This window comes from Kitasatospora sp. NPDC096147, from assembly GCF_044763225.1.
In the GTDB taxonomy this organism is placed as follows: Bacteria; Actinomycetota; Actinomycetes; order Streptomycetales; family Streptomycetaceae; genus Kitasatospora.
In genome coordinates, this window is the sequence record NZ_JBIWFX010000001.1 from 961,459 (window position 1) to 1,016,758 (window position 55,300).

General features: G+C 73.8%; 53 protein-coding genes and 1 riboswitch (2 of these 54 running past the window's edge). Of the genes, 25 read left to right on the plus strand and 28 right to left on the minus strand.

The genetic code is table 11. The features are described from left to right. Positions 1-104, plus strand: the 3' portion of a protein-coding gene (locus ACIRBX_RS04115) for a SpoIIE family protein phosphatase (protein WP_402293590.1). The gene continues 1,789 nt to the left of window position 1, outside the view; only the last 104 of its 1,893 coding nucleotides appear in the window; the start codon falls outside the window, past its left edge; its stop codon occupies positions 102-104. A gap of 7 nt (positions 105-111) precedes the next feature. Here ACIRBX_RS04115 and ACIRBX_RS04120 read toward each other — a convergent pair whose 3' ends face one another. From ACIRBX_RS04120 to ACIRBX_RS04155, 8 genes are all read right to left on the minus strand, one after another. After that, positions 112-1,548, minus strand: a complete 1,437-nt coding sequence (locus ACIRBX_RS04120) for an NlpC/P60 family protein (protein WP_402293591.1) — start codon at positions 1,546-1,548, stop codon at positions 112-114. A 203-nt stretch (positions 1,549-1,751) separates the two neighbouring features. Further along, the gene (locus ACIRBX_RS04125; protein WP_402293592.1) at positions 1,752-2,195 is read right to left on the minus strand and encodes a PH domain-containing protein; all 444 of its coding nucleotides are present in this window, start codon (positions 2,193-2,195) and stop codon (positions 1,752-1,754) included. Positions 2,196-2,285: 90 nt separating this feature from the next. After that, on the minus strand, positions 2,286-3,134 hold the full coding sequence (gene hisG / locus ACIRBX_RS04130; protein WP_402293593.1) for an ATP phosphoribosyltransferase: 849 nt from the start codon (positions 3,132-3,134) through the stop codon (positions 2,286-2,288). Between the two features lie 53 nt (positions 3,135-3,187). Continuing rightward, on the minus strand, positions 3,188-3,460 hold the full coding sequence (locus ACIRBX_RS04135) for a phosphoribosyl-ATP diphosphatase (protein ID WP_345281000.1): 273 nt from the start codon (positions 3,458-3,460) through the stop codon (positions 3,188-3,190). A gap of 151 nt (positions 3,461-3,611) precedes the next feature. Beyond that, complete coding sequence (gene ribH / locus ACIRBX_RS04140; protein WP_402293594.1) at positions 3,612-4,097, minus strand: 6,7-dimethyl-8-ribityllumazine synthase; 486 nt, start codon at positions 4,095-4,097, stop codon at positions 3,612-3,614. A 77-nt stretch (positions 4,098-4,174) separates the two neighbouring features. Next, on the minus strand, positions 4,175-5,458 hold the full coding sequence (locus ACIRBX_RS04145; protein ID WP_402293595.1) for a bifunctional 3,4-dihydroxy-2-butanone-4-phosphate synthase/GTP cyclohydrolase II: 1,284 nt from the start codon (positions 5,456-5,458) through the stop codon (positions 4,175-4,177). After that, positions 5,455-6,042, minus strand: coding sequence for a nicotinamide riboside transporter PnuC (locus ACIRBX_RS04150; RefSeq protein WP_402293892.1), 588 nt, complete (start codon positions 6,040-6,042; stop codon positions 5,455-5,457). The genes ACIRBX_RS04145 and ACIRBX_RS04150 overlap by 4 nt, the downstream gene beginning before the upstream one ends. 56 nt (positions 6,043-6,098) lie before the next feature. Beyond that, complete coding sequence (locus ACIRBX_RS04155) at positions 6,099-6,797, minus strand: riboflavin synthase (RefSeq protein WP_402293596.1); 699 nt, start codon at positions 6,795-6,797, stop codon at positions 6,099-6,101. A 197-nt stretch (positions 6,798-6,994) separates the two neighbouring features. Beyond that, positions 6,995-7,122: riboswitch (FMN riboswitch) on the minus strand. Positions 7,123-7,194: 72 nt separating this feature from the next. On the opposite strand from ACIRBX_RS04155, the gene ACIRBX_RS04160 reads away from it, so the two are divergent. Beyond that, a complete protein-coding gene (locus ACIRBX_RS04160) occupies positions 7,195-7,902 on the plus strand; it encodes an MSMEG_1061 family FMN-dependent PPOX-type flavoprotein (protein WP_402293597.1) in 708 nt (235 codons plus the stop codon). 218 nt (positions 7,903-8,120) lie between these two features. Here ACIRBX_RS04160 and ACIRBX_RS04165 read toward each other — a convergent pair whose 3' ends face one another. The 3 genes from ACIRBX_RS04165 to ACIRBX_RS04175 all read right to left on the minus strand — a co-directional run bounded on the left by ACIRBX_RS04165 (position 8,121) and on the right by ACIRBX_RS04175 (position 13,504). After that, positions 8,121-12,461 (minus strand): discoidin domain-containing protein, encoded by a 4,341-nt coding sequence (locus ACIRBX_RS04165; RefSeq protein ID WP_402293598.1) that lies wholly within the window; start codon positions 12,459-12,461, stop codon positions 8,121-8,123. Between the two features lie 250 nt (positions 12,462-12,711). After that, positions 12,712-12,894 carry a hypothetical protein gene (locus ACIRBX_RS04170; protein ID WP_402293599.1) on the minus strand — a complete coding sequence of 61 codons (183 nt, stop codon included), beginning with the start codon at positions 12,892-12,894 and terminating at the stop codon, positions 12,712-12,714. Between the two features lie 133 nt (positions 12,895-13,027). Next, a complete protein-coding gene (locus ACIRBX_RS04175) occupies positions 13,028-13,504 on the minus strand; it encodes an SRPBCC domain-containing protein (RefSeq protein ID WP_402293600.1) in 477 nt (158 codons plus the stop codon). 133 nt (positions 13,505-13,637) lie between these two features. Here ACIRBX_RS04175 and ACIRBX_RS04180 point away from each other — a divergent pair, with 133 nt between their 5' ends. Then, the gene (locus tag ACIRBX_RS04180; RefSeq protein WP_402293601.1) at positions 13,638-14,189 is read left to right on the plus strand and encodes a DUF4231 domain-containing protein; all 552 of its coding nucleotides are present in this window, start codon (positions 13,638-13,640) and stop codon (positions 14,187-14,189) included. A 4-nt stretch (positions 14,190-14,193) separates the two neighbouring features. Here ACIRBX_RS04180 and ACIRBX_RS04185 read toward each other — a convergent pair whose 3' ends face one another. Next, complete coding sequence (locus tag ACIRBX_RS04185) at positions 14,194-16,341, minus strand: MDR family MFS transporter (protein ID WP_402293602.1); 2,148 nt, start codon at positions 16,339-16,341, stop codon at positions 14,194-14,196. A 137-nt stretch (positions 16,342-16,478) separates the two neighbouring features. On the opposite strand from ACIRBX_RS04185, the gene ACIRBX_RS04190 reads away from it, so the two are divergent. Continuing rightward, the gene (locus tag ACIRBX_RS04190) at positions 16,479-16,841 is read left to right on the plus strand and encodes a hypothetical protein (RefSeq protein WP_402293603.1); all 363 of its coding nucleotides are present in this window, start codon (positions 16,479-16,481) and stop codon (positions 16,839-16,841) included. 90 nt (positions 16,842-16,931) lie between these two features. On the opposite strand, the gene ACIRBX_RS04195 is transcribed toward ACIRBX_RS04190, so the two are convergent. After that, positions 16,932-17,378 (minus strand): MarR family winged helix-turn-helix transcriptional regulator, encoded by a 447-nt coding sequence (locus tag ACIRBX_RS04195; protein WP_402293604.1) that lies wholly within the window; start codon positions 17,376-17,378, stop codon positions 16,932-16,934. 112 nt (positions 17,379-17,490) lie between these two features. Between ACIRBX_RS04195 and ACIRBX_RS04200 the strand changes: the two genes are divergently transcribed. Continuing rightward, positions 17,491-18,435, plus strand: coding sequence for a zinc-binding alcohol dehydrogenase family protein (locus ACIRBX_RS04200; RefSeq protein WP_402293605.1), 945 nt, complete (start codon positions 17,491-17,493; stop codon positions 18,433-18,435). A gap of 12 nt (positions 18,436-18,447) precedes the next feature. On the opposite strand, the gene ACIRBX_RS04205 is transcribed toward ACIRBX_RS04200, so the two are convergent. Then, positions 18,448-18,864 carry a VOC family protein gene (locus ACIRBX_RS04205; RefSeq protein WP_402293606.1) on the minus strand — a complete coding sequence of 139 codons (417 nt, stop codon included), beginning with the start codon at positions 18,862-18,864 and terminating at the stop codon, positions 18,448-18,450. Between the two features lie 171 nt (positions 18,865-19,035). On the opposite strand from ACIRBX_RS04205, the gene ACIRBX_RS04210 reads away from it, so the two are divergent. Both ACIRBX_RS04210 and ACIRBX_RS04215 read left to right on the plus strand, forming a co-directional pair. Beyond that, positions 19,036-21,963, plus strand: coding sequence for an FAD-binding and (Fe-S)-binding domain-containing protein (locus tag ACIRBX_RS04210; RefSeq protein WP_402293607.1), 2,928 nt, complete (start codon positions 19,036-19,038; stop codon positions 21,961-21,963). A gap of 10 nt (positions 21,964-21,973) precedes the next feature. Further along, positions 21,974-22,372: a hypothetical protein gene (locus ACIRBX_RS04215; protein ID WP_402293608.1), complete on the plus strand. Its 399-nt coding sequence runs from the start codon at positions 21,974-21,976 to the stop codon at positions 22,370-22,372. On the opposite strand, the gene ACIRBX_RS04220 is transcribed toward ACIRBX_RS04215, so the two are convergent. The 3 genes from ACIRBX_RS04220 to ACIRBX_RS04230 form a co-directional block, all read right to left on the minus strand. Next, positions 22,341-23,024, minus strand: a complete 684-nt coding sequence (locus tag ACIRBX_RS04220; protein ID WP_402293609.1) for a hypothetical protein — start codon at positions 23,022-23,024, stop codon at positions 22,341-22,343. The two genes, ACIRBX_RS04215 and ACIRBX_RS04220, sit on opposite strands and share 32 nt — an antisense overlap. Positions 23,025-23,038: 14 nt before the next feature. Then, entirely contained in the window at positions 23,039-23,842 is an 804-nt protein-coding gene (locus tag ACIRBX_RS04225) for an ATP-binding cassette domain-containing protein (protein ID WP_402293610.1), read from the minus strand. A gap of 82 nt (positions 23,843-23,924) precedes the next feature. After that, the gene (locus ACIRBX_RS04230; RefSeq protein ID WP_402293611.1) at positions 23,925-24,968 is read right to left on the minus strand and encodes a polyprenyl synthetase family protein; all 1,044 of its coding nucleotides are present in this window, start codon (positions 24,966-24,968) and stop codon (positions 23,925-23,927) included. Between the two features lie 239 nt (positions 24,969-25,207). Here ACIRBX_RS04230 and ACIRBX_RS04235 point away from each other — a divergent pair, with 239 nt between their 5' ends. The 3 genes from ACIRBX_RS04235 to ACIRBX_RS04245 are packed head-to-tail and all read left to right on the plus strand — an operon-like array spanning position 25,208 to position 27,006. Continuing rightward, complete coding sequence (locus ACIRBX_RS04235; RefSeq protein WP_402293613.1) at positions 25,208-25,669, plus strand: GNAT family N-acetyltransferase; 462 nt, start codon at positions 25,208-25,210, stop codon at positions 25,667-25,669. A gap of 60 nt (positions 25,670-25,729) precedes the next feature. Continuing rightward, positions 25,730-26,404: a class I SAM-dependent DNA methyltransferase gene (locus tag ACIRBX_RS04240; RefSeq protein ID WP_402293614.1), complete on the plus strand. Its 675-nt coding sequence runs from the start codon at positions 25,730-25,732 to the stop codon at positions 26,402-26,404. Between the two features lie 53 nt (positions 26,405-26,457). Beyond that, a complete protein-coding gene (locus ACIRBX_RS04245; RefSeq protein WP_402293615.1) occupies positions 26,458-27,006 on the plus strand; it encodes a GNAT family N-acetyltransferase in 549 nt (182 codons plus the stop codon). Positions 27,007-27,013: 7 nt separating this feature from the next. Here ACIRBX_RS04245 and ACIRBX_RS04250 read toward each other — a convergent pair whose 3' ends face one another. Both ACIRBX_RS04250 and ACIRBX_RS04255 read right to left on the minus strand, forming a co-directional pair. Further along, positions 27,014-27,526 carry a DinB family protein gene (locus ACIRBX_RS04250; RefSeq protein ID WP_402293616.1) on the minus strand — a complete coding sequence of 171 codons (513 nt, stop codon included), beginning with the start codon at positions 27,524-27,526 and terminating at the stop codon, positions 27,014-27,016. Positions 27,527-27,588: 62 nt separating this feature from the next. Beyond that, complete coding sequence (locus ACIRBX_RS04255; RefSeq protein WP_402293617.1) at positions 27,589-27,975, minus strand: VOC family protein; 387 nt, start codon at positions 27,973-27,975, stop codon at positions 27,589-27,591. 146 nt (positions 27,976-28,121) lie between these two features. Here ACIRBX_RS04255 and ACIRBX_RS04260 point away from each other — a divergent pair, with 146 nt between their 5' ends. After that, positions 28,122-28,376 (plus strand): hypothetical protein, encoded by a 255-nt coding sequence (locus tag ACIRBX_RS04260; RefSeq protein ID WP_402293618.1) that lies wholly within the window; start codon positions 28,122-28,124, stop codon positions 28,374-28,376. Between the two features lie 51 nt (positions 28,377-28,427). Then, entirely contained in the window at positions 28,428-29,315 is an 888-nt protein-coding gene (locus ACIRBX_RS04265; protein ID WP_402293619.1) for a GNAT family N-acetyltransferase, read from the plus strand. Between the two features lie 68 nt (positions 29,316-29,383). On the opposite strand, the gene ACIRBX_RS04270 is transcribed toward ACIRBX_RS04265, so the two are convergent. Then, on the minus strand, positions 29,384-29,695 hold the full coding sequence (locus tag ACIRBX_RS04270) for a hypothetical protein (RefSeq protein WP_402293620.1): 312 nt from the start codon (positions 29,693-29,695) through the stop codon (positions 29,384-29,386). Between the two features lie 248 nt (positions 29,696-29,943). Between ACIRBX_RS04270 and ACIRBX_RS04275 the strand changes: the two genes are divergently transcribed. Continuing rightward, the gene (locus ACIRBX_RS04275) at positions 29,944-33,504 is read left to right on the plus strand and encodes a S8 family serine peptidase (protein WP_402293621.1); all 3,561 of its coding nucleotides are present in this window, start codon (positions 29,944-29,946) and stop codon (positions 33,502-33,504) included. A 144-nt stretch (positions 33,505-33,648) separates the two neighbouring features. On the opposite strand, the gene ACIRBX_RS04280 is transcribed toward ACIRBX_RS04275, so the two are convergent. After that, complete coding sequence (locus ACIRBX_RS04280; RefSeq protein WP_402293622.1) at positions 33,649-33,975, minus strand: hypothetical protein; 327 nt, start codon at positions 33,973-33,975, stop codon at positions 33,649-33,651. Positions 33,976-34,060: 85 nt separating this feature from the next. Beyond that, entirely contained in the window at positions 34,061-35,950 is a 1,890-nt protein-coding gene (locus ACIRBX_RS04285) for a discoidin domain-containing protein (RefSeq protein ID WP_402293623.1), read from the minus strand. Positions 35,951-36,150: 200 nt separating this feature from the next. Here ACIRBX_RS04285 and ACIRBX_RS04290 point away from each other — a divergent pair, with 200 nt between their 5' ends. Further along, a complete protein-coding gene (locus tag ACIRBX_RS04290; protein ID WP_402293625.1) occupies positions 36,151-37,194 on the plus strand; it encodes a S66 peptidase family protein in 1,044 nt (347 codons plus the stop codon). A gap of 121 nt (positions 37,195-37,315) precedes the next feature. Next, entirely contained in the window at positions 37,316-38,137 is an 822-nt protein-coding gene (locus tag ACIRBX_RS04295) for a class I SAM-dependent methyltransferase (protein WP_402293626.1), read from the plus strand. Between the two features lie 50 nt (positions 38,138-38,187). Here the strand turns inward: ACIRBX_RS04295 and ACIRBX_RS04300 are convergent, their stop codons facing one another. Further along, positions 38,188-39,039 carry a GntR family transcriptional regulator gene (locus ACIRBX_RS04300; RefSeq protein ID WP_402293627.1) on the minus strand — a complete coding sequence of 284 codons (852 nt, stop codon included), beginning with the start codon at positions 39,037-39,039 and terminating at the stop codon, positions 38,188-38,190. A 150-nt stretch (positions 39,040-39,189) separates the two neighbouring features. Here ACIRBX_RS04300 and ACIRBX_RS04305 point away from each other — a divergent pair, with 150 nt between their 5' ends. The 3 genes from ACIRBX_RS04305 to ACIRBX_RS04315 all read left to right on the plus strand — a co-directional run bounded on the left by ACIRBX_RS04305 (position 39,190) and on the right by ACIRBX_RS04315 (position 42,866). Further along, a complete protein-coding gene (locus ACIRBX_RS04305; RefSeq protein ID WP_402293628.1) occupies positions 39,190-40,755 on the plus strand; it encodes a beta-N-acetylhexosaminidase in 1,566 nt (521 codons plus the stop codon). Between the two features lie 89 nt (positions 40,756-40,844). Continuing rightward, a complete protein-coding gene (locus ACIRBX_RS04310) occupies positions 40,845-42,272 on the plus strand; it encodes a cellulose binding domain-containing protein (protein ID WP_402293629.1) in 1,428 nt (475 codons plus the stop codon). Between the two features lie 156 nt (positions 42,273-42,428). Beyond that, positions 42,429-42,866, plus strand: coding sequence for a hypothetical protein (locus tag ACIRBX_RS04315; protein WP_402293630.1), 438 nt, complete (start codon positions 42,429-42,431; stop codon positions 42,864-42,866). A 34-nt stretch (positions 42,867-42,900) separates the two neighbouring features. Here ACIRBX_RS04315 and ACIRBX_RS04320 read toward each other — a convergent pair whose 3' ends face one another. The 4 genes from ACIRBX_RS04320 to ACIRBX_RS04335 all read right to left on the minus strand — a co-directional run bounded on the left by ACIRBX_RS04320 (position 42,901) and on the right by ACIRBX_RS04335 (position 46,375). Beyond that, a complete protein-coding gene (locus ACIRBX_RS04320; protein ID WP_402293631.1) occupies positions 42,901-43,653 on the minus strand; it encodes a hypothetical protein in 753 nt (250 codons plus the stop codon). A gap of 141 nt (positions 43,654-43,794) precedes the next feature. Next, entirely contained in the window at positions 43,795-44,436 is a 642-nt protein-coding gene (locus ACIRBX_RS04325) for an NAD(P)-dependent oxidoreductase (RefSeq protein WP_402293632.1), read from the minus strand. Next, positions 44,433-45,626, minus strand: a complete 1,194-nt coding sequence (locus ACIRBX_RS04330; RefSeq protein WP_402293633.1) for an SGNH/GDSL hydrolase family protein — start codon at positions 45,624-45,626, stop codon at positions 44,433-44,435. The genes ACIRBX_RS04325 and ACIRBX_RS04330 overlap by 4 nt, the downstream gene beginning before the upstream one ends. Next, on the minus strand, positions 45,623-46,375 hold the full coding sequence (locus tag ACIRBX_RS04335; protein WP_402293634.1) for a hypothetical protein: 753 nt from the start codon (positions 46,373-46,375) through the stop codon (positions 45,623-45,625). The genes ACIRBX_RS04330 and ACIRBX_RS04335 overlap by 4 nt, the downstream gene beginning before the upstream one ends. Positions 46,376-46,496: 121 nt before the next feature. Here ACIRBX_RS04335 and ACIRBX_RS04340 point away from each other — a divergent pair, with 121 nt between their 5' ends. The 7 genes from ACIRBX_RS04340 to ACIRBX_RS04370 all read left to right on the plus strand — a co-directional run bounded on the left by ACIRBX_RS04340 (position 46,497) and on the right by ACIRBX_RS04370 (position 55,041). Further along, positions 46,497-47,000: a MarR family winged helix-turn-helix transcriptional regulator gene (locus ACIRBX_RS04340; protein ID WP_402293635.1), complete on the plus strand. Its 504-nt coding sequence runs from the start codon at positions 46,497-46,499 to the stop codon at positions 46,998-47,000. A gap of 177 nt (positions 47,001-47,177) precedes the next feature. Continuing rightward, positions 47,178-48,233, plus strand: a complete 1,056-nt coding sequence (locus tag ACIRBX_RS04345; RefSeq protein WP_402293636.1) for a FecCD family ABC transporter permease — start codon at positions 47,178-47,180, stop codon at positions 48,231-48,233. Further along, positions 48,230-49,330, plus strand: coding sequence for a FecCD family ABC transporter permease (locus tag ACIRBX_RS04350; protein WP_402293637.1), 1,101 nt, complete (start codon positions 48,230-48,232; stop codon positions 49,328-49,330). The genes ACIRBX_RS04345 and ACIRBX_RS04350 overlap by 4 nt, the downstream gene beginning before the upstream one ends. A gap of 50 nt (positions 49,331-49,380) precedes the next feature. After that, on the plus strand, positions 49,381-50,238 hold the full coding sequence (locus tag ACIRBX_RS04355; RefSeq protein ID WP_402293638.1) for an ABC transporter ATP-binding protein: 858 nt from the start codon (positions 49,381-49,383) through the stop codon (positions 50,236-50,238). A 93-nt stretch (positions 50,239-50,331) separates the two neighbouring features. Next, positions 50,332-51,387: an iron-siderophore ABC transporter substrate-binding protein gene (locus ACIRBX_RS04360; protein WP_402293639.1), complete on the plus strand. Its 1,056-nt coding sequence runs from the start codon at positions 50,332-50,334 to the stop codon at positions 51,385-51,387. 2 nt (positions 51,388-51,389) lie between these two features. Beyond that, complete coding sequence (locus ACIRBX_RS04365; RefSeq protein WP_402293640.1) at positions 51,390-53,213, plus strand: ABC transporter ATP-binding protein; 1,824 nt, start codon at positions 51,390-51,392, stop codon at positions 53,211-53,213. A gap of 58 nt (positions 53,214-53,271) precedes the next feature. Further along, positions 53,272-55,041 (plus strand): ABC transporter ATP-binding protein, encoded by a 1,770-nt coding sequence (locus ACIRBX_RS04370; RefSeq protein ID WP_402293641.1) that lies wholly within the window; start codon positions 53,272-53,274, stop codon positions 55,039-55,041. 243 nt (positions 55,042-55,284) lie between these two features. Here the strand turns inward: ACIRBX_RS04370 and ACIRBX_RS04375 are convergent, their stop codons facing one another. Beyond that, on the minus strand, positions 55,285-55,300 hold the end of the coding sequence (locus tag ACIRBX_RS04375) for a phosphotransferase family protein (protein ID WP_402293642.1). It continues 815 nt past the right edge of the window; the window shows 16 of its 831 coding nt (coding positions 816-831); its start codon lies off the right edge, out of view — the gene reads right to left on this strand; its stop codon occupies positions 55,285-55,287.

A 55,300-nucleotide genomic window follows, 5' to 3' on the forward strand; every position in this document is an offset into this window, starting at 1 on the left:
CAGGGGAGGACCTGGAGCAGCTGGCCGACCGGCTGCTCCCGCTCGCGGCCCAGACCGGGCACCAGGACGACGCCACCGTGCTGCTGGTGGCCCGGCAGCCCTGACCCGCCGTCAGTCCTGCGGGGCCGCCGCCGGGGCGGCGGCGTCCGGGCGGACCGCGCCGAGCACCGGGAGCAGGCCGATCGGGGCGATCTTGACGACGGTCTTCGGGTGCGGGGCGTGCACCACCAGGCCACCGCCGAGGTACATCGAGACGTGCGTCGCCCCCGGGTCGTAGATCACCAGGTCGCCGGGGCGCAGCTCCGGCAGCGGCACCCGGGTCAGACCGGCCCACTGCTCCTGGCTGGTGCGCGGGATCGGCCGGCCGGCCGCCCGCCAGGCCCAGGAGGTGAGGCCCGAGCAGTCGAAGACGTCCGGCCCGGCGCCGCCCCAGACGTACGGGCGGCCGAGCTGGGCCAGCGCCTCGGCGATCGCCTTCGCACCCGCCTCGGTCGGGGCGGCGTCCTGCTCCGGCAGTGCCGCGGCGTCCTCCGGCCGGACCATCACCGGGCCGCCGCCCGGCGCCGCCTTCACCCGGGCCAGCTCCGCCAGCCGCGCGACCGATGCGGTCAGCCGCCGCTCCAGCTCCGCCCCCGAGGCCCTGGTCGCGTCCGCCGCCGCCCCCGCCTCCTGCGCCGCCCGCTCGGCCGCCGCCTGACGGCCACTCACCTCCGCGTAGCCGTCGCGCAGCCGCTGCACCAGATCGGCCTGCGCCCGCGCCCCGGCGGCCGGCACGCCGTCCGGCACCAGCGCGGCCGGGCCGGTGAGCAGCAGCCGCACGAAGCCGGAGAGGCCCTGCCCCCGGTAGTCGGAGCTCGCCAGCTGCGCCGCCCCCTGCTCGCCGTCCTGGAGCGCGCCGGCGGCAGCCGCCCGCTCCGCCGCCAGCGCGTCGGCGGACCTGCGCAGCTCGGCCGCCTGCACCGTCTGACGCTCCGCCAGCACCCGGGCGGCGTCGGCGGCGGGCCGCAGCTCGGCGATGTCCAGGGCGAGCCGGACCAGCTCGGGGTCGCCGATCTCGGCGGAGGGCAGCGCGGACACCCCGGGCTGCGGGGTCACCCCGGCGAACACCCCGGGCACCTCGACCGCCCCGGGCTGGACGAACGGGCCCTGCGCCCCGCCCACCCCGCCAGCCCCGCCCGCACCGGGCCCGGTGAACGGCGTCTCGGTGAACGGCGTCCCGGCGAACGGAGTCCCGGCGAACGGAGTCCCGGCGAACGGCACCGGCCGGTCGAACGGCGGCTCGGCGAACGGGGACTGGACCGCGCTCTGCTGGGTGAACGGCCCGGCTTCGGCCGAGGGTGCGGCGAACGGCGGCGCGGGCGGCGGCGCCGCGTCGGTGCCCGGCGGGGCGGCGGGAGCGGACGGGGCACCGGGCCGGTCGGCCGCCGGAGGCTCCGGGTCCGCCGAGGCGACGGCGCCGAGCGGGCCCGCCCAGAGCGCGACGGCCACCGCGCCGACCACCGTACGCCGCAACCGCCGACCCCGGACACCGCCCTGACCGACCGTCATCCGGCCATCCCTTCGCCCCGGCCGCAGGGGCGCCGTGCCGCCCCGCGTGCCGTCGGCCATGCTCGCCCCGCCCCCGGGCCGGGTCACGGCAGGCACTCCGACCGGCCCACCCCGTCCACGCGTTCGGCCGAACGGCCCGCAGGCCGACCGCGAAGGCCCCGGCACCGGAGCCGGTGCTGGGGCCGCCGTCGCAGCCGTGCCCGTCAGGCGCGGGCGGCGCCCCGGTCGTCGACCAGGTCGCGGAGCGCCCGGGCGGCCCGGACGGCCTGGGCGCGCCCGCCGCCCGCCTGGATGCCGACGGCGGCCAGTGCGGTGCCGTCCGCCAAGTCGAGGGTCACCCACGGGTCGCCTTGACGGAAGTTCACCCGGACGATCTGCGGCCAGGTCAGCCGGTGGCTGCGGACGAAGTTGGTCACCGTGACGCCCTCGGCGTCGGCCTTCACCTGCGGGCGGGCCAGCATCACGCCGACGGCGGCGAACAGCAGACCGGAGCAGAACATCGCCACCCGGTCGTTGAAGTGCCAGTGCGGGGGCAGCGCCACGGCCATGGTGGTGAAGAGCACCAGGAAGACGGCGCAGATCACCCCGAGCACCACCCGGTTGCGGCGCGGGGACCAGGTGACGGGCAGTTCGGCGGGGCTGGACACGGTGGATCTCCAGGGGGAAAGCCGGAAGGGTGGGACGTCGGTGACGACGTCCCACCCTACGAGGTGCTTACGGGCTCGGAGTCGGCGGGCTCAGAGGCGGCAGGCGTGGATGTTGGTGACCAGGATGGCCCGGGCGCCGATCGCCCAGAGGTCGTCCATGATCCGCTGGGCCTCCTTGCGCAGCACCATGGAGCGGACCGCGACCCAGCCCTCGGTGTGCAGCGGGGAGACGGTCGGCGACTCCAGGCCGGGGGTCAGGGCGACCGCGTCGCCGACCTTCTCGGCCCGGATGTCGTAGTCCATCAGCACGTAGCGGCGGGCCACCAGCACGCCCTGCAGGCGGCGGAGGAACTGCTCCACCCGGCTGTCCTCGCCCGCGCCCTTCGGCCGGATCACCACCGCGTCGGAGACCAGGATCGGCTCGCCGAAGATCTCCAGCCCGGCGTTGCGCAGGCTGGTGCCGGTCTCCACCACGTCGGCGATCACGTCGGCCACCCCGAGCTGCACGGCGGTCTCCACCGCTCCGTCCAGCTTGGTCACGGTGGCCTTCACGCCGTGCTCGGCCAGGTGCTGCTCGACCAGCCCGGTGTAGGAGGTGGCGATCCGCAGGCCCTCCAGGCCCTGCACGTCCGAGACCTCGACGCCGACCGGCTTGGCGAACCGGAAGGTGGAGCCGCCGAAGCCGAGCGCCAGCACCTCCTCGGCGTCCGAGGCGGAGTCCAGCAGCAGGTCCCGGCCGGTGATGCCGACGTCGAGCCGGCCGGAGCCGACGTAGACCGCGATGTCCCGGGGGCGGAGGAAGAAGAACTCGACCTGGTTCTCCGGGTCGACCAGCACCAGCTCCTTGGGGTCCTTGCGCTGGCGGTAGCCGGCCTCATGGAGCATCTCCGCCGCGGGACCCGAGAGCGAACCCTTGTTGGGGACGGCGATGCGCAGCATGAGAGAGGAGCCCTTCATCGTGAGGAAGTGGTGTCGGTGGTTCTGAGGGTGGGTCAGAGGTACTTGTAGACGTCGTCCAGCGTCAGCCCGCGCGCGACCATCATCACCTGAAGGTGGTAGAGGAGCTGCGAGATCTCCTCGGCCGTCTCCTCGGTGGACTGGTACTCGGCGGCCATCCAGACCTCGGCTGCCTCCTCGACGACCTTCTTGCCGATCGCGTGCACGCCCTGCTGGACGAGCTGCGCGGTGCGGGAGGTCGAGGGGTCGGCCGTGGCGGCCTTCTGCTGGAGCTCGGTGAACAGCTCCTCGAATGTCTTCGAAGCCATGATGGGCTCACCTTACGGGGTGTGAGCGGACGCGCGGTAAACGATTCCGGAGCGTGGACACTCCGCTGGACGGCAGGTGGACGTCCGGCGGAGTGCGGCGGGCCGGGCGGGCGACGGCGACGACCGCCCGGCCGCACCGAGGAGGGAGCCCTCAGCTCCGGGGCCCGGAGACCGAGCGGAGCGCGGCGGCGGTGGCGACGGCGGCGGTGACCGCCTCGTGGCCCTTGTCCTCGGCCGAGCCGGGCAGGCCCGCCCGGTCCAGCGCCTGCTGCTCGTTGTCGCAGGTGAGCACGCCGAAGCCGACCGGCACGCCGGTCCGCACGCTGACCTCGGTGAGGCCGAGGGTGGCGCCCTGGCAGACGTAGTCGAAGTGCGGGGTGCCGCCCCGGATCACCACGCCCAGCGCGACCACGGCGTCGTAGCCGCGCTCCGCCAGCACCTTGGCGGCGACCGGGAGCTCGAAGGTGCCGGGGACCCGGACCACGGTCGGCTCGTCGATGCCGAGCTCCTTGAGGGCGCGGTGCGCGCCGTCCAGCAGGCCGTCCATCACCTGCTGGTGCCACTGTGCGGCGATCACCGCGACCCGCAGGTCGGCACAGTTCTCGACGGTCAGTTCGGGGGCTCCGTGGCCGCTCACGTGGGTGTTCCGTTCTCTGGGGAGTGATGGTGCGTCAGGTACGAGGGAGGTGGGCGTCAGGTACCAGGGGGTGGGCGTCAGGCGTCGGGGCCGAGGCCGGTCAGCTCGTGGCCCATCCGGTCGCGCTTGGTGCGCAGGTAGCCGGAGTTGTGCTCGCCGGGCGCGATCTCCAGGCCCCGGCGGCCCTCGACCTTGATGCCGTGCTCGGTCAGCGCGGCGATCTTGTCGGGGTTGTTGGTGAGCAGGGTGAGCGACCGGACCCCGAGGTCCACCAGCATGTGCGCGCCGATGCTGTAGTCCCGGGCGTCGGCGGGCAGGCCGAGTTCGAGGTTGGCGTCCACCGTGTCGCGGCCGCGCTCCTGGAGTTCGTAGGCGCGCAGCTTGTGGGTCAGGCCGATGCCCCGGCCCTCGTGGCCGCGCAGGTAGAGCACCGCGCCCCGGCCGGCCGCGGCGACCTCGGCCAGCGAGGCGTCCAGCTGCGGGCCGCAGTCGCAGCGCAGCGAACCGAAGACGTCGCCGGTCAGGCACTCGGAGTGCAGCCGGACCAGCACGTCGTCGCCGTCCGGCAGCTGGCCCTCCGGGCCCAGGCCGCCGGCCACCAGCGCGATGTGCTCGACGCCGTCCAGCGTGCCCTTGTACCCGACGGCGGTGAACTCGCCGTGCTCGGTCGGGAGCTGGGTGACCGCGGTGCGCTTGACGTGCAGCTCGGTGCGGCGCCGGTAGGCGATCAGGTCCTCGATCGAGATGATCGACAGGCCGTGCTCGCGGGCGAACGCGACCAGCTCCGGCAGCCGGGCCATCGTGCCGTCGTCGTTCACCACCTCGGCGATCGCGCCGGCCGGGGCCAGCCCGGCGAGCCGGGCCAGGTCGACGGCGGCCTCGGTGTGGCCCGGGCGGGCCAACACGCCGCCCTCGACCGCGCGCAGCGGGAAGACGTGGCCCGGGCGGGTCAGGTCGCCCGGCTCGGTGGCGGTGGTGGAGAGCAGCCGGACGGTGCGGGCCCGGTCGGCGGCCGAGATGCCGGTGTCCACCCCGTCCCGGGCGTCCACCGAGACGGCGTAGGCGGTGCCCTTGCGGTCCTCGTTGACCTGGGTCATCGGGGGCAGCTTCAGCCGGTCCAGCTCCTGGCCGGTCATCGGCACGCAGATCACGCCGGAGGTGTAGCGGATGGTGAAGGCCATCAGCTCGGGGGTGGCGGCCGAGGCGGCGAAGACGATGTCGCCCTCGTTCTCCCGGTCCTCGTCGTCGACCACCACGACCGGGCGGCCGAGTCCGATGTCGGCGATGGCCCGCTCGACCGGATCCAGCGCGAAGGCCTCGTCGACCAGCTGGCGGATGTCGTTCTCGGGCTGCACGGTCATGCCGAAACTCCCTGCGGGACGGCCGGGTTGACGGCCCGGGGGGTGCGGGTGCGGGTCCACCAGGCCTGCAGGCCGAGCAGCACCAGCACGAAGTAGATGGCGTAGGTGACGCCGGAGAAGGTGTAGCCGCTGGTGAAGGCGAGCGGCACGCCGACCAGGTCCACGGCGATCCAGGCGAACCAGAACTCGACCCAGCCCCGGGCCTGGGCGTACATCGCGGCCAGCGTGCCGGTGAAGATGTACGCGTCGGCCCACGGGCTCCAGGAGAGCTCGGGCACCGCGATGAACAGCCCGGCCAGCGCGACGGTGGCCAGCGCGGTGGCCCCGACCAGCACCACGCGCTCGCGGGCGGTGGCGAACCGGACCTCGATCTCACCGGTCGCCCGGCGTCCGCGCTGCCACTGGGTCCAGCCCCAGACGGCGGCCACGATCACGATGCCCTGCTTGCCGATCAGGCCGGTCAGGTGGGCCGAGAGGTAGGCGCCGATCAGCACCACGCCGGAGAGCAGCTGGACCGGCCAGCTCCACACCGAGCGGCGCCAGCCGAGCGCGAGGGCGGCCAGCCCGAGCAGGTTGCCCACCATGTCGGTCCACTTGACGCTCTGACCGAATATCGAGAAGGCGGTTTCGTTGAGCCAGTTCACGAGGCGTCCCCGGGGAATGCGGTGGGCAGGGTGGTGGGCAGGTCGGTCGGCAGCGTGGACGGCAGGGTGCGCTGGTCGAGCAGCCGCTCGACGTACTTGGCGAGGACGTCCACCTCGAGGTTGACCGGGTCCCCGACCTGCTTGGTGCCGAGGGTGGTCAGCGCGAGGGTGGCCGGGATCAGGCTGACGGTGAAGCTGTCGATCGCGGCCTCCACGACGGTGAGGCTGACGCCGTCCACCGTGATCGAGCCCTTCTCCACCAGGTAGCGGGTGATGCCCTGGGGCAGCGAGAAGCGCAGCACCTCCCAGCGGAGCTTCCCCTCCGCGTCGAGGTCGCCGGGCTCGCGGGAGAGCAGGGTGCCGGTGGCGTCCACGTGGCCCTGGACCAGGTGGCCGCCGAGCCGGGCGCCGAGTGCCATGGCCCGCTCCAGGTTGACCCGGGAGCCGGGGGCGAGCGCGCCCAGGCTGGACCGGTGCAGCGTCTCCGCCATCACGTCGGCGCTGAACTCACCGGTGCCGGCCGCGAGTTGCTCCGGGCTGTCGACCACGGTCAGGCAGACGCCGTTGACCGCGATCGAGTCGCCGTGTCCGGCGTCGGTACAGACCAGGGGGCCACGGAGGCGGATGCGCGAGGAATCGCCGATCTCCTCGATGGAGACGACCTCGCCGAGCTCTTCGATGATGCCGGTGAACACCCGGGTTCTCCTCGCGCTGCTAGGGCGCGGACTCCGGGGTGTGGCATGGGAGATGACAGAGCGGGACGGCGAGACGCGCTCGCGGCCGCTGCCGAGGGAGCTCTCCCCGGGATCGGGAAAGAGACCACTCCTGCTGTTCCCGCGCCCCTTCGGGGAAGGGTCGCGGCACCGCCGAGACACGCAGATCACTACCCGCTCGCGCACGCCTCCCATCCGGACTTTAACCGTCGGTCCAGGAATTTCACCTGGTCAACCGGCCGCTGGCTGCGGACGGGTCGCGGACTGTAACCGCCGGTTCGGATTTTCACCGACCCCGGAGTGCGCTGAACGTCACTGCTGTTTCTGCCGACATTGTGCCACGCGGCCGGAACCGGCCGGGAGGGGCGATCTCTGTGTCATGTTTCACTCCGTCAGGTCACGCTCCGGCCACCTCCACGGGAATACCGTCCGGTCCGTGACCACATCCGACGCCTTCGAGGCGCTCCAGGCAGGCGCACTGCGCTCCGTCGGTCAGCTGCGCGAGCTGTACGAGGACCCGGGCGACGCGGCCCGCCGCAAGCAGGTCGACCACGTCAACGACACCTCCCGCGAGCTGATCGCCTGCGCCTCGCTGGTGATGCTGGCCAGCACCGGAGCCGACGGCAGCTGCGACGTCACCCCGCGCGGCGGCCCGCCCGGCTTCGTCTCGGTGCTCGACTGGCACACCCTGGCGATCCCCGACGCCACCGGCAACAAGCGGCTCGACAGCCTGCACAACCTGGTCGAGACCGGCCGGATCGGCCTGCTCTTCGTGATCCCCGGCCGGGACGCCACCCTCCGGGTCAACGGCCGCGCCCTGGTCACCGCCGACCCCGCCCTGCTGGCCCGCCTCACCCCCGTCGGCAAGCCCCCGCGCAGCGCGGTGGTGGTCCGGGTCGAGGAGGTCTACGGCCACTGCCCGAAGGCCTTCCTGCGCAGCTCCGCCTGGAAGCCCGAGCAGTGGCTCTCCCCCACCCGCGTCCCCAGCTCCGCCCGGGTCACCCAGGCGAACATCGGGGACCCGGAGCTGACCGTCGAGATGATCGAGCAGTCCGAGCGCGAGTCGCTGCTGTACCGGTACGAGTGACCCCTCCCCCGCCCGAGGGGAGCCACACCATCCGGGCGCCGGGGTCGGCGGGTGCCCGGAGCGCGGGTATCTGAGGTGCCGCCGGCAGGACCGGTCTGGTGCACTGGGCGGATGACGGGGAGCCCGGCCGCGCTCACCCTGGCGCCGGTTCGACAACAGGCTGACGGCCCGTCGGCCGGGCCCCCGGTGGTCCCGGGGGTCCGGCCGACGGGCTCGGCTCAGCCGGTGGTGAAGGTGAAGCTGGTACCGGGCTGGCGGACCACGTCTCCCTTCGCGGAGTTGGTGACGGTGACGTTGGTGAGGGTGGCGCTGCCCCGGGCGCCGGACATCGCCAGGACGCCCGCGCCGTTGTTCGACTTGTCGATCCGGACGTTGCTGATCTTCACGTCGGGGATGGTGCCGCCGCCGGTCTTGAACTGGATGCCGTCGTAGGTGGAGTCCAGGATCTCGGTGTCCCGGATGACGACCCCCGGGATGTCCTGGTTGGCGGCGAACAGCGTCAGGGCGCCGAACTCCTGGTCCTCGTTCCAGAACGCGCCGCCGCTGCGGACGATCGCGTTGTTGGCGATCAGGGTCTGGCCGGAGAACGGCAGCGGGTCGTGGTCGGTGGCCAGCATGATGCCGGGGTAGTTGGCGGTGTCGTAGACCAGGTTGTTCTCGATCTTGTTGCCGTAGCCGCCGTAGACGGCGATGCCGGTGGCCCGCCACGGGAGTTGGACGGTGTTGTTGGTGAAGCTGTTGTCGTGGGCCACGTCCACCGAGGTGTTCTTGACGTACTTGTTGGCCCAGACGGCCAGCGCGTCGTCACCGGTGGTGCGGAAGGTGGAGTTGAAGACCTTCGAATTGCGGGTGCCGTTGGAGAAGTTGATGCCGTCGGCGTAGGTGTCGCGGATCCGCATGCCGCTGAACTGGAGACCGTCGGCCGGGCCCCACAGGTCCGGGATGTTGTCGTAGTCGCGGCCGACCCAGACGCCGACGTTGGAGTGCTCGATCCAGACGTTGGTGATCTTCGTGTTCTTGCCGAACCGCCCGTTCAGCCCGACGCCGCCCTCGGAGCCGTCCGCACCGCCGCGGATCCGGCCGGAGCCGAAGATCGCGATGTCGGAGATCTGGGTGTTGTCGTCGATGTCGAAGCCGAAGTTGCCCTCGTGCGGGTGGTTGATGGAGCCGGTGGCGTTCTGCGGCTCGATCAGCGAGTAGAGCTGCGAGTGCCACATGCCGGCGCCCCGGATCGAGACGTCGCGGATGCCCACCTGGTTGTACATGCCCCGGTTCAGCGGGTCGTCGGTGAGGATCTTCTTCTCCTGGCGCCACTGGCCGGCCGGGATCCAGACGCAGGCGATGGTGCCGTTCTGATCGGCCGTCACGGCGGCCTGGAGCGCGGCGGTGTCGTCCTGCCCGTCGTTCGGGACGGCGCCGAAGTCGGTGATCGAGGTGCACTCGGCCGGCTTGGCGGTGGGCGGGGCGACCTGCTCCAGGTCGATCAGGTCGAGGGCGTAGAAGGCGGCGGTGTCACCGGCGTCCTTCTGCAGGCGCAGCTTGGTGCCGGCCGGGTAGCTCTGCGGGAGCAGCGCGTGCGCCTCGTCGAAGAGCCGGCGGGCGTCCGCCTGCGGCGTCTGGGTGAGTCCCTCGGGCTGGTCGGTGGTGCCGTACAACCAGCTGTGCTTCGAGGAGAGTTGGAGCTTCTGCACGAAGACCCCGTTGGCGTACAGGCTGATCGTGGCATCGGCACCACCGCCGCCCGCCGCGTCCGGGATCGAGTTGCGGACCACGATGGAGTTGGTCGGCACGGTGGAGGTGATCTCCACGTACTGGCCGGTGGAGGTGAGCCGGACGGACTTGCGGCCGGAGGACTCGGAGGCGAAGTTGGTGTGCCCGAAGGTGCGCACGGCGTCAGCCTGGAGCAGCTCGCCCTGGTAGACGCCGTCCTCGGCCTCGTAGGAGGTGTACGGCGCCGCCGCTCCGCGGCCGACCACGATCGGCTTGGCGAGCACGTTGTTGTTCTCGTTCGTCTCGGCGGCCGTACCGGTGGCGTCGGCCGTGACGGTGACGGTCGCGCCGCCGCTGACGGCCGTCCAGCTCCCGGTGACCGGCAGGCTGACGGTCTGTCCGGCGGCGATCGCCGGGGTGGCGGTGTTCAGCGTGGCGGTGCCGACGGTGAGCCGGGTGACTCCGGCGGGGGCCGGGTCGAGGCCGCGGTTGCGCAGCTGCACGGTGAAGGAGACGGCCGAACCGGCGGCCGGGTTGGCCGGGTTGGAGCTGACGTCCAGCACCTCGAGGTCCGGGCCGGGGGCCTGGGTGACGGTGATCGGGGTGGCAGCGGCGAGCAGGTTGTTGTCCTCGTTCCGCTCCCGCACCGAGTTGTCGGCGTCCACCCGGGCGCTCGGCAGGTAACTGCCCTGCGGGCGGGTGCCGATGGCCTTCGAGACGGTCACCGACTCACCCGCCGCCAGCGCGGGCACGGCGACGCTGTCGGCGAGGGCGCCGCCGAGCAGGAAGTCGACGGTGTCGGCGGGCGCCGGCAGGTTCCCGATGTTCTTCACGGTGGCGCGCAGGGTGATCGGCGTGGCCTCGTTCGGCGCGGCCGGGGCCCAGGAGACGTCCGTGACGGTGAGGTCGGGGTTGGGCGCGGGGGTGCCGATCACCTGGTACTCGGCCACCTGCCCGGCGGGCGCGCCGGAGTTGGCGGTGATCCGCAGCTGGACCTCGGAGGCCCGGCCGGTGACCGGGATGGTCACCGTGTTGCCGCCGCTCGCCGGGTCGAAGCGGTAGTCGGCGGCGGCCTTCAGGCTGGTGAAGCCGCTCGCGCCGTCGGCCCGGCCGAGCACCTGGACGTTCTGGGTGCGGGCGCCCCAGGCGGCGTCCGGATTGAGCTTGAGCACCACCCGCTGCAGGTCGGCGTCCGAACCGAGCTTCACCGTCAGGGTGTTGGGGTACGCGCCGGCGTTCCCCTCCCAGTAGGTGGCGGTGTTGTTGTCGTTGGCGTTGGCGGGGGCGAAGGTCCACGCCTGGCCGGAGGCCTCGATCGGCTTGCCGCCCGCCAGGTTGGTCCCGGGCGTGCCCGGGTCGCCGGGGCGGGTGACGGCGGCGCTCGGGTCGGAGAGGTTGCCCGCCGCGTCCTTGGCCCGCACGGTGTAGGTGACGGTCGCGGAGGCGGGCTGGCTGTCGGTCCAGGTGCGGACGGTGGCGGCCGTGGTGGCCTTCAACTGCCCGTCGGCGTAGACCTCGTAGCCGGTCACGCCCACGTTGTCGGTGGCGGCGTCCCAGGTCAGCCGGATCTGTCCGGCGGCGGGCTCGGTGTAGGCGAGGTTCCCGGGCGCGGTCGGCTTCACCGTGTCGCCGGGGTTCTCCCCGGGTCGGGTCACCGGGGCGCTGGGGTTGGACTGGTTGCCCGCCGCGTCCTTGGCCCGCACCGTGTAGGTGACGCTCTCGGTGGCCGGGCGGGTGTCGGTGTGGGTGAGCACCCCGGCCCCGACGCTCGCCAGCAGCTGGCCGTTGGCGTAGACGTCGTAGCCGGTCACCCCGACGTTGTCGGTGGCGGCGGTCCAGGCCAGCCGGATCTTGCCGGCCTCGGGCTGGCTGTACGTCAGACCGGCCGGGGCGGTGGGCGCCTGGGTGTCGCCGCCGACCGGGCCGTAGGCCTCGAACTCGGACAGCTGGGCGGCCGGCCAGGCCGTGTTGCCGCTGAACAGCAGGCGCAGGTGGCGGGTGGTGGCGGTGGGCAGCGAGAGCGTCACCACGTTCCCCGCCGCCGGGTCGAAGCTGTAGGCGGCTGCGGCGAGCAGGTCGGTGAAGGCGCTGCCGTCGGTGGAGCCCTGGACCTTGAGGGTCTGGCTGCGCTGCTCCCAGCCGGCCGGCAGCTTGAGCACCAGCCGGTTGACCTGTACGGCCGCGCCCAGGTCACCCTGGATCCACTGCGGGAAGGCGTTGGACGAACTCTCCCAGTAGCTGGCCTGGTTGGCGTCGTTGACGTTCCCGGCGCCGTACTGGCCGTTGCTGCTGCTCGCCGTCAGGGTGCGGCCCCGGAGCAGGTCGGCCGAGGCGGCGACCGCGCCGTAGACCTCGAACTCGGAGAACTGGGCGGCCGGCCAGGCGGTGTTGGCCGCGACCTGGATCCGCACCCAACGGGCACTGGTGGCGGGGAAGTTGATCCGGACGGTGTTCCCGCTGCCCGGGTCGAAGGCGTAGGCCGCCGAGGCGACCACCGGGGTGAAGGCGGAGCCGTCGGTGGAGCCGAGCACCGTCAGGGTCTCACTGCGCGCGCCCCAGCCGGTGGGCAGCTTGAGCGCCACCTGGTCGATCGAGGCCGTGGCCCCCAGGTCGACCTGGACCCACTGCGGGAGCGCGCCGTTGCCGCTCTCCCAGTAGCTGGCCTGGTTCCCGTCGTTGACGTTCCCGGCCACGTACTGGCCGTTGGCACTGCTCGCGGTGACCGTCCGCCCGGCGGCGAGGTTGGGCCCGCCCGCCGCGTGGGTCGGCAGGACGGGCCCGGCGAGCAGCAGCATGCCCACCGCGACCGACGTCGCCGTCAGTCGCGGGAGTATGCGATTCGATCTCATGACGTCCCTCTGTCTCTGCAGTAGGTGGGGGTGGGAGTCGAGAATTTGACCGCTGCTTGTTCATTTTTTGCGTGAGGGTGGGCCAAGAGTTACAGAGGGATGTCAAAAGTGTCAACGGAAGGGACAGCCCACCACGGCCCGAGCCGGTGGCACGCCGCGGGCAACGCACCCCGTCGGGCGCGTGCTGCGGCCCCGGGAGCACCTCCCCGACTCCCGGACGGTCCGTCAGGTCCCGGCACGGGAGCCGCCGTCACTCCGGCCGGCGCGCCGCCACCCGGCCGGCCCGCAGCAGCAGGGTGAGCGGCTCCACCGCCCGCCCGGGCTCGCCGCCCGGGTAGCTCCACCCCGCATCCGGCGGCCCGGTCCTGGTCCAGACGGCTCCGTCGGCATCGATCACGACGTCACCGGGCTGCCAGATCGGGGGGTTCGTCACGGGTCCTCGGTCTCCTGCTGCGGGCTCGGGGGCCTTCCGTCGGCCGACCATCCACGCTAAGCGGTCGGCAGGCCACGGCCGTTCGCCGTCCGGCCCCTGTCGTACGGACCTTGGTCCCGGTCCGGACCGTCCGTCAGGCCGAAGGGTGGTGGTCCGGGACGGCGTTCAGCTCGATGCCGTGCTCCAGCAGCGCCTTCACCGAGCAGAGCACCGTGCTGAACCCGCCCACCGTGTCGTTCACCCACCGCACCGCCTCGTCCCCGGTGCCGGTGAAGCCGGTCTCGGTGACCTCGACGAAGGTGACCTCCGCCGAGCGCGGCGTGAAGGTCAGCTCCACGCTGGTCGGCTGGTCGTAGTTGCCCCACTCGAAGCGGATCATCCGGTGGTCCACCACCTCCCGGACCCGGACCTCCACCGACACCCCGTAGCTCTCCCACTCCCAGGTGAGCTCGGCCCCCTGCACCATCGGCCCGCTGCTCCGGCTGTACCAGACCCGGGTGGTCACCGCCGGATCGGCGAAGGCCGCGAAGACCTGCTCGGCCGGCCGCCGGACCACCATGCAGGCGTAGGCGGCGGGCTCGTGCGTCAACTCCAGTCGCTGCTGTTCCATCCCCCGATCATGCGGCCTGACCTCGCACGACCCCGGCTTTGTACGCACGACCTGCGCGGCGGGCGGGCCGGGGCGCCGACCGGAGCGACCCGAACGCCTTGACACGGGCCGGGGGCACCGGTGTACTCCAGGCATGTCGAAGAGGGGCGACGCCGGGTCCAACGACGTTCCTTCACTGGCGAGTTCACCGATCGAGGGGATGACTCCCGAGCGGTACATCGAGACCCGGCTGGTGCAGTACCAGCAGTGGTACGACCGGAAGGCGATCGCGGCGAAGGCCGCCCACCTGAGGATGCGGACAGCTTCGGTCGTCGGCGGCGCCTTGGTGCCGGTCCTGGTCAACGTGGACCTTCCGTTCGCCCGGGCGGTCGCGACGGTGCTCAGCCTGGTGGTGGTGACCTCCGTGTCCTTGGAGAGCGTGTACAGGTACCGCGAGCAGTGGAAGAACTACCGGTCCGCCGAGCAACTGCTCGGGCACGAGCGGGTGTACTTCGAGGCCGCGGTCGGACCGTATACCGACCAGAACGTACGGGACGCGTTCGTCAACCTGGTGGCCCGGGTGGAGAAGGTGATCTCCCATGAGAACTCGGCGACGCTGAACGTCATGACGCTCGGTGGCCAGGTCGGCTCTGACACCCAGTACCCGCGCGGCCTCCCGGAGCCCCGCCGGGACACCGGGCAGTAGCCGCCTACACCGCCGCGCGCTCCTGCTCCTCCTCGTAGAGCCGGGCCGCGATGGTGTCGATGGCCCGGTCGAGGCGGGCGCGGTCGTCCGGGTCGGTGACGTCCCAGTCGTCCAGGTGGTGGCCCAGCCAGTGCCGCCAGGCCTCGCCGATCCGATCGACCTCGGCCTGACCCGCCGGGGTGAGGCTGAGCCGGCCGTCCCGCTCGGCCAGGTGGCCGGTGTGCACCACCTTCTCGAAGGCGGGCTCCAGCACCTCGCCGGGCACGTGGTGGGCGGCGGCGATCGCGCCGACGTCGGCTCCCCCGGCGTACCGGCCGCGCCAGTAGACCTGGCCGAGTGCCCAGGCCTGACCGGGCGTCAGGTCGGAGCCGGAGTCGGCCAGGATCTGCTCCTTCACCCCGCTCCGGCCCTTGGTCCTGCGCATCAGGTTGGACAGCACCCGCTCCAACTGCCGGTCGGCATCCGCGCTGTCCGGCGCCCCGAAGCCCTCGCCGAGGTCGCCGGCCCCGGCCCGCGCGCTGTCCCGCAGCGGCACCTCCTTGAGGAACCACGCGATCAGGAAGCCGACCAGGGCGACCGGCACCACCCACTGGAAGACGTAGTTGACCGTCTCCGCGTAGGCGTTGACGAACGGCGCGGCCTGCTCGGCGGGCAGCGCGTGCAGCCCGGCCGGGCTCTGCACGGCGGCGGGCGGCACCGAGGGCTGCTGGGCGGCGGCGTCGGTCAGGTTCGGGGTCAGCCGGCTGCTGAACAGGGTGCCGAAGACGGCCGTGCCGAAGGAGCTGCCCAGGGTGCGGAAGAAGGTCACGCCCGAGGTGGCGGTGCCGAGTTCGTGGTACGGCACGGTGTTCTGCACCGCGATGGTGAGCACCTGCATCGCCAGCCCGATGCCGAGGCCGAGCACGAACATGTACAGCGACTCCAGCCAGACCCCGGTGCCCGGCCCCATGGTGGACATCAGCCAGAGCCCGACCGCCATCACCCCCGTGCCCAGGATCGGGAAGATCCGGTACTTGCCGGTGCGGCTGACCACCACGCCCGAGAGCATCGAGGTGCCCAGCAGGCCGACCACCATCGGCAGCGTCCGCACCCCCGACATGGTGGCCGAGACCCCGTCCACGAACTGCAGGTAGGTCGGCAGGTAGGTCATCGCCCCGAGCATCGCGAAGCCGACGATGAAGGAGAGGATCGAGCAGACCGTGAAGACCGAGTTCCGGAACAGGTGCATCGGGAGCATCGGCTCCTTGGCCCGGAACTCCACCAGCACGAAGCCCGCCAGCAGCAGCACCGAGCCGACGAACAGGCCGATGATCACCGGCGAGCCCCAGGCGTACTCGTTGCCGCCCCACTCCAGGCCGAGCACCAGGCCGGAGGCGCCGAGCGCGATCAGCACGATGCCCGCGTAGTCGATCACCGGCCGGACCGCCGCCCGGACGGCCGGGATGGTGCGGGCCGCCATCACCACCATGACGATCGCGATCGGCACGTTGACGTAGAAGCACCACCGCCAGGAGGCGTGGTCGGTGAACAGCCCGCCCAGGGTCGGGCCGACCACCGTGGTCACGCCGAACACCGCGCCCAGCGCACCCTGGTACTTGCCGCGCTCGCGCAGCGGGATCACGTCGGCGATCAGCGCCATCGCGGTGACCATCAGCCCGCCACCGCCGATGCCCTGGATGGCCCGGCCGACGATCAGCAGCATCATGCCGTTCGCCGCGCCGGAGACCACCGAGCCGGCGATGAAGACCACCGCGCTCACCTGGAAGACGATCTTGCGGCCGAACAGGTCGCCGAACTTGCCGACCAGCACGGTGGCCACCGTCTCGGCCAGCAGGTAGGCCGTCACCACCCAGGCCATGTGCCCGCCGCCGCCCAGCTCGGCCACGATGGTGGGGAGCGCGGTGGAGACGATCGTCTGGTCGAGGGCTGCCATCAGCATGCCGAGCACGATGGTCGCGAAGACCACGTTGGTCTGACGGCGGCTCAGGGCCGGGGGTGCCTTGGACGCTTCGGCGACAGCGGTGGCGGACACACGGCCTCCCGTTCGGGCTGACAGGTACCGCCCAGCCTCCGGCCGCCGGAGACCGCCCGCCACCGCTGTCGGCGGACCGGGTGACCGGCGGACCCGCTGACCTCCGGCCCCGGTGGCCACCGGACCGGGTGACCGCCGTGACCGGAGGACCGGGTGACCGGCGGACCGGCCGCCCCGGGCGGAGCGGCGCGCCCTGACCGTCCACCCGGCGAAACACGGTCGCGCGGACCGCCCTCCGCTGCTTAGGGTCTGACGTCATGTCGACCTCCGACCACACCCCGCTCCGGGAGCGGCTCCGCACCGACCTGACCGCCGCGCTGAAGGGCCGGGACCGTGCCACCGCCTCGGTGCTGCGCGCCACCCTGGGCGCGATCGAGAACGCCGAGTCGGCCGGGGTGCCGGCCGGCACCGGTCCGCTGGCCGTCGAGCTGGTCCCGCTCGGGCTCGGCACGGCGGAGGCCGAACGCAGGGTGCTCACCGAGGCGGATGTCGCGGACGTCGTCCGGGCCGAGCTGGCCGAGCGGGAGGACGCCGCCGCCGAGTACGAGCGGCTGGAGCGCGCCGAGCAGGCGGCCGTGCTGCGCACCGAGGCCGCGCTGCTGGCCCGCTACCTCAGCTGACGGAGGCTCAACCCGGCTGCGCCGTACCCGGCGGAAGCCCCCCTGCGAGCCGGACGCGTGCGCTGCGGCTCTAGGCCGGACGGCCGGACCTCAGACCTCGGCGGCCCGGGCCACCCGGGCCAGCAGCTCCGCCAGCTGCTCCCGCTCCGCCGAGCTGAGCGCGATGGTCAGCTCCTCGTTGGCCGCCCGGCAGAGCTGGTCACCGCGCCGCAGCCGCCTGGCCCCGGCCGGGGCCAGGGTGATCACGTTCTTCCGCCGGTCCCTGGTGTCCGGTGCCCGCTCCAGCAGCCCGTGCTGCTGGAGCTCGCCGACCAGCGCGACCATGTCCTTCGGGTCGATCCCGGTGCTCCGGCTGAGCTCGGCCTGCGAGACGGGGGCCAGCTCGGCGACGGCGGCCAGCACGGCGTACTGCGGCATCCGCAGCCCGGCCATCGCCAGGGCCTCGCCGACCAGGCGTTGGCCCCGGGCGGCGGCCCGGCCGAGCAGCCAGCTCGGGAGGATCCGGATCGCGTCGGGGGCCTGCGGGAGTTGCTCCATGGGGCAAGCCTAGGACGCCGAACCCTTGGACCTGCCCATGATCCGGGTATAGCGTGATGTCCATCGGTCAAACCATTGGGTACACCAACGATTACGGCCCCCGGAGGTCCTGATGCGACGGGTCCGATTCCACGCCTACGGCGATCCCGGAGTGCTCACGGTCGAGCGCGGCGAGGTCCCCGAGCCCGGGCCGGGCGAGTTGCTGGTGCGCACCGAGGTGATCGGCGTCAGCCTGCCCGGCGTCCGCAAGGTGCGCGGCCCCGGGGGCGGCGGGCCGGTGCCCGAGGGCGACGGCTCGATCGGCGGCGAGGTGGCCGGCCGGGTGGTCGCGGGCGGCCCCGGGGTGGCGGGCTTCGCGATCGGCGAGCGGGTGGTCTCGCTCGCCTTCGGCGAGGCGTACGCCGAACTGGCCGTCGTGCCGGTCGCCCTGACGGAGCGGATCCCGGAGCAGCTGGAGACCGACCAGGCCCTCGCCCTGCGGCGCAACGGCCAGGTGGCGCTGGCCGCGCTCGCCACCGCCGCCCTGCGGCCGGACGAGTCGGTGCTGATCACCGGCGCGGCGGGCGGCGTCGGGCACCTGCTGGTGCAGCTGGCCAAGCTGCGCGGGGCGAGACGGGTGGTGGCCGCCGTCGGCTCGGCCGGGAAGGACGCGTTCGTCCGGGAGCTGGGCGCCGACGAGGTGGTGCACTACGCCGATCCGCACTGGGGCGCGGAGGTGGACGTGGTGCTGGACGGGGTCGGCGGGGAGCTGCTCCCCCGGGCGCTGGCCGCCGCGGTGCCGGGCGGCCGGCTGGTCTTCTTCTCCTCCGGCGGCGGCACCCTCCCGGCCTACGACCTGCTGGCCGGCGGCAAGACCGTCACCGGCCTCTCGATGGCCCGCTTCGTCCGCACCCGCCCGGAGCTCTACCGCGAACACGGCGACCAGCTCTGGGAGCTGGCGCTCACCGGCCGGCTGCGGGCCGCCGTGCACGCCCGCCTCCCGCTCACCGAGGCGGCCCGGGCCCACGAGGTGATCGAGGCCCGGGCCAACCTGGGCAAGGTGCTGCTCGCCCCCTGACGACCCGTCCGGTCAGCCCTGCGGCGGAGCCTCGACGGCGGCCGGGTCCATCCAGACGAACTCCCAGGCGTGGCCGTCCAGGTCGTGGAAGCTGCGGTTGTACATCATGCCGAGGTCCATCGGATCGTTGGCCGGGCCGGCACCCGCCGCGATGGCCTTGTCGACCAGCTGGTCCACCTGCTCGCGGCTCTCCGCGCTGATCGCGAGGATCACCTCGGTGGTGGTGTTCGTGTCCGCCGGTTGCTTCTTCGTGAATTCCTTGAACTTCGGCTCGGTCAGCAGCATCACGAAGATGGTGTCGCTGATCACCAGACAGGCGGCCGTCTCGTCGGTGAACTGGGGGTTGTGCGAGTACCCCATCGCCTTGAAGAAGGCGAGCGAACGGTCCAGGTCACGCACGGGGAGGTTGACGAAGATCATCGTGGACATGGTGCTGCCGTTTCTCTCGCGGCTCGGTGGGACAGGAACGAGCTTGGCACCACTCGCTGACAACGGCAGGTCGGCGCGGGCCCCGCGACCCGCGCCGCCTCGTCCGCCGGGTGCCCCCTCTGCGGTATAGCTGGGGGCGGATCACCGACCGGTCGACCGAGAGGGAGTCAGATGCCGCTGCTGGAGCCGGATCCGCAGGCGCTCAGGCCCACCGCACCGCTGCCCGCCCCGGCGGGCGACCGGGTGCCCGACGCGCTGGCCGGCGGCACCCCCGCCGGGCTGCGCGACGACCTGACCGCGCTGCTCGGCCCGGCCAAGGTGCTGAGCAAGGTCTCCGACCTGGTCCGGTACGCCTCGGACGCCAGCCCGTACCGCTTCGTGCCGCAGGTGGTGGTGATCGCCGAGACCGTGGCCGACGTCTCCGCCGTCTTCGCCTACGCCCACCGTAAGGGCCGTCAGGTGGTGCTCCGGGCCGGTGGCACCTCGCTCAACGGGCAGGCCCAGGGCGAGGACATCCTGGTCGACGTCCGGCGGCACTGGGCCGGGATCACCGTCGAGGGCGAGCGGGCCGAGCGGGCCCGGATCCGGCCCGGCACCACGGTCGCCCGGGCCAACGCCACGCTGGCCCGGCACGGCCGGGTGCTCGGCCCCGACCCGGCCAGCGCGATCGCCGCCACCATCGGCGGGGTGGTGGCCAACAACGCCTCCGGCATGACGGCCGGCACCACCCGCAACTCCTACCGCACGCTGGCCTCGCTGACCGTGGTGCTCCCCTCCGGCACGGTGGTCGACACCGCCGCCCCGGACGCCGACCGGCGGCTGGCCGAGCGCGAACCGGCGCTCTGCGCGGGCCTGTCGGCACTCAAGGCGGAGATCGAGGCCGATCCGGCGCTGGTGGCCCGGGTCCGGGCCAAGTACGAGATCAAGAACACCAACGGCTACCGGCTGGACGCCTTCCTGGACGGCGGCACGCCGGTGGAGATCCTGCGCGGCCTGATGGTCGGCTCCGAGGGCACCTTCGGCTTCGTCGCCGAGACGGTCTTCGACACCCTGCCGCTGCACCGCCTGGTCTCCGCCGCGCTGCTGTTCTTCCCCTCGCTCCGCGAGGCCGCCGCCGCCGTCCCGCGGTTCACCGGTGCGGGCGCACTGGCCGTGGAGCTGATGGACGGGAACACCCTGCGCGCCTCCGCCGCCGTGCCCGGCGTCCCGGCCGACTGGGCGGAGATCCCGAAGGAGACCGCCGCCCTGCTGGTGGAGTTCCGCGCCCCGGACGAAGCCGCGCTCGCCGCGGCCGAGAAGACCGCCGGGGAGCTGCTCACCGGCCTCCCGCTCACCACCCCCACCGGCTCGGCCACCAACTCCTTCACCCGTGACTCCGCCACCGTGGCCGGGTACTGGAAGGCCCGCAAGGCCTTCGTCACCGCGATCGGCTCGGCCCGGCCGCCGGGCACCACCCTGCTGACCGAGGACTTCGCGGTGCCGCCGTCCCGGCTGGCCGAGGCCTGCGAGGCGATGCTCGCGCTCCAGGCCACGCACGGCTTCGACGCCGCCGTGGCGGGCCACGCCGCGCACGGGAACCTGCACTTCCTGCTCGCCTTCGACCCGGCCGACCGGCGCGACCTGGACCGCTACGCCGCCTTCATGGCCGACTTCTGCGCGCTCACCGTGGACCGCTTCGACGGCTCGCTGAAGGCCGAGCACGCCACCGGGCGCAATGTCGCGCCGTTCCTGGAGCTCGAATGGGGGCCACAGGCCACCGAGTTGATGTGGCGCACCAAGCAACTCCTGGACCCCCAGGGCATCCTGGCCCCCCGGGTGGTGCTGGACCGGGACCCGATGGCCCACCTGCGCGGCCTGAAGACCATCCCCCGGATCGAGCTGGTGGCCGATCCGTGCATCGAGTGCGGCTTCTGCGAGCCGACCTGCCCGAGCACCGACCTCACCACCACACCCCGGCAACGGATCGTGCTGCGACGGGAGTTGATGCGCCAGCCGGAGGCGTCCCCGGTCTCCGCCGAGCTGCTCGACTCCTACGGCTACGACGCCGTGGACACCTGCGCGGGCGACTCCACCTGCAAGCTGGCCTGCCCGGTCGGCATCGACACCGGCGCCCTGATGAAGGACTTCCGGCACCGGCGGCACTCCCCGCGCGAGGAGCGCACTGCCGCCCTGCTGGCCGCCCGCTTCAAGCAGGTCGAGGCCTCCGCCCGGCTCGCGGTCGGCGCGGCCGAGCGGATCTCCGACAAGCTGCTCGGCACCCTCACCGACACCGCCCGCAAGGCCGTCCGACCCGATCTGGTGCCGCAGTGGCTACCGGAGATCCCCGGCGCCGCCACCCGGCGGATGCCGCCCACCTCCCGGGTCGGCGCCACCGCCGTCTACTACCCCGCTTGTGTGAACCGGATCTTCGGCGAGCCGGCCGGCCACCGGGGCCCGACCCTGCCGGAGGCGCTGGTCGCCGTCGCGGAGCGGGCCGGGCGGCCGGTCTGGATCCCGGACGACGTGGCCGGCACCTGCTGCGCCACCATCTGGCACTCCAAGGGATACCAGGAGGGCAACGTCCTGATGGCCAACCGGATCGTCGAGGCCGCCTGGGGCTGGACCGGCGGCGGGAAGCGGCCGTTGGTGGTGGACGCCTCCTCCTGCACGCTGGGCATCGCCCACGAGGTGGTCCCCTACCTCACCGAGCAGAACCGCGAGCTCCACGCCGGGCTGACCGTGGTCGACTCGGTGGTGTGGGCCGCCGAGCTGCTCCCCGAGCTGACCGTCCTGCGCACCGTGGAGTCCGCCGTCCTGCACCCCACCTGCTCGATGCGGCACCTGGGCGACGAGGAGCAGCTGCGCGCGGTGGCCGAGGCGTGCGCGGACGAGGTGGTGGTCCCCGACGACGCCGGCTGCTGCGCCTTCGCGGGCGACCGGGGCATGCTGCACCGGGAGTTGACCGAATCCGCGACCGCCCGGGAGGCCGCCGAGGTGACGGCCCGCCGGTACTCCACCCACGTCTCGGCCAACCGGATGTGCGAGGTCGGCCTGGAGCACGCCACCGGGCGGCCGTACCACTCCGTCCTGCTGGACCTGGAGCGGGCCACCCGGCCGTAGGGTGGCGGGCGTGTGCACCTACGCCTCCGTCCACCACAAGCTCCACTACGCCTGCGTCTCCTGCCGGGTGAGCCACAAGCGCCACCCGGCGGAGGCTGGCCGGGACGGGCACCCCTGCCCGCGCTGCGGGGTCACGATGCTCTGTGCCGGCCACGACTTCGCGGCACCCCGGCGCACCGACCGCAAGGCCTGGTCGGTGGTGGCGGTGGTGCTGCGCGCCGGGCTGCGCTACGAGGGTTTCGAGCCCTGCGGCTGTGGCCGGCGGCCCTCGTTCCGTCCGCGCAGCCGCGCGCAGTTGCGGGCCCGCCGGGTGCAGGCGGCCCGCACCGGCACGCCGCTGGTCGAACTGCTGCGCCGGGCCGACCCGTGGGAGCCGGTCAGCGGAGGCGGCGGGCGAGCCGGGCGGTGAGCGCGGTGCACACCGCCAGCAGGGCGGCGGCCCAGGCGGTGTGGGCGAGCAGGGTGGTGGTGGCGGGCGCCGGGGGTGCGGCGCTGAGCAGCCGGACGGTGCCGTTGACCGGGCTGACCGTCCGGCTGACCAGGGCGACCAGGCTGAGCAGCGCGGCGGCGGCGAAGGCGTGGCCCGGACGGCGGATCACCGGGCGGGCACAGAGGCCGCCGAGGGCCGTGCCGGTCAGCACGGCGGTGGTGTGGGCCAGCAGACCGTCCGTCAGCTCTCCCGGTCCGTAAGCCGTGCCGTTCGCCGCCATCGGCCAGACCAGGGCGACGACGGCCAGGGCCAGGCCGCAGAGCAGGGCTGCGGCGGTGCGGCCGATCAGCGCGCGGGCGGCCCCGCCCGCGTTGACGGCGGTGACGGTGGCCTGGAGCGGGTCCTCGGTGTGGTGCAGGGTCAGGGCCAGCCAGACGGTGACCGGCAGCAGCGCGCCGGCCGAGGCTCCGTACCCCTGGAGGACCGGGCCCGGGAAGGCGTGCAGGACCGCCAGCAGCCCGAGGTAGAGCGCCAGTTGGGGCAGACCGCGCTGGGAGCGGAGGAAGTCGGCGAGGGTGTACCGGACGACGGCCAGGACGGCGGTCAGGGCGGAGGGCCTCGAAGCGGTCACGGGGGCGGGGGTGGTCACGGGAGGCCTCCGGGGGCGGGTCGGACCTCGCGGATCGAGTGCCCTCGGCGCAGCAGCTCGCCGAGCAGGGCGTCGGAGTGCTCCGGGGCCGCCTCGACCGCCGCGCCCCGGTGGGCCAGGACCCCCGGGAGTGCGGCCAGCGGCTCGGCGGTCGGCTCCGCGAGGCGGATCAGCACCGCCGGCTCGGCCGCCTGCCCGGCCAGCCGCCCGCCGGTCAGGTGGTGGACGGCGTCGGCGGTGGCGGCCACCGTGCCCGGGTGGTGCTCGGTGAGCAGCACCACCGCCCCGGCCGCCCGCCGCTCCGCCAGACACTCCGTCAGGGCCAGGTGCGCCCCGCCGTCCAGGCCGGACCACGGCTCGTCCAGCACCAGCAACTCGGGCTCGGCGAGCAGGGCCTGGGCGAGCGCGACCTTCTGGGCGTTGCCCTTGGAGAGGGTGGCCACCGGCGCGTCCGGGTCCCCGGCGAGGGCGAAGCGCTCCAGCAGGGCGTCACCGCGCCGGGCCGCGGCGGCGGCGCCCAGCCCCTGGATGCGGCCCATGTGGCGCAGGTAGGAGCGGGCCGAGAGCCGCAGCCCGGCCGGCAGCCGCTCGGGCACGTAGCCGATCCGACCGGGCCGCCCGTGCACCGTGCCGGCGTCGGGGCGGATCAGCCCGGCGGCGAGCCGGAGCAGGGTGGACTTCCCCGAGCCGTTGCCGCCCACCACGGCCGTCACCGCTCCGGGCGGCAGATCGAGCGTCACCCCGTCGAGCACGAAGCCGCCCCGGCGGCCGTACCGCACCCGCACCGACTCCAGCCGCACCCGGCCCTCCCCCGCTGATCACCCGACCGCCGGTGAACGGACGGCCCGCCCGGGTGGTTCCGGCCGCGGGCCCCGCACGCCCTCAGAGCTCGGCGTGCCCGCAGAAGCTCGCCAGCAGGGCGGCGGATTCCTGTGCCCCGTCCGGATCCGGTACCGCCTTCGGCAGCAGCCGACCGGCCTCACCGAGGGTCCGGCCGATCCGCCCGACCAGCCACTCCTTCGCGCCGCACTCCTCCAACAGCTCCAGTGCACGGGCGAGTTCGGCGGGCTCGGGAGTCCGGGTGTCCCGGTAGAACCGCTCCAGCTCGGCCGCCGCCGCTCCTCCGGTACCGAGCGCGTGCACGGCCACCGCCGTCCTGCGGCGCTGCCGCAGATCGGAGAGCGGGTCCTTGGTGCCGTCCGCAGCGTCGGTCCACAGCGCCTCGTAGTCGTTGCGCAGCTGCCAGGCCCGGGCCGCCACCACCCCGAGCGCCGTGCAGGCCCGCAGGCGCTCCCGGTCCGCCCCGGTCACCAGCGCGGCGGCCGTCAGCAGGAAGCCGCCCGCCGCCCCGCTCTTGGCGTCCGTCACCGAGACCACCTCGGCCGGCGAGGCCCGGCCGCGTCGGCGGTGCAGCACCTCCACGGCCTGGCCGGAGCCGCAGACCTTCAGCCAGTGCGCCAGTCGGTCCACCAACTCCCGGCTGCGGGAGCTCGGTTCACGACCGAGCCGGGCCAGGCCGAGGGCGCTCAGGACGTTCCCGGCCTGCACGGCGGCGGGCATGCCGTAGGCCGTCCAGACGGTGGGCCGGCCGTACCGCACCCGGTCCCCGTCCACCAGGTCGTCCTGGACGAACAACCCCGCGCAGAGCAGGGTGGCCGCCACCGCGACGTTCCGCGCCTCCGCCCGCGCGGCCGGCCCGGCCGCCGCCAGCACCACCGCCGCCCCGCGACGGCGCTGCTCCAGCGCCGCGTCCGGGCCCGCCACGGGCCCCCCGTCCGCCTCCGCCCAGCCGAGGTGGTACTCCGCCACCTGCCGCAGCGGCTCGTCCAGTTCGGCCACCGCCTCGCGCAGCGGCTCGTCGACGTACCGCGACGCCTCCCGCCGCAGCTCCACCGCCGAGCGCGCCCCGGCCATCCTCGTCCCCATCACTCGACTCCCGGTCTCCGGCAGGCGCCCGCTCCCCCGCGCCCGCTCCCATCCGTCAGAACGCGCCCCCACCCGAATGGTCACGCCCCGGTTCGAGGGTCCGTCGGACCCGTACGGCCGTCCCCGTGGCGCGGGCTGCGGCCGGGCGGCGGTCAACGGCGTTGCGCCACCGCACCGCACCGTCCTACGGTGCACGGACGGACCGGGACTCCCCGGTCGTGGAGGGACGGAGCGCCGGCATGGAGATCAGGGAGGCGCTGGCCGACGAGGCCGGCCTGCTCAGTGAGCTGGCCCTGCGCTCGAAGGCGCACTGGGGCTACGACGCCGCCTTCCTCGCCGCCTGCCGGGACGAACTCACCCTGGCCCCCGAGGAGATCGCGCTCCGCCGGACCGTGCTGGCCGTCCGGGACGGCCGGGTGCTCGGCTTCGCCACCCTCGAAGGCGAGCCGACCACCGGCGAGTTGGGGATGCTGTTCGTCGATCCGGCCGCCATCGGCCAGGGCGTCGGCCGCCTGCTGTTCGACCACCTGGTCACCACCGCACGTGCGGCGGGCTTCACCCACCTGACCATCGACGCCGACCCGAACGCCGAGCCCTTCTACCTGGCGATGGGCGCCGTCCGCACCGGCGCCGTTCCGTCGGGGTCCGTCCCCGGCCGGGTGCTCCCGCAGCTGCTGCTCACCGTCCCGCCACGCGGCTGAGCCGCCCGCCCCCGAGGGGGCGCCCGGTGCGCGAGCCGGCCGAGCCCCTACCCTCGGGGCATGACCGATGCCGACTTCCTCGGCCCCACCCGGGAGTTCTACGACACCGTCGCCGAGGACTACGCCGAGCACTTCCGGGACGTGCTCGCCGCGCGCCCGCTGGAGCGGGCCCTGCTGGCCTCCTTCGCCGAGCAGGTGGGGGCGGGGGCGGTGGCCGATCTGGGGTGCGGCCCCGGGGAGGTGACGGGGTATCTGGCGCGGCTGGGGGTGGACGTCTTCGGGGTGGACCTGTCGGCGCGGATGGTGGCCCTGGCCCGGCGGACGCAGCCGGGGGTGCGGTTCGAGCAGGGGACGCTCACCGAGGTCGGACGGCCGGACGGGAGCCTGGCGGGGGTGCTGGCCTGGTACTCGCTGATCCACCTCCCGGACGAGCAACTGCCGTTCGCACTGGCGGAGTTCCACCGGCTGCTGGCACCCGGCGGGTGGCTGCTGATCGGCTTCCAGACCGGTGACCGGCCGCTGCGGGTGGCCGAGCCGTTCGGCCACCCGGTCGCGCTCGACTTCCGCCGCCGGACGCCGGAGCGGGTGGCGGAGGCGGTGACGGCGGCCGGGCTGACGGTCCGGGCGACGGTGCGGCGGGCCAGGGACGAGACGCTCGGCGAGACCGCCCCGCAGGCGTTCCTGCTGGCGCGGCGCCCCGGGCCGGGCGGCCCGGAAAACCCGTCGCCCGCCTGAGCCCCACCGGCTACGGTGTGCGGTCGAACGTCGGTACCGAGGGGAATCCACACATGATCGAAGGCCGTCTCGTCGCCCTGCGCGCCCTGCGCGAGGAGGACGCGGAGCACCACCTGCGCTGGCGCAACGACCCCGAGGTGGTGCACTGGGCCGCCGCCGGAGACCCGCTCTTCGGTCCGGTCACCCGGGAGGCGGTCGGCCTCGCCTTCGAGCGCATCCTGCGCCTGGTACCACACAAGGAGGCGGTGCTCGCCGTCGAGACGGTGGCGGACCGCCGGCCCATCGGCAAGATCGACTACCGCGACCTCGACCCCTGGGCCGGCTCCGTCACCCTGGGCATCACCATCGGCGAGCGCGAGTTCTGGGGCACCGGCCACGGCTCCGAGGCGCTGCGCCTGCTGGTCGACCACCTGTTCGGCGCCTACCCGCTGGTCCGGATCGAGCTGGACACCTGGAGCGGCAACGAGCGGGCGATGCGGGCCTTCACCAAGATCGGCTTCCGCGAGGAGGGCCGCCGGCGCAACGCCATCCTGCTGAAGGGCGTCCGCTACGACGAGGTGCACTACGGCATGCTCCGCGAGGAGTGGCAGCCGCTCGCCTGACGGGAGCTCAGGCGCCCACGGCCCCGTCGATCGACTCGCGGAGGAAGTCGGCGTGGCCGTTGTGCCGCCCGTACTCCAGCAGCACGTGCACCATCACCATCCGCAGCGACACGTCCTCCTCCCAGCGGGGCTGACGACCCACCAGGTCGAGCGAGGCGGCCTCCCGCTCGATCCGGCGGGAGGTCTCCACCTCGGCCTCCCAGGCGGCGAACGCCTCGGCCCGGGTCGACCCGCTCGCGTCGTAGGCGGCCTGGAAGTCGATCTCCTCCGACCAGACCATCGGTGCCTCGTTGTCCTCGAACACCCGGCGGAACCAGGCCCGTTCGACCTCCGCCAGGTGCCGCACCAGGCCGAGCAGCGACAGACCCGAGGGCGGCGAGGACTTCGACCGCAGCTGCTCGTCCGTCAGACCGGCGCACTTCATCACCAAGGTCGCCCGCTGGTACTCCAGGAACGCCCGCAGCGTCTCCCGCTCTCCCCCCAGCAGCGGCGGTCCCACCCGCTCGTCGACGCCATCCATCGCGCACCCACCCTTCCGGCCCTGACGCCCTGACGGGCGGTCACCGGCCACGCTACCCGGTGTCAGTGGTGCTGGATCAGCTGGATCAGGTTGCCGCAGGTGTCGTCCAGCACGGCGGTGGTGACCGGGCCCATGGGGGTGGGCGGCTGGGTGAAGCGGACCCCGAGGGCGAGCAGGCGGGCGTGCTCGGCGGCCAGGTCGGGCACCAGGAAGGAGGCCGCCGGGATGCCGTCCTCGACCAGGGCCCGCTTGAACGGCCCGACGGCGCGGTGGCCGGACGGTTCGAGGAGCAGCTCGGGCCCGTCCGGGTCCTCCGGGGACACCACGGTCAGCCAGCGGTCGTCGCCGATCGGCACGTCGGCCTTGGTGCGGAAGCCCAGCACCTCGGTGTAGAAGGTCTGGGCACTGGCCTGGTCGTCCACGAAGACGCTGGTCAGGTGGATCCGCATGGCTACTCCTCCGGCTCGCTGGCAACGCCCCATCGGACCCCGGCCGCCCCCGTGACCGCAAGCACCGACGCGCGGGTCGGCCGCGCGGGCGGGGCCGGGGCCGGGGCCATGTTCGTGCCATGACCGACCGGGGGACGGACACGTCGATGTCCGAGGAGAACGAACCGCACGACCGCAGGCTGCCGAGGACGACGGCGGTCGTCGTGACCGCAGTGTCCGCACTGGTCGGCTCCGGCCTGCCGGTGCTGCTGGCCCACCGGCTCGGCCCGGCCCGGGGCACCGGCATGCTGCTCGCCAAAGGCACGGTCAAGGCCGCGGTGGGGCCGGCCGCGCTGCTGGTCCGGCTGCGGCGCCGCCGCGCGGCGGCGGAGCGGGCGAAGATCGGGTCCGGAGCCGCCTGACGCGCTGTCACCCCCTTCCGTCGTCGGCCGTTCCCTGACTAGAGTCAGAGAATGGCCGAGCAGCAGCACATCGAGCAGGTCCGGCGGTTCAACCGCACCGTCACCGAGCGGGTGGGCGTGCTGCACGACCACTACCTGGGCCGGGACCGTCCGGTCGGTGAGGCCCGGCTGCTCTGGGAGATCGGCGAGCGGGGGCGGGAGGTGCGGCAGCTGCGCGAGCGGCTCGGGCTCGACTCGGGGTACGCCAGCCGACTGCTGCGGGCCCTGGAGCGGGACGGGTTGGTGACCGTGGCGGAGGACGCCGAGGACCGCCGGGTCCGCACCGTCCGGCTGACGGCCGCCGGGCAGGCCGAGCGGGCGGCACTGGACACCCGGAGCGACGAGCTGGCCGCCGAGCTGCTCGCGCCGCTCGGAGCCGGCCAGCGCGCACGCCTGGTGGCGGCGATGGCCGAGGTGGACCGGCTGCTCACCGCCGCCACCGTCAGCCTGGACCCGGTCACCCCGGACCACCCGGACGCGCAGTACTGTCTGCGCTCGTTCTTCGCCGAGCTGGCCGACGCCTTCGACGCCGGCTTCGATCCGGCGCTCAGCCGGCTGCCCGACCCGAGCGGCCTCCGGCCTCCGCACGGGGTCTTCCTGGTGGCCCGGCTGCACGGCGAGCCGATCGGCTGCGCGGGGTTGAAGCTCCCGCCGGGCGGCCCCGCCGAGGTGAAGCGGATGTGGGTGGCACCGCAGGCACGCGGCCTCGGGCTGGGCCGACGCTTCCTGGCCGAGCTGGAGCGCCGGGCCGTCCGGCACGGGGCCGCCGTCCTGCGGCTGGACACCAACCGGGCACTCACCGCCGCGATCGGGCTCTACCACGCGGCGGGCTTCCACGAGGTGCCCGCCTTCAACGACGAACCGTACGCCCACCACTGGTTCGAGAAGCCGCTCGCCTGACGGAGGCTCAGCGCGGTCGACGGCCCGGCCGGTCGGACGAGGAGGCCGAGGGCACGGCGCGGCACGGCTCAGCGCGGCCCCGGCCAGTCCGCCGGGGAGACCTCCGGGTCGTTGCCCCGGACCCAGACGGCCGAGACGCCGAGGATCCGCCGGATCACCGCGAAGCCGCCCTCCCAGCCGTCCGGGAGCCGGAGCCGGCCGGTGCGGACCGTCTCGCCGACCCCCTCCGCGCCGGCCATCCGCAGCTCGCCGTTCCAGCTGGGCAGGCCGAGCTGCGGCACGTCGCCGGTGAGCTCGGCCCGGACCGGGATCTCCCGGCCGTCGGCCAGTACCACGGCGGGGCCCCGGTACTCGGGTGAGGGGCGCACGGGTCCGGTCATGATCCCGACTCTGGGCACCGCGCCCCCGCCCCGCAACTCCTGATCACCCACACGGGACGGCGGCCCGTCCTGCTGACCGAACGTCAGATTCAGGACACCGTGCGTCACTTGTCTGCCATGTCATGTCACTGCCACGGGCATTCCGTTTCCGCCCCACCGACCCCCGGGCAGGGATGCCGACCGCACCACCGATCTCACCCGTCCGCGCGGCGTCCCCCTGTACGCCGCCACCGCGAGAAGGAGAATCCGTGGCACACCCGACCGGTCGATGGCGGTCCGCGGTCACCGCACTGATCGCCGCCGTCGCCCTCCCCGCCGCCGCCCTGGCCTCACCGGCCTTCGCGGCTCCCCCGGCGCCGAGCGCGCCCGGCACCGTGGCCTCCAAGGTCGAGGCGAAGGTACTGGAGCAACTCGCCGACGAGGACAAGGCGGTGTACTGGGTCGAGCTCAACTCCCAGGCCAGCACGGTGGAGGCGCAGCGCGCCACCACCAAGACGGCGAAGACCGAGGCGCTGTACCGCTCGAAGACCACGCACGCCGCCACCACCCAGAAGCACCTGCGCGGGCTGCTCGACTCCGCGCAGGCCGACTACCGCACCTACTGGATCGTCAACACCATCCGGGTGACGGGCGACCGCAAGCTGCTCGACCTGCTCGCCGCCCAGCCCGAGGTGGCCAGGGTCCGGGCCGCGACCAGCGTCAAGCTGGACGAGGCACTGCCCGGCTCGGCCGAGCCGAAGGCGGCCGACGCCGTCGAGTGGAACGTGGACCGGATCGGCGCGCCCCGGGTCTGGGACGAGCTGGGCGACCGGGGCGAGGGCGTCGTGGTGGCCAACATCGACTCGGGGGTGGACTACACCCACCCGGCGGTGAACGGCTCCTACCGGGGTCGGACCGCGAGCGGCGGCTACGACCACAACTACAACTGGTTCGACCCGGCGGGCATCTGCGCCGGCGCCGCACCCTGCGACAACAACGACCACGGCACGCACACCATGGGCACCATGGTCGGCTCCAACGGCGCCGACAAGGTCGGCGTCGCCCCCGGCGCCACGTGGGTGGCGGTCAAGGGCTGCGAGGTGAACACCTGCACCGACGCCTCCCTGCTGGCGGCCGGCCAGTGGGTGATCGCCCCGACCGACCTGGCCGGGCAGAACCCCCGGCCCGACCTCGCCCCCGACGTGGTGAACAACTCCTGGGGCGGCACGCTCTACGACACCTGGTACCAGCAGACCGTGCAGGCCTGGATCGACGCGGGCATCTTCCCCGCCTTCTCCAACGGGAACAGCGGCCCGGGCTGCAACTCCAACGGCTACCCCGGCGGTTACACCACCGCCTACTCCTCCGGCTCCTTCAACAGCGCGGGGGCGATCTCCAGCTTCTCCTCCCGGGGACCGGGTGAGAACGGCCTGCTGAAGCCCGACCTGGCCGCACCGGGCGAGAACGTCCGCTCCAGCGTGCCCGGCGGCGGCTACGCCTCCTTCAGCGGCACCTCGATGGCCTCGCCGCACACCGCCGCCACGGTCGCCCTGATCTGGTCCCGCTCCGCCGCGCTGCGCGGCAACGTGGCCGAGACCAAGGCGCTGCTGAACCGCACCGCCATCGACACCGACGCCACCTCCTGCGGCGGCACCGCCGCGAAGAACAACATCTTCGGCGAGGGCAGGCTGGACGCCTTCGCGGCCGTCTCGGCCGCCCCGGCCGGACCGGTCGGGGCCGTCAACGGGCTGGTCACCAGCGGCGGTTCGCCGCTGGCCGGGGCCACCGTGCTGGCCCACGGCAGCACCGGCCCGGACCGCACCGCGACCACCGGCGCCGACGGCGGCTACGCCCTGGCGAACCTGAGTGCGGGCAGCTACACGCTGACCGTCTCCAAGTACGGCTACCTGGCCGCCACCGCCGAGGTGACGGTGGTCGCCGAGCAGACCGTGAGCCGGGACTTCACCGTCCAGCAGGCCCCGACCGCGACCGTCTCCGGCACCGTCCGCAGCGGCGGCGCCCCGGTGGCCGGCTCGCTGGTGGCCGCCGCCGGCACCCCGGTGAGCACCACCACCGGCGCCGACGGGCGGTACCGGCTCGCGCTCCCGCTGGGCGCGTACGACCTCAGCGCGAGCTCGCCGTACCGCTGCGCCGACCAGGTCGGGCAGCACCTGACGCTGAGCGCGGACACCGCGCTGGACCTCGACCTGCCGGTGCGCACCGACGCCTTCGGGTACACCTGCGCGGCCACCACCGGCGAGTGGGCGGGCGGCACCAGCAAGCTGGCGCTGACCGGCGACACCACCGCCGAGCAGGTCCAACTCCCGTTCCCCGTCGCGCTGTACGGCTCGGTGTACACCTCGGCGTACCTCTCCTCGGACGGCCACGTCTCCTTCCCGGCCTCCTCCACGGTGTACTCCAACACCGCGCTGCCCTCCACCACGCTGCCGAACGCGGCGCTCTACCCGTTCTGGGACGACCTCTACCTGGACGCCCAGTCCGGGGTGTACACCGCGACCACCGGCACCGCGCCGAACCGCACCTTCGTCATCGAGTGGCGGGGCGCGGCCTTCTACGCCGCCCGCACCACCCGGCTCTCCTTCTCGGTGGCGCTCGGTGAGGACGGCAGCTTCACCTACCGCTACAAGGACGTGGGCGCCGCCCCGGCCAACGGGAACGGCGCCACCATCGGGCTGGAGAACTCCACCGGCACCGACGGCTTCCAGTACTCCTTCAACACCGCCTCGGTGACGGAGGGTCTGACGCTGGCCTTCCGCCCGTCGAGGACCGGGCTGCTGCGCGGCACGGTGACCGACGCCAACGACGGCAAGCCGCTGGCCGGTGCCGCCGTCCGGCTGCTCACCGCCGCCGGTGCGGTGGCCGGCACCGCCACCAGCGGTGCCGACGGCTCCTACCTGCTGCAACCGGCGGCCGGGGCCTACACCCTGGAGACCTCCGCCCCCGACTACACGACGGCGAGCACCGCGTTCACCGTCACCGCCGGCACCGTGCAGCGGCCGACCACCGCACTGGCCACCGGCCGGGTGACCGCCTCGACCACGGGCCTGACCGCCGTGGTGCCCGCCGGACAGAGCCGCAGCCGGACCTTCCAGCTCACCAACTCCGGTGCCCCGACGGCCTTCACGGTCGCCGAGGCGGTGGACGCCGCCTGGCTGACCGTCACCCCGGCGGGCGGCCTGCTCCCGACCGGCGGGCAGCAGACCGTCACTCTGGCGGTGAACGCGGCGGGCGTCACGCCCGGCACCGTGCTCACGGCACAGCTGCTGGTCCGCTCGGCCAGCGGCCGTGCCCCGCAACTGACCGTGCCGGTCACCCTGGTGGTCCCGGCCTACCAGGTGGCCCTCGACGCGGGTGCCTCCGGCTCGCTCACCGACTCGCTCGGTGACGGCTGGACCAAGGACCGCGAGTACGCCACCGGGAGCTACGGCTACCAGGGGCGGTCCAGCACCAAGGACACCCGGGAGTCGATCACCGGCACCGCCGACCAGAAGCTCTACCAGACCGCCCGGGAGGGCATGTACGGCTACGCCTTCGACAAGGTGCCGAACGGCGTCTACACCGTCGAGCTGGACTTCGCCGAGCTGGAGCGCAAGTCCCCGAACAGCCGGGTCTTCGACGTGCTGATCGAGGACCGGGAGGTGATCCCGAACCTGGACGTCGCGCTCCGGTCCGGGACCCGGACGGCCCTGACCCAGTCCTTCACCACCACCGTCACCGACGGACGCCTCGACGTCCGCTTCGTGGCGGCCAACGGCAAGACCCTGCTCAACGCGATCCGGGTCACCCAGCGTCCGGACCTCACCGGCTGACACCCGGTCGGCTGACGCTCGGCCGACCGACCCGACGGCGCGGGCCGCGCCCCCTGCGGATGGGGGCGCGGCCCGCACTGCCGCCCGACGGAACGGTGGAGCGGAGCAACGGTGGAGCGGTCGGACACCCGAGCGGTGAGCGGGTCAGAGCACCGAACGCGCCTGGCAGTGCAGGCAGTAGAGGACCCGGACGCTGTCGGTCCGGCCCCGGCTGCCGACCGGCCGGCGGGTGAACAGGACCAGCACCGGGAGCATCATCACAGCCAGCCCCGCGACGGCCTGCCCGAGCAGCACCGCCACGACCGCGGCGGCCAGCACGGTGGTGAGCACCGCCCGCACCGGGCCCGGTGCCGGCATCGTCGGTCTGCGGTCCTCCCGGAGCACCTCCAGCCCGTCGGTCGCCTCACACCTGCCGCAGCACACCGCCCCGGTGCCCGCAGCCCCCTCCGTACGCGCCTCGTCAGTCCCCATGCCGACACCGTAGAGGATGCCGGCCGCGAGGCAACTCCCCCGGGAGGACGGGACGTCACGGTGCCCCGTCCCCGCCGACGCCGGGTCAGACCAGCTGCTCGACCCGCACCCAGTCCACCGCGAGCACGGCCGCGCCCGCCGCGACCTGGTCCACGCTGGACTGCGGCAGGCCCCAGAACGGGGTGGTCACCTTGTTCCACCCCGCCGGGTAGGCACCGCCCAGCGCGAAGTTGAGGATCACGTACTGGTCGTGGTCGAAGACCCAGGCGCCCCGGGTGGCCTGGGTCTTCTGCCGGGTCACCTCCAGGTAGCGGGTGCCGTCCACCGAGAAGCGCATCGCGGTGGGGGTCCACTCGACGGCGTAGACGTGCCAGCCGCCGACGTCCTGACCGGCCGGGAAGTGGTACAGCGCGCCGATGTTGCCGTCCGCCGAGTACCCCGGGCCGTGCAGGGCGCCGGAGATCCAGGAGGGGTAGCCGATGTTCTCCATGACGTCGGTCTCGCCGCAGGCGGGCCAGGACACCGCCGGATCGTCCACGTTGCTGCCCAGCAGCCAGAAGGCGGGCCAGAGCCCGTCCCCGACCGGCAGCTTCATCCGGGCCGAGACCCGGCCGTAGGTGAAGTTGAAGGCGCTGCTGGTGTCGATCCGGCCCGAGGTGAAGCGGTAGCTGCCGCCGCCGGGTGCGGTGTGACCGTTCGGCAGGTACCTGGGGGTGATGAGCAGTTGACTGCCGCTCACCCGCAGGACGGCCGGGTCGTCCACGTACGCCTGGGATTCGCCGTTGACCGAGCCCATGGTCGAGCCGGTCACCACCACCCGCCAGCGGCTGCGGTCCAGCGCGGTGCCCTCGAAGTCGTCGAACAGCACGGTGCGGTAGCTGCCGGTGCGCTCGCCGGGCTGCTCCGGGTACTCGGCCGCCGCCGAGCCGCCGGTGCCCCAGACCTGGAACTCGTAGAGGGAGTAGCCGAATTGGGCGGTGTACGGGGCCGGGCTGTAGAACCGGCGGCGCTTCACCCCGAGCATCCGCACGTAGCGGCCGGAGACGGCGGCGGGCAGGGTGATCCGGTCGTGGACACCGGCCGAGCTCCCGGGGGTGCCGATGTCGGCGTCCCGGGCGGCCACCTCGGCGGCGGTCGGCTGGTGCACGGTGCGCCAGGTGCGGTTGTCGTCGGAGACCTGGATGCGGTAGTCGACGGCGTAGGCCGCCTCCCAGTACAGGTCGAAGCCGGTCAGCCGGGCGGGGGCGCCGAGGTCCACGCCGACCCACCGGCTGTCGCTCCAGTCGCTGGACCACCGGGTGGTGTCGCCGGTCAGGCCGTCCGGCACCCCGCCGTCGAAGGCGTGCAGTGGGCTGTGCCCGGCGTCCTGGTAGCGGTCGCCGTAGGCGGGGTGACGCAGCGCCAGGTTCGCGGTGGCGGTCGCGGCCGGGGCGGGCGGCCCGCCGAAGACCTGGAAGGAGTAGAGCGAGTAGCCGTACGGGGTGGCCCGCCGGATGCCGCGCATCCGGACGTACCGGCCGAGGGCGGGCTGCGGGTGGGTGTGCACGGTGACGGTGCCGCCGGTCCCGGCGTTCTCGGTGTAGACCGAGCGCCAGTCGGTGCCGTCCCGGGAGACCTCGACGGCGTACTCCAGGCCGTACGCGGCCTCCCAGAGGAGCACCACCCGGGTGATCCGCAGGACCGCGCCGAGGTCGATCGATATCCAGGCGCCGTCGGCGAACTCACTGGAGTACCGGGTGGTGGGATTGCCGTCGAAGGCCTGGGCGGCGGCCAGGTGCGGCGCCTCGCTGCCGGAGCCGACCGCGGCGGCGGGGCGGGCCGCGTACGCGGCTGCCGCCCGGTCGGTGTCCCAGCCGGGCTCGGCACCCGGCGCGGCGGCGCTCGCGGGAGTGGGGGCGAAGGCGGGCAGGGTCAGTGCGGCGGCTCCGGAGGTGGCGGCGAGCAGGACGGAGCGCCGGGTGAGCGGCTCGGACATGGGGGCTCCCAAGGGGTGGGGGGCGGGAGGTGCGGCCACTTACTTCGCGACGAGATTTAACGCTTGAGAAAAGTGGGCGTCAAGAGTCCGGGTCAGCTCGCCCATCCTGAGTTACCGTCAACTCCGGTCCCTGGCGGGGTGGTTCGCGAACGCCGTAAAGCACTTGCCGCCCCCGCCGGGCCGCTCCCTAAGATCGTCGGATGACGGACATGATCCATCCCCCCAAGCCCCGGCCCGGTGACCGGGTGGCCATCGTCTCGCCCGGTGCCGGGCTGCCCGGCGTCCTCCCGTTGCCGCACGAGCTCGGACTGCGGCGCCTGCGCGAGGAGTTCGGCCTCGAGCCGGTCGAGTACCCGACCACCCGGACGATGGGCGCCACCCCCGAGGAGCGCGCGGCCGACCTGCACGCCGCCTTCGCCGACCCGACGATCAAGGCCGTGATCTCCACCATCGGCGGCGACGACCAGCTGACCGTGCTGCGCCACCTCGACCGCGAGCTGCTGCGGGCCAACCCCAAGCCGTTCTTCGGCTACAGCGACAACACCAACCTGCTGCTCTTCCTGCGGAACGCGGGCGTGGTCGGCTACCACGGCGCCTGCGTGATGGTCGAGCTCGGCCGCCCCGGCGCCCTGCACCCGCTCACCGCCGAGTCGGTGCGCGCCGCACTGTTCGGCTCCGGCCCCTACGAGCTGACCCAAGCCACCGAGTACGGCGACGTGGTGGGCCGGTGGGACGAGCCGGCCACCTTCCACGGCGAACCGCTGATGGAGCCGGCCGAGGGCTGGTCCTGGCACAACGCCGACCGGGTGGTGGAGGGCCGGGCCTGGGGCGGCAACGTCGAGATCCTGTCCTGGCTGATGATGGCCGACCGGGAGATCGGGCCGGCCGAGGACCACCAGGGCGAGGTGCTCTTCCTGGAGACCTCCGAGGAGATGCCCGGCGCCGAGGAGATCTACCGCATCCTGCGGAACACCGGCGAGCGCGGGCTGCTGCACCGCTTCCCCGCCCTGCTCTGGGGCCGGGCCCGGGCCTGGTCCTTCGACCGGCCGCTGGACACCGCCGCGAAGGCCGCCTACCGGCAGGAGCAGCGCGAGGCCGTGCTGCGCGCGCTCGCCGAGTACGCTCCCGACACCCTGGCGGTCTTCGACGTGGACCTCGGCCACACCGACCCGCAACTGGTCATCCCGGTCGGCGGCCCGGTCCGGGTGGACGGCCCGGCCCGCCGGATCACCGTCACCTACTGACGGTCCGCCAGGTTAGCTAGCCCGGCCCGGCCGGCGGCCCGCCGACAGCTCGTCAGCAGGCCGTGCCGGGCGGTCGTAATGCGGTGGAACCGCGCACGACCGCCCGGCTAGCTTGCGCTGCATGACCACCACTCCGCTCTCCGACAGCACTCCCGCCGAGCCCACCGGCTGGCGCGAGGCCAACCGCGCCAACTGGGACGAGCGCGTCCCCGTGCACGTGGCCGGCCCGTTCTACGACGTCCCCGGCTTCGTGGCCGGGCGTGACACGCTCCTCGACTTCGAGCCCGCCGAGGTCGGCGAGGTCGACGGCCGCACCCTGCTCCACCTCCAGTGCCACATCGGCCTGGACACCCTCTCCTGGGCCCGGCGCGGCGCCCTGGTCACCGGCCTGGACTTCTCCGCTCCGGCCGTCGAGGTGGCCCGGCAGCTGGCCGTCGATATCGGCCGTCCCGAAGCCGAGTTCGTCACCGCGGACCTCTACGACGCGGTCACCGCACTCGGCGGTCGCACCTTCGACACCGTCTACACCGGCCGCGGCTCGCTCTGCTGGCTGCCCGACATCGACCGCTGGGCGCGCACCGTCGCCGCCCTGGTCCGGCCCGGCGGCTTCCTGTACCTGGCCGAGTTCCACCCCGTCGCCGACCTGCCGGGCGAGGACGGCCGGACGGTGGAGGGCGACTACTTCCAGCGCGGGCCGATCGTGGTGGACGAGCCCGGTGGCTACGCCGCCGAGACCAGCACCAGGAGCAGCAACCTGCGCTACCAGTGGACGCACGGGGTCGGCCAGGTGGTCAGCGCACTGGTCAAGGCGGGCCTGCGGCTGGAGTTCCTGCACGAGCACGACGGCGGCCACTTCCGGCTGGAGCCGGGCCAGGGCGTCCCGCTGGTCTACACCGTGCGCGCCACCAAGCCCACCGAGCCCGCCAGCGAGACCGCCGCCTGAGCCGTCCGGCCCTGCCCTGCCCTGCCCTGACCATCCGTCACCCGGGCCCCTCAGAGCACCGGCTGCACGTCCCCCGTGGTCAGGGCCTGGCCCACGGGGGCGGCGGCCAGGTCACCCGGCGGAATGCCCGGGTGGTGCCGGGCCCCGGCCGGGGCGGTGGCGTCCTCCTCGGCCAGCGCGATGTGGGAGAGGATCCGGTACCGGTCGCCCCGGTAGAGCGAGTGCACGTACTCCACCGGCCGCCCGTCCCGGTCACTGGTGAGCCGCTCGAACTGGAGCGCCGGGGAGAAGACCGGCACGCCGAGCAGACCGGCCTCCTTCTCGTTCACCACCGTCGGTTCGATCGACTGCACCGCCTCGTGCACCCGCAGGCCGTAGCGCCCGCGCAGCAGTTCGTAGAAGTCGCCGCTCTCCATGTCGGCCGGCGCCAGCCCGGGCACCAGCGCGGCCGGGACGTGCAGCTGCTCGATGGCCATCGGCTCGCCGTCCACCAGCCGCAGCCGGGCGATGTAGACGATCCCGGCCATCGGCGGCAGCCGGAGCTTGCGCCCGACCAGCGCGCCCGCCTGCACCTGGGAGAACTCCAGCACCCGGCCGGCCCAACTGCCGCCCGCCCGGGGCAGGGTGAAGCCGCTGCCGAGGCCGGCGCGGTCCGGCGCGGCCAGCTCCTGGGTGATCTTCGCCCGGGCCACGAACATGCCCCGACCGTGCTCCCGCACGATCAGTCCGGTACTCACCAGCCCGTCCACCGCCGCCCGCAGGGTCGGCCGGGAGACCCCGAGCCGCTCGCAGAGCACCCGCTCCGAGGGGATCGGATCGCCCGGCGCCCCAGCCTCCACCAGCTCCCGCAGGTAGTCCCGCACCCGGGTGCGCTTGTACGCCGAGCCCACCGTCTCCGCCATCGCACGGCTCCTCTCCGGCCGCGGGCCCGCTCCCGACAGCCGGCCCGCACCGGAACTTACCAGTTCAGCCGGGCCGCGCCCAGGGTCCGCGCACGGAATCCGGCAGGACACTCCATCAACCCTTGCGTGCCAAGGGTATTGACGCCCCGAGTGGTCTATGCCACCTTCGCCTTACCACTTCCCCGACTGGTAAAGCCCGAGGCCGCCGTGATCCTGCCCACCCCCGTCGAACTCCACCGCTCCCCGGGTGGCTTCACGCTCGACCGGCAGACCGCCGTGCACGCCGGCCCCGGTGCCGGGACGGCCGCCGACCTGCTGCGCACCCTGCTCGCCCCGGCCACCGGCCTGCCGCTGCGCCGCTCGCCCGACGGCGCCGTCCGGCTCACGCTCACCCCCGGCGAGGGCGAGCCGGAGGGGTACCGGCTCACCGTCAGCGACGACGGCGTCCGGCTCACCGCCGCCACCGTGGCCGGGCTCCGGCACGGCGTCCAGACCCTCCGTCAGCTCCTGCCCCCGCAGGCCCTCTCGCCCGACCCCTCGCCCGGGACGCCTTGGTGGCTGCCCGCCGTCCGGATCACCGACGCCCCCCGGCACGCTTGGCGCGGCCTCCTGGTGGACGTGGCCCGGCACTTCCAGCGGCTGCCCTTCCTGCTCCGGCTGGTCGACCTGCTGGCCCTGCACAAGCTGAACGTGCTGCACCTGCACCTCACCGACGACCAGGGCTGGCGCCTCCCGGTGGACGCCTACCCCAGGCTGACCGAGGTCGGCTCCGTCCGGGCCCGCTCGATGGTCGGCCGCGCCGGGTCGACCACCTACGACCCCACGCCACATCAAGGTGCTTACACCAAGGCCGAGTTGGGTGAGCTGGTCCGGTACGCCGCCGAGCGCGGGGTGACGGTGGTGCCCGAGGTCGGGATGCCCGGCCACGCCCGGGCCGCCATCGCCGCCTACCCCTGGCTGGGCAACCGCCCGGACCGGCAGCTGGACGTCTGGACCGAGTGGGGCGTCTGCGAGAACGTCCTCGCGGTGCACCCCCGGGTGATCGACTTCTGCCGGACCGTACTCGGCGAGACAGCCGACCTGTTCCCCTCCGAGTACCTGCACCTCGGCGGTGACGAGTGCCCGACCGTCGAGTGGGAGCAGAGCCCGGCCGCCGTCGCCCGGGCGGCCGAACTCGGCCTGGCCGGACCGAAGGAGCTGCACGGATGGTTCCTGCGGACCGTCGGCGCCGAGGTGCTGGCGATGGGGCGCAAGCCGGTCTGCTGGGCCGAGGACAGCCTCTCCGGCCTGCCGCCGGAGTTCACCGTGATGCCCTGGCGGGACGCCGCGCACGGCCTGGCCGCCACCCGGCGCGGCAATCCGGTGGTGATGGCCCCGTACCGCTCCACCTACCTCGACTACCCGCAGAGCGACCGCACCGACGAGCCGCTCGGCCAGGCCGGCGCGGTGGTCGACCTGGCCGCCGTGCACGCCAACGAGCCGGCCCCCGCCGACTGGAGCCCGGCCGAGCGAGCGCTGGTGCTCGGCACCCAGGCCCAGCTGTGGAGCGAATTCGTCACCACCCGCTGCGAGTTCGACCACCTGGCCTTCCCCCGGCTGACCGCCCTGGCCGACCGGGCGTGGAACCCGGACTCCGACTACACCACCGACTTCCTCCCGGCCCTGCCCGAGCACCGGCTCCGCCTCGCGGCGGCCGGCGTGCGGGTCTGGAGGTGAGACCCCGGGTACGGGCCCCGATCCCGCACCCGGCCCCCGTCGGGCGCTTCCCCCCGCCCGGCTCCCCCACGAGGAAAGGACCTCCGACGATGTCCGCACGACCTCGCACCACCACCCGCCTGCGCGCGGCGCTCGCCGTCTGCGCCGCCGCCGGGCTGGCCGGCTCCGTCCTGCTCACCCCCTCGGCCTCGGCCGCCGCCGACGCGGTGACCGCGCAGTACCGCACCAGCGCGAGCGGAGCCACCGCCGACCAGGTGGAGCCGTGGTTCCAGCTCACCAACACCGGCTCGACCACCGTGCCGCTGAGCCAGCTGACCCTGCGGTACTACTTCAAGTCCGACTCCCCCAGTGCGAGTTACCGCTTCGCCTGCTCCTGGGCGGTGAAGGGCTGCGCGAACGTCACCGGCACCTTCGGCACCCTGGCGAACCCGACCGCCACCGCCGACCGCTACCTGGAGATCGGCTTCACGGCCGGCGCCGGCTCGCTCGCCCCCGGCCAGTCCACCGGCGACCTCCAACTCCGGTTCTACCGCTCGGACTGGCAGACCATCACGCAGTCCGACGACTACTCCTTCGGGGCCGGCCAGACCGCCTACGCCACCTGGCAGAAGGTCACCGTCCAGCGCGCCGGCTCGGTGATCTTCGGCACCGCCCCGGCCGGGAACTCCCCGAGCCCCAGCCCGAGCCCCTCCCCGTCCACCTCCACGCCGCCCGGGCCGGGCCAGGTGCTGTTCGACGACTTCAACTACAGCAGCAGCTCGGACAGTTCGATCCAGCAGCACGGCTGGACGGTCAAGTCCGGCCAGGGTGGCCCCGGTGTCCCCGGCGCCACCTGGTCGCCTGCCGACGTCACGTTCTCCTCCTCCGGCGGCAACAGCCTGATGAACCTCCGGCTGACCACCGACGGCACCGCCGCCGGCACCAAGGAGACCGAGATCCAGACCGTGGCGCAGAAGTTCCGCAACGGCACCTACGCGGCCCGGGTGAAGTTCACCGACACCCCGGTGAGCGGTCCGGACGGCGACCACACCGTGCAGACCTTCTTCACCTTCACCCCGCTGAACGCCCCGATGGACCCCAACTACGGCGAGCAGGACTTCGAGTACCTCGCCAACGGCGGCTGGGGCGAGCAGGGCAACATCATGTACACCACCTCCTGGGAGACCTACAACCCCGACCCCTGGCAGGCCGTCAACGCGCACGGCGAGCAGCGCCGTTCGTACGCCGGCTGGCACGACCTGGTGCTCACCGTCGACAACAGCAACATCACCTACTACATCGACGGCGAGCTGTTCGCCCAGCACGGCGAGCCCTACCTGCCCGAGACCCCGCAGTTCATCGACTTCAACCACTGGCTGATCGACCTGAACGGCCAGACCAGCAGCACCCCGCGCTCCTACGACCAGCAAGTCGACTACGTCTACCACCTCAAGGACCGGGTGCTCACGCCCGCCCAGGTGACCGCCGAGATCGCCGCCCTGCGCGCGGCCGGCACCACCTTCAAGGACACCGTCTGACCGACCGGGGACGGGGGCCGGCCGCCATGGGGGGCGGCCGGCCCCCGTCCCCGCGTTCCGCCGACCACGGCCTCACCCGTACGGCTCAACGTCCGTGACCCGTACGGCGGGTGGCCGTTGGCCGGGAGTCTCGTCCCCGACCGGCCAGGAGCCCCCGTGCGCAGGACCGTCCCACTCCTCACCGCCCTGCTCGTCGGCGCGCTGCCCGCTGCTGTACCGTCCGCCGCCGCGCTGCCCGCCGCGGCCTCGGGCAGCGGGTCCCGGGGCGTGGTCCAGCAGCAGGGCATCGCGCTCGACGCGCACGCGGGGGACGGCTCGGTCGGCGGCACCGCCCGGTTGACCGTCACCCGGGAGAGCGGTGGCTTCCGGCTCCGCGGCCACGTCGCATCCACCAGGGGCTGCGTGGAGTTGAAGGCCGTGAACATGCACCTCGGCACCTACCTCGGCGGAGACACCGTCAAGAAGACCTGCAAGGAGGGCGTCCAGGAGCGGGTGGACTCCTGGACCCGCCACACCGACGTGGTGCTCTCCGCGATCGTCGACCACGGCCCCGACTGGGACTCCTCGATCGTCACCCTCACCGGCCGCCCCTGAGCGGGGGCAGGGCCCGCCCCGGCCCAGCCCCCGCTCAGAACCGGATGTCGGGAGCCTGCAGGGCGATCCGCAGGCTCTCCTCCGCGCGCTCCGCGTCGATCTCGTGGCGGTACCAGACGTTCTGGACGGGATCCTCTCCCGAGCCGTCGTCCACCAGCACCCAGAGCACCAGACCCCACATCACCACCTTCGAATAGCCCGGGAGTTGGGCACCGAAGCCGACCGGCACGGCGACCCCGATCCGGGGCGGCGGGGGCTGGTCGAAGTCGTGGTCGGAGGTGAAGTCCGAGGCGTCCCGGCCACCGAGCACCAGCGGAGGCTTAGTGACCTTCAGCCAGTGCACCTCCAGCCCCTCGGCGATCCGCCCGAGGGCGATGTCCAGCCAGGCCCGGACGGAACGCTCCGGGTCGGGCAGCCAGCGCAGCGGGCCGTCGGGGTCCGTGATGCGTGCGAGGTCGTCCTTCGGCGGACCGAAGTTCTCGTTCTCCACCGCCTCGCCGACCACGTTGCCGTCCGCGTCGACCTGCCACCAGCGCACGATCGCCTCGGGCGGGGCCCAGGTCTCGGAGGAGTACTCGCCCGACACCTCGTAGATCCAGGTCCCCTCCCTGCCCTCGGCCGGCATCGGCGGGTCCTGCGGACCGACCGGCCGCATCGACCCCCTCGGCCCGGCGTCCCCTGGCCCGGCGTCCTGCGGTACGGCGTCCTGCGGTGCGGCCTCCTGCACTGCGGCGTCCTGCGGCGATCCGGTCGGCCTCTCGCGGCGCTTGCGGCTGAAGATGCCCAATGTCCGTCCCTCCCCCTCGGCGTCCCCCTCCGGGCATCCTTCCCCACCCCGGCCACCGCCAGACCGCAGCGGGGCAACTGCCGTCTCCCGCCCAGGTGTTCGACCGACCGCCGGTGAGGCTCGCCGGCCTTCCAGCGCACCTCAGCCGCTGATCTCGACCACCGCCCGATGGGTGGCCGGATCGTCCAGGGCGGCCAGCAGGTAGTGCGCCAGGTCCGCCCTGGCGATCCGCCCCGGACGGGTCAGCCGGTCTCCGACCGCCGTCCGGTAGCGGCCGGTGAACGGACCGTCGGTGAGCATCGGAGCCCGGACCACCGTCCAGTCCGGCTCGGGCACCGCCGCCAGGGCGGCCTCCATCGCGGCCATGTCGGCGTAGGCGTGACGGTACCGGGGCCGGACGACGAGGCGGATGACGAGCCGTTGGTACCAGGGCACGTCCGGCTCGTCGTCGAGCCCGGCCGAGGAGAGGCAGAGCAGGCGGGGCACGCCGTGCTCCCGCATGGCCTCGACCAGGTGGGCCGTCCCCCGGGAGTACACCCGGGTCGGGCCCCGGCCGTCGGTGGCGCCCAGGCAGGAGACCACCGCGTCCTGCCCGGACAGGGCCGTCCGCCAGTCACCCGGTGACAGGACGTCACCCGTGACCACCCGGGCACTGCCCGCCACGGCGGTGGTCAGCCGGGACGGGTCACGGACCAGCACGGTCACCTGGTGACCCGCCGTCAGGGCCCGGCTCAGCACCTGGGCCCCGGTGCCCCCGGTCGCTCCGACCAGCAGCAGCCTCACCGCTCCACCGCCGGCCTCAGCGGTGTCGGGAGCAGTGCCTGGAGCAGCGCCTGCGTCCGGGAGAGTGCCAGTGCCTGGGCGAGCCGGTGTGCCTGTGCCCGTGCGGCGGCCTGCGGCCCACCCGACACCCGGCCTTCCGGCTCGGCCCCGCCGAGCGCCGGAGCCGACACCCTGTCCGATGCCCGAGCCCCGCCGAGCAACCGGGAGTTCTCCCGCTCCGCCTCCGCTGCTGCCTCAGCCTGCACGCGCGCCGTACCCGCCGTACCCGCCGTCCCGCTCCCGGCTCGCCCCGGGTCGGGCGCGAGCGACTCGACCAGCGCGACCAGCACGGCCCGCTGCCCTGCGGGGGTGAGGTGGAGGCCGTCCTCCGCCAACTCGCCCACGGTGGCGGACCGGACGTCGACCACCGGCTCCGGGCCGTCGGCCAGGTGGGCGGCCAACTCGTCGACGTCCGCCGCCCGCCAGCCGATCCCGGCTGCCCTGAACGGCGGGTGGGCGGCGATCCGGACCTCGTCCACCGCGCTCGGCGTGATCCAGTACCACGGCGTCCGCGGGAGGGTGTTGCGCAGCTCCCGCAGATTGCGCCCGGTCTCCGAGGCACTCACCAGCCGGGTGCCGCCCGGGCCGCTACGGCGCAGGTCGTTGGCGCCCAGCATGCAGAGCACCGCGTCCGGCTCGCCCGCCGCCGTCAACCAGGGTGCCCGGCCGAGTGCCTCGGTGGTGGTGCAGCCGGAGACCGCCCGGTTGGCCAACTCGACGCCCGGGGGCAACAGATGACGCAGGATCTCGCACCAGGACAGCCGGTCGGCGGTACTGCTCTCGCCGAGTACCAGCACCCGCTGGCCGGGCCGGAACGGCAGGGCCGCCACCCGGGCCGCGAAGACCGGATCGGCCGTCAACTCCCTTGCAGCCTCCCGTGCCTGCTCCTCGAACCGGGTCAGCAGGGCCGCGTAGTCGGCGGACTCCAGGCCGAACAGCGCCGCCAGCACGTCCCGGCTCGGCCGGCCCAGGTACGGCAGGGCCCGCTCCGGCTGCTGGAAGCGCACCAGCCGCTCGGCCTGCCCGGCACCGCCGCCGACCGCACCGCCGCCAGCCGCACCGCCGCCGACCGCACGGTCCGGACGGCCCCCTGCGGGACCACCCCCACCGGCCGCCGCTCCGCTGCTCCCCCGTCCGTCCGTCGCGCTCATCCCCGTCCTCCCTGCTCGCCACCACGTCCACCGTCACTGCCCCTGCCACTTCCTCCGGCGCGACCGGCCTCGTTGGCCCGTGCCCGCCGCTTCGGCAGCAGGAAGCCGACCGCCACCAGCCAGAGCAACGCGGTGAACCGCGCCAGCGGCAGCAGCGGGGCCAGGGCGTCCACCAGCAGGACCAGCACCGAGAGTTCCGCCAGCCCCGCGATCACCAGACCCACCACCGCGAGCCACCTCGGCAGCAGCCCGGCCAGCAGGCCCGGCACGGCGAGGCCGGCCACCAGCAGGCCGAGCGGAGCCACGTGGGCCGGGCCACCGGCGGCGAACGCCGCGTACTGGAGGGCCCGGAGCACGGCCGGCGCCTCGGCGAGCTCGGCCCGGGACAGCACCCAGAGGGCCAGGCCCGAGCAGGCCAGGAAGGCCGAGGCGAGCACACCGCCGGCCAGCGCGATGGTCGCGCCGGGGGCGCGGACCCCGAGGCGGTGCAGCCGGGCCGAGACGGTCGCGGCGTAGACGGCGAGCGGGACGGAGGCCGCGAGTTGAAGGGCGCCCATCACGCGGACCGCCCCGCCGTGGTCGCGGAAGTAGGCCAGCTGCTCGCCCGCCTCCCCGAACGGGGACGGGAAGGTCGTGCCGTCGGCCAGCACGGTGCCGAGCACCAGGCCCGCCACGAAGAGCCCGGTGAACACCACGGCCAGGATCCCGGGCGGCGGACCACCCTGCGCCTCGCCTCCGGCAACCGCCAACCCCGACCCTGCCCCGCCCACGGGCTCGGGGCCCGAGCGGGATTCGTTCTGTCCGGTCATCAGTTCCCCCAGTTGAATGGTTCACAGCAGAGAATCGTTTTCCGGGCAGTACGATAACCCCGTGAGCACCCACCGGCAACCACCCATGAACCAGGCCAACCCGGCCTTCCTGCTCGCCCAGGTCGGCGGCCACGCCGCCACCCGCTTCGCCGAGCGGACCGCCGAGCTCGGCCTCCACCCGCCGGACGTCGGCCTGCTGCGGATGATCGCGACCCGCCCCGGCCTCAGCCAGCGGGCCTTGGCCGAGGACCTCGGCGTGGTCCCCAGCCGGGTGGTGACGCTCATCGACGGCCTGGAGAAGAAGGGTCTGGTCGAGCGCCGCCGCAGCACCGAGGACCGCCGCCACCACGAGCTGCACCTCTCCCCGGTCGGCGCCCAGGCCCTGCACGCCGTCCGCGAGGTGGCCACCGCCCACCAGGCCGACCTGCTCGCCGCCCTCACCCCCGCCCAGTGCGCCCAGCTGACCGAGCTGCTCACCCTGGTCGCCGAGGAGCAGGGCCTCACCCCCGGCGTCCACCCCGGCTACCGCCGCCTCCCCAAGGCCCCGCCGGCCCCGAAGGACTGACCCCGCCTCACCTGCGTGCCGAGCTGCACCGACGCCACCCGGACCCCACCCCGAGGTCGACATCGAGCGCCGATAAGGTTAGGTTTCCCTAAGTCCCGCCGGAGGTCGGCGACACTCCCGGCTCCGACGGCGGGGGGTCGGACGGCACGGCGTTCACGAGGGACCACGCACGTCACCATGAGCACGATCACGGACCACCCGGCGTCGAGCCATCAGCTCTCGGAGTCCCGTCACAGGCGAGTCGTCCTCGGCGTGCTCGCCGTCGGCGTCCTGCTCACGGCCGTGCTCTCGCTGTTCGTCGGCGCCCGCGCGCTGACCCCGGGCGAGGTCTGGCACGGACTCTTCGATCCGCCCGTCGCGGACCAGGAGCTCACCGGGATCAGGCTCGTCGTGCAGACCGTCCGGCTGCCCCGAGCGGTGCTCGCCGTGGTGGCCGGGATCGCCCTGGGCGTCGGCGGCGCCCTGATCCAGGGCTACACCCGCAACCCGATCGCCGACACCGGACTGCTCGGCGTGAACACCGGCGCCTCGTTCGCGGTCGTGTCGGCGATCTCGCTGCTCGGCCTCACCGACCCGTTCCAGTACGTCTGGTTCTCCTTCCTCGGCGCGGCGGTCGCGGGCGTCGTGGTCTTCGGCCTGTCCAGCATCGGCCGGGGCGCCGGGAACCCGCTGACCCTGGCCCTGGCCGGGCAGGGGGTCACGGTCTTCCTCGCGGCGATGACCACGGCAGTGGCGCTCTCGGACAAGGCCGCGCTGAACGCCCTGCGGTTCTGGAACGCCGGCTCCGTGGCCGGCGTCGGCTTCGGGGTGATCTGGCCGGTGACCCTGTTCGTCGTGCTCGGCCTGGGCCTGGCCCTGGCCGTCCTGCCCACCCTCAACCTGCTCGACCTGGGGGACGACGTGGCGCGCGGACTGGGCGTCAACATCACGCTGATGCGGACGATCGGCATCACCGCCATCACCCTGCTCGCGGGCGCGGCTACCGCCGCCTGCGGCCCGATCGCCTTCCTCGGTCTGATGGTGGCTCACCTGGCACGCCGTCTGACCGGGCCCGACCACCGCTGGTCGGTGCCCTGCGCGGGACTGCTCGGCGCGCTCGTCCTGCTGGTCTGCGATGTCGTCGGGCGTCTGGTGGTGAGACCGGGCGAGCTGGAGGCGGGCCTGCTGGTCGCACTGCTCGGCGCCCCGTTCTTCGCCGCCATGGTGTGGCGGGGAAGGTTCAGGAACACATGACCGGGACGGAGACCGGAGCGGAGCCCGGCACGGAGCAGCGGACCGCGGCACCGGAGCCCGCACTCACGCCTGGGGTGCGGCTGGCCGGGGCGTCCTTCGCCTGGCGGCCCTGGCCGCTCCTGGTGACGCTGCTGCTGACGGCCGCCGCCCTCCTGCTGTTCTGCCTCTCCATCGCGGTGGGCGACTTCCCGATCGACCTGCCGCGCGTGCTCGCCACGCTGCTCGGCCACGGCGAGCGGGTGGACGAGTTCGTGATCATGGACCTCCGGCTGCCGCGGGCCGCCGCCGGGCTGGTGGTGGGTGTGGCGCTGGGCCTGTCCGGGGCGATCACCCAGTCCGTAGCCCGCAATCCGCTGGCCAGTCCGGACATCCTCGGCGTCACCGGTGGCGCCAGCGCCGTCGCGGTCTTCCTGGTGACGGTCACCGGCGGGGCGGCCTCGGCGGTGACCGGCACGATCGGGCTCTCCGCCGCCGCGCTGGCCGGCGGGCTGGGCACCGGCCTGCTGGTGTACCTGCTGGCCTGGCGGCGCGGCATCGACGGCTTCCGCCTGGTACTGATCGGCGTCTCGGTCAGCGCCGTGGCGGAGGCGGTCACCAGCTGGCTGCTGACCAGGGCCGACATCAGGGACGTGGCGCGGGCCCAGGCCTGGCTGGTCGGCTCGCTCGACGGCCGGTCCTGGGACGAGGTCCGGCTCGCCCTCTGGGCCACCCTCGCGCTGACGGTGGTGGTCACGGCGGTCGCCTTCCAGTTCAAGCCGCTGCACCTCGGCGACGACGTGGCCGCCGGCCTCGGGGTCCGGTACTCCCGGGTCCGCGCCGTGCTGCTGCTCTGCGCCGTCCTGCTGGCCGGGACGGCGGTGAGCGCGGCCGGGCCGGTGCCGTTCGTGGCCCTGATGGCCCCTCAGGTGGCGATGCGTCTGACCCGGTCCCCGGTGCCGCCGTTGCCCGCCTCCGGGGCGGTCGGGGCCGTGCTCCTGATCGGCTCGGACCTGGTCTCGCGCACGGTCCTGCCGGTCTCCCTGCCGGTCGGCGTGGTGACCGCCGCCATCGGCGGCCCGTTCCTCGTCTACCTGCTGGTCCGGGCTAACCGCCGCTGACCGGCCCCAGGACGAAAAGCAGCACCGGAACCCCGAGCAGAGGAAGAGTCTTGAGCGTCGATCAGACCAGCACGGCCGATGCACGCCCCCCGCGTCTCGCGGCCGAGGGCGTCACCGTCGGCTACGGCGACCGGACCGTCATCGACGCGCTGGACGTGACGATCCCCCGGGGCGCGACCACCAGCGTCATCGGGCCCAACGGGTGCGGCAAGTCCACCCTGCTGCGCACCCTGTCCCGGCTGCTCCGGCCGACCTCCGGGACGGTGCTGCTGGACGGGGAGGACATCGGTCGGCTGAAGACCAGGGAGGTCGCGAGGAAGCTCGGCCTGCTGCCCCAGTCTCCGGTCGCGCCGGACGGCCTGACGGTGGCCGATCTGGTGGCCAGGGGCCGCCACCCGCACCAGAGTTGGCTGCGGCAGTGGTCCTCGGACGACGCCTCGGTGGTCGGCCGGGCGCTGGCCATGACCGGGGTGGCCGATCTGGCGGACCGTCCGGTCGACACGCTCTCCGGCGGCCAGCGCCAGCGCGTGTGGATCTCGATGGCCCTGGCCCAGGGCACTGACCTGCTGCTGCTCGACGAACCCACCACCTTCCTGGACCTCGCGCACGCCGTCGAGGTGCTCGACCTGGTCGACGACCTGCGGGCGGCCGGGCGCACCGTGGTGATGGTGCTGCACGACCTCAATCTCGCGGTGCGCTACAGCGACAACCTGGTGGTGATGAAGGCCGGTTCGGTGCTGGCCCAGGGCCGTCCCGCCGAGGTGGTGACCGCGGCCCTGCTGGAGGAGGCGTTCGGCCTGCGGGCCGAGGTGGTCGAGGACCCGGTGAGTGGCGGCCCGCTGGTGGTGCCGATCGGGAGGACGCCCGGCCGGGGGGCCGGGGGCACCCGGAAGCACCTCAACACTTAGGCTAGGCTCACCTAATCTGATCATCAGAACGGACCGCTCCCCCCGGCGGCCCGTCCAGGTCGGCACGACCGCACGAGACCCAAGGGATCCCGCATGCTCCTCGATCGTTCCTCCCGCACCGGCGCCTGGCAGCGGGTGGCGGTGACCGCTGCGGCGGCGGCCCTCGGCGCCGGTCTGCTGGCCGGCTGCGGTTCCGGTGCGTCCGGCCAGGACGGCAAGGCCGACGCGGGCGGCCCCGCCGCCGGCGGCAGCTTCCCGGTCACGGTGGAGCACGCCTTCGGGTCCACCACCGTCACCAAGGCGCCCCAGCGCGTGGTCACCGTCGGCTACACCGACGACCAGTCGGTGCTGGCCTTCGGCATCAAGCCGGTCGGCATGGTCGACCAGTACCCGAACCCGGCCGGCACCAGCCCCGACATCAACACCCAGTGGCCCTGGGTGAAGGACAAGTGGGGCGACGCCAAGCCCGAGGTCATCATGGCGAACGGCGACGCCGGCCCCAACTTCGAGAAGATCGCGGCCCTGCGGCCCGACCTGATCGTCGCGGTCTACTCCGAGATCGACCAGGCCGGCTACGACAAGCTCTCCAAGATCGCCCCGACGGTCGGCCGCACCAAGGCGGAGAAGGAGCCCTTCAGCGCTCCCTGGCAGGACAACGCCCTGCACATCGCCAAGGCCCTCGGCCGGGCCGACGAGGGCCAGAAGATGATCCAGGGCATCAACGACAAGCTCGCCGCGACGAAGCAGGCGCACCCGGAGTTCGCCGGCCAGACCGCCGTGGCGCTGTCCTGGTACAAGGACTCGGTGGCCCCGTTCACCAGCACCGACGTGCGCGGTCAGCTGCTGACCGGCATGGGCTTCAAGTCGCAGACCGAGATCGACAAGATCGCGGGGGACAAGTTCTACACCCAGCTCTCCCCGGAGCGGACCGAACTCGTCGACGTGGACCGGGTGTTCGTCATCAACGACAAGGCGGACACCGAGGCGCTGAAGAAGTTCGAGCTCTTCACCAACCTGAAGGTCGCCAAGAACGGCAAGGTCTCCTACCTGCTCGACAGCGAGGGCCCGGCGGCCGGTGCGGCCATCTCGCAGGCGACCCTGCTCTCGGTGCCGTACGCCATCGACGAGCTCGTGAAGTCGGTCGGCTGAGGGTGAGTGACGGCGGAACGCGGCCCGGCCCGGCGGCGCTGCGGACGACCACCGGTGCCGAGGCGGCCCGCTGGGTCCTGGCGCACTGCCGGGAGCGTCCCTGGCTGACGACCGCCACCGCGCTGAGCACGGTGGCGGGGGCCGCGCTCCAGATCCTCCCCGTGCTGCTGCTGAGCCGGGTGGTCGACGGGGTGACCGCCGGCCGACCGGGCTCGGCGCTGCTCGGCACCGGGGCGGTGATGGTGGCCGCCGCCCTGCTCGGTGCGGCGGCCACCGGCGCGTCGACCCGGCTGATCGGACGGCTCGGGGCGGATCTGCTCGCCCGGCTGCGCGAGGACGCGGTGCGGACCGTGCTCGGGCTGCCCGGAGCGCGGGCCGCCGAGCTGGGCCGGGGCGACGTGTTGTCCCGGGTCGGCGACGACGTCGCCGTGCTCTCCCGGGGCATCCGCTCGGCCGTGCCCACCGTGCTCTCCGCCGGGGTGCTGGTGGTGATCGCCACCGCCGGCATGTTCGGCCTCGACTGGCGCCTCGGCCTGGCCGGCGCCGCCGCGCTGCCCGCGTACGGGCTCGCCCTGCGCTGGTACCTCCCGCGCTCGGCACCGCTCTACCGGCGGCAGCGGGCCGCGCAGGGCGACCGCGCGCAGGCCCTGATCAGCGGGCTGGACGGCATCGACACCGTCCGTGCCTACGGGCTGGAGCCGGCCTTCCGGGAAAGGGTCGCCGACGAGTCACGCCGGGTCAGGGACCTCGGCGTGGAGGTCTTCCACCTCTTCGGCCGCTTCGTCGGCCGGGAGAACCGGGCCGAGTTCATCGGTCTCGGGCTGATCGTGGTGGTCGGCTACCTCCTGCTGGAGAACGGCTCGGCGAGCCTCGGCGCGGTCGCGGCGGCGCCGCTGGTCTTCCACCGGCTGTTCAACCCGCTGGGCGCCGTGATGTTCACCTTCGACGAGGCCCAGAAGTCCGGCGCCAGCCTGACCAGGCTGGTCGGGGTGCTGTCGGAGCCCTCGGCCGAGCGGCTGGTCGGCGAGCCGGGCGCCGCGCTCGCCGTGCCCGACGACACCTCCGTGCTGGTGGAGGGGCTGACCTTCACCCACCCCGGAGCGGAGCGGCCCGTCCTACGGGACGTCAGCCTGACCGTCCCCGCCGGGAGTTCGCTCGCCCTGGTCGGCGCGAGCGGCGCGGGCAAGTCGACCCTGGCCGCCCTGGTGGCCGGGATCGGCAGCCCGCAGAGCGGCCGGATCCGCATCGGCCCCGTCCCGCTCGCCGGCCTGGACGAGGCGCGGGCCAGGGCCCTGGTGGGCATCCTGACGCAGGAGACGCACGTCTTCGCCGGCCCGCTCGCCGACGACCTCCGCCTGGCCGCGCCCGCCGCCACCGATGCCGAACTGACCCGGGCCCTGCGGCTGGTCGGCGCCGACACCTGGGCCGAAGCACTGCCCGACGGCCTGCAGACCGTCGTCGGCGACGGCGGAGTGCGGCCGGACGCCCTACGGGTCGCCCAACTCGCGCTCTGCAAGCTCGCGTTGGCGGACACCCCGGTGGTGGTGCTGGACGAGTCGACCGCCGAGGCCGGCAGCGCGGGCGCGGCCGACCTGGACCGGGCGGTCCGGGCGGTCTGCAGCGGCCGGACCACCCTGCTGGTCGCACACCGGCTGAGCCAGGCCGTCACCGCCGACCGGATCGCCGTCCTGGACGCGGGGCGGGTCGTGGAGCAGGGCACCCACGAGGAGCTGGTGGCGCTGGACGGCCGGTACGCCCGTCTCTGGCACGCCTGGCGGGGGGCCGGCGACACCGGCTCCGACCGTCCGAAGGCCCGCACCGGATGACACCGGGCCGGCCCGCGTCCCGTCCCCACCCACTCCGGAAGCGACTGTCCGTCACCCGATGAATCCCGCTGACCTCCACCATCCGCGCGCCCCACGTACCTCGGGCTCCTCAGGCACCTCAGGCACCTCGGGCTCCGAGATCCTCCGCACCACCGTCCGCCGCAACGCCGGCGCCATGGTCCGGGGCACCGTCCTGATGGGCCTCTACCAGGCCGGCGAGACCGCCTTCCCGATCGCTCTCGGCCTGATCGTCGAGCACACGCTCGCCCGGCGCAGCCTGGCCTCCCTGACACTGGCCCTCGTCGCCCTCGCCGCAATCATCACCACCGTCTCGCTCTCCTGGCGGTTCGGGATGCGCATCATCCAGCGGGCCAACACCACCGAGGCGCACCGCTGGCGGGTCCGGGTCGCCGCCCGTGCACTCCAGCCGGTGGCCCCGGAGACCGGGCTGCGGTCCGGTGAGGTGCTGGTCATCGCCACCGAGGACGCCGACCAGACGGCCGACGTCGTCGAGGTGGTGCCGGTGCTGATCGGCTCGCTGGTCGCGGTGGCGATCACGGCGGTCGCCCTCGGCACCGCGCACCTCGGGCTCGGCGCCCTGGTGGTGGTCGGCAGCGCCGCCATCCTGGCGGTGCTCAGCGTGCTGTCGGGCCGGATCGGCAGCAGCACCAAGGAGCAGCAGGCCCGGGTCGCACAGGCCGGTGCGAAGGTCGCCGACCTGATCAACGGCCTGCGCCCGCTCAACGGCTTCGGCGGCAACCACGCGGCCTTCCTCTCCTACCGCCGGCTCAGCACCCGGGCCCGGGACCAGGCCGTCGCCGTCGCCCGGATCAACGGCACCTACGCGGGCACCGCGCTGGCGCTGAACGCGGTGCTCGCCGTCACGGTGGCGCTGACGGCCGGCTGGCTCGCCCTCCGGGGACGGATCGGCATCGGCGAGCTGGTGATGGCGGTGGGCCTGGCCCAGTTCGTGATGGAGCCGCTCACCCTCTGCTCGAACATGCCGAAGTACCTGGTGACGGCCCGTGCTTCGGCCGAGCGGATGGCCCTGGTCCTGGCCGCCCCGCCGACCGACGGGCCGGTACCCCCGGCGGGGGCGGAGCGCCTGTCGGGGCCGGAGCACCCGCACCCCGGCGGGGGCGTCGAGCTGGAAGGGCTCCGGTACGGAGCCCTTCAGGGCCTCGGACTCCGCTTCCCCGCAGGGGAGTTCACCGCCGTTCTGACCCACCGGCCGCAGGAGGCGGCCGACCTCGTCTCGGTCCTGGCACTGCACGTGCCGCCCGACGGGTACGACGGTGTGGTCAGGCTCGGCGGCCGGCCGCTGGCGGAGCTCCCGGTCGATTCCGTCCGCGCCCGACTGCTGGTGAACCCCCACCACGGCGAGGTCTTCGCCGGCACCCTCCGCTCGAACATCGACCCTTCGGGCACCAGCGGGACGGTACCCGAGGCGGTCCGGGCGGCCATGCTGACCGATGTCGTCGCGCTGCACTCCCGGGGGCTCGATCACGAGGTGCGCGACCGGGGGTCGAACCTGTCCGGAGGGCAGCGTCAACGGCTGTCGCTGGCAAGGGCGTTGGCCGCCGACAGCGAGGTGCTGGTGCTCCACGACCCGACCACCGCGGTCGACGCGGTGACCGAAGGGGCGATCGCCCGCCGCCTCGCGGAGCACCGGCGCGGGCGTACCACCATCGTGATCACCAGCAGCCCGGCCCTGCTCGACGCGGCCGACCGGGTGTACGTCCTGTCGGACGGCGCGGTCCGGGCGGAGGGCACCCACCAGGAGCTGCTGGCCGACGACGAGGGCTACGCGCTGGCGGTCGCACGCTGACCCCGCGCCGGATGGTCCGCCGTGCAGCCGGACCACCGGGGTCGGCCTCCGGCCGGGCACGTCCCCCACCGCCGCACTCGGATCACCCGGCCCGACGGAGTGCCTTTCCAGAGCGGCCGGTGCGCCGGCCGGGGCGACACGCTGCGCCCGATCCACCGGCAGCACCTGTGCACCGAGCTCGTCCGGCTCGCCGCCTGACCCACTGCCAGGCCGCCCGCCACCCGCGCGGCGCCGGAGCCCGCTTCAGCCGAGCAGCTCC

What these genes read in the sequence shown, in the direction of transcription:
- ACIRBX_RS04120 (WP_402293591.1), bottom strand. Translation starts at nt 1,548, where the DNA reads ATGACGGTCGGTCAGGGCGGTGTCCGGGGTCGGCGGTTGCGGCGTACG.
- hisG (WP_402293593.1), bottom strand. Translation starts at nt 3,134, where the DNA reads ATGCTGCGCATCGCCGTCCCCAACAAGGGTTCGCTCTCGGGTCCCGCG.
- ACIRBX_RS04135 (WP_345281000.1), bottom strand. Translation starts at nt 3,460, where the DNA reads ATGGCTTCGAAGACATTCGAGGAGCTGTTCACCGAGCTCCAGCAGAAG.
- ACIRBX_RS04145 (WP_402293595.1), bottom strand. Translation starts at nt 5,458, where the DNA reads ATGACCGTGCAGCCCGAGAACGACATCCGCCAGCTGGTCGACGAGGCC.
- ACIRBX_RS04150 (WP_402293892.1), bottom strand. Translation starts at nt 6,042, where the DNA reads ATGGTGGGCAACCTGCTCGGGCTGGCCGCCCTCGCGCTCGGCTGGCGC.
- ACIRBX_RS04160 (WP_402293597.1), top strand. Translation starts at nt 7,195, where the DNA reads ATGTTTCACTCCGTCAGGTCACGCTCCGGCCACCTCCACGGGAATACC.
- ACIRBX_RS04165 (WP_402293598.1), bottom strand. Translation starts at nt 12,461, where the DNA reads ATGAGATCGAATCGCATACTCCCGCGACTGACGGCGACGTCGGTCGCG.
- ACIRBX_RS04175 (WP_402293600.1), bottom strand. Translation starts at nt 13,504, where the DNA reads ATGGAACAGCAGCGACTGGAGTTGACGCACGAGCCCGCCGCCTACGCC.
- ACIRBX_RS04180 (WP_402293601.1), top strand. Translation starts at nt 13,638, where the DNA reads ATGTCGAAGAGGGGCGACGCCGGGTCCAACGACGTTCCTTCACTGGCG.
- ACIRBX_RS04190 (WP_402293603.1), top strand. Translation starts at nt 16,479, where the DNA reads ATGTCGACCTCCGACCACACCCCGCTCCGGGAGCGGCTCCGCACCGAC.
- ACIRBX_RS04195 (WP_402293604.1), bottom strand. Translation starts at nt 17,378, where the DNA reads ATGGAGCAACTCCCGCAGGCCCCCGACGCGATCCGGATCCTCCCGAGC.
- ACIRBX_RS04200 (WP_402293605.1), top strand. Translation starts at nt 17,491, where the DNA reads ATGCGACGGGTCCGATTCCACGCCTACGGCGATCCCGGAGTGCTCACG.
- ACIRBX_RS04205 (WP_402293606.1), bottom strand. Translation starts at nt 18,864, where the DNA reads ATGTCCACGATGATCTTCGTCAACCTCCCCGTGCGTGACCTGGACCGT.
- ACIRBX_RS04210 (WP_402293607.1), top strand. Translation starts at nt 19,036, where the DNA reads ATGCCGCTGCTGGAGCCGGATCCGCAGGCGCTCAGGCCCACCGCACCG.
- ACIRBX_RS04230 (WP_402293611.1), bottom strand. Translation starts at nt 24,968, where the DNA reads ATGGGGACGAGGATGGCCGGGGCGCGCTCGGCGGTGGAGCTGCGGCGG.
- ACIRBX_RS04235 (WP_402293613.1), top strand. Translation starts at nt 25,208, where the DNA reads ATGGAGATCAGGGAGGCGCTGGCCGACGAGGCCGGCCTGCTCAGTGAG.
- ACIRBX_RS04240 (WP_402293614.1), top strand. Translation starts at nt 25,730, where the DNA reads ATGACCGATGCCGACTTCCTCGGCCCCACCCGGGAGTTCTACGACACC.
- ACIRBX_RS04245 (WP_402293615.1), top strand. Translation starts at nt 26,458, where the DNA reads ATGATCGAAGGCCGTCTCGTCGCCCTGCGCGCCCTGCGCGAGGAGGAC.
- ACIRBX_RS04250 (WP_402293616.1), bottom strand. Translation starts at nt 27,526, where the DNA reads ATGGATGGCGTCGACGAGCGGGTGGGACCGCCGCTGCTGGGGGGAGAG.
- ACIRBX_RS04255 (WP_402293617.1), bottom strand. Translation starts at nt 27,975, where the DNA reads ATGCGGATCCACCTGACCAGCGTCTTCGTGGACGACCAGGCCAGTGCC.
- ACIRBX_RS04260 (WP_402293618.1), top strand. Translation starts at nt 28,122, where the DNA reads ATGTCCGAGGAGAACGAACCGCACGACCGCAGGCTGCCGAGGACGACG.
- ACIRBX_RS04265 (WP_402293619.1), top strand. Translation starts at nt 28,428, where the DNA reads ATGGCCGAGCAGCAGCACATCGAGCAGGTCCGGCGGTTCAACCGCACC.
- ACIRBX_RS04270 (WP_402293620.1), bottom strand. Translation starts at nt 29,695, where the DNA reads ATGACCGGACCCGTGCGCCCCTCACCCGAGTACCGGGGCCCCGCCGTG.
- ACIRBX_RS04280 (WP_402293622.1), bottom strand. Translation starts at nt 33,975, where the DNA reads ATGGGGACTGACGAGGCGCGTACGGAGGGGGCTGCGGGCACCGGGGCG.
- ACIRBX_RS04285 (WP_402293623.1), bottom strand. Translation starts at nt 35,950, where the DNA reads ATGTCCGAGCCGCTCACCCGGCGCTCCGTCCTGCTCGCCGCCACCTCC.
- ACIRBX_RS04290 (WP_402293625.1), top strand. Translation starts at nt 36,151, where the DNA reads ATGACGGACATGATCCATCCCCCCAAGCCCCGGCCCGGTGACCGGGTG.
- ACIRBX_RS04295 (WP_402293626.1), top strand. Translation starts at nt 37,316, where the DNA reads ATGACCACCACTCCGCTCTCCGACAGCACTCCCGCCGAGCCCACCGGC.
- ACIRBX_RS04300 (WP_402293627.1), bottom strand. Translation starts at nt 39,039, where the DNA reads ATGGCGGAGACGGTGGGCTCGGCGTACAAGCGCACCCGGGTGCGGGAC.
- ACIRBX_RS04310 (WP_402293629.1), top strand. Translation starts at nt 40,845, where the DNA reads ATGTCCGCACGACCTCGCACCACCACCCGCCTGCGCGCGGCGCTCGCC.
- ACIRBX_RS04330 (WP_402293633.1), bottom strand. Translation starts at nt 45,626, where the DNA reads ATGAGCGCGACGGACGGACGGGGGAGCAGCGGAGCGGCGGCCGGTGGG.
- ACIRBX_RS04345 (WP_402293636.1), top strand. Translation starts at nt 47,178, where the DNA reads ATGAGCACGATCACGGACCACCCGGCGTCGAGCCATCAGCTCTCGGAG.
- ACIRBX_RS04350 (WP_402293637.1), top strand. Translation starts at nt 48,230, where the DNA reads ATGACCGGGACGGAGACCGGAGCGGAGCCCGGCACGGAGCAGCGGACC.
- ACIRBX_RS04360 (WP_402293639.1), top strand. Translation starts at nt 50,332, where the DNA reads ATGCTCCTCGATCGTTCCTCCCGCACCGGCGCCTGGCAGCGGGTGGCG.
- ACIRBX_RS04370 (WP_402293641.1), top strand. Translation starts at nt 53,272, where the DNA reads ATGAATCCCGCTGACCTCCACCATCCGCGCGCCCCACGTACCTCGGGC.